This window comes from Collimonas sp. (genome assembly GCF_035566555.1).
Lineage (GTDB): Bacteria > Pseudomonadota > Gammaproteobacteria > Burkholderiales > Burkholderiaceae_D > Collimonas.
In genome coordinates, this window is record NZ_DATMRB010000007.1 from 57,353 (window position 1) to 113,145 (window position 55,793).

At 59.9% G+C, this 55,793-nt stretch carries 56 protein-coding genes and 1 pseudogene (2 of these 57 running past the window's edge); 30 read left to right on the forward strand and 27 right to left on the reverse strand.

Going from position 1 to position 55,793, the window contains the following annotated elements:
• Both VNZ65_RS01085 and VNZ65_RS01090 read right to left on the reverse strand, forming a co-directional pair.
• Nucleotides 1-1,163: the 5' portion of a TAXI family TRAP transporter solute-binding subunit gene (locus VNZ65_RS01085; RefSeq protein ID WP_325665214.1), read on the reverse strand. It extends 181 nt beyond the left edge of the window; only the first 1,163 of its 1,344 coding nucleotides appear in the window; it begins with the start codon at nt 1,161-1,163; its stop codon lies beyond the left edge, outside the window.
• A 76-nt stretch (nt 1,164-1,239) separates the two neighbouring features.
• A complete protein-coding gene (locus VNZ65_RS01090; RefSeq protein WP_325665216.1) occupies nt 1,240-1,584 on the reverse strand; it encodes a zinc ribbon domain-containing protein YjdM in 345 nt (114 codons plus the stop codon).
• Nucleotides 1,585-2,114: 530 nt separating this feature from the next.
• Here VNZ65_RS01090 and VNZ65_RS01095 point away from each other — a divergent pair.
• Nucleotides 2,115-2,702, forward strand: a complete 588-nt coding sequence (locus VNZ65_RS01095) for a class I SAM-dependent methyltransferase (RefSeq protein WP_325665218.1) — start codon at nt 2,115-2,117, stop codon at nt 2,700-2,702.
• A 129-nt stretch (nt 2,703-2,831) separates the two neighbouring features.
• Here VNZ65_RS01095 and VNZ65_RS01100 read toward each other — a convergent pair whose 3' ends face one another.
• The 3 genes from VNZ65_RS01100 to VNZ65_RS01110 all read right to left on the reverse strand — a co-directional run bounded on the left by VNZ65_RS01100 (nt 2,832) and on the right by VNZ65_RS01110 (nt 4,560).
• Nucleotides 2,832-3,260, reverse strand: coding sequence for a hypothetical protein (locus tag VNZ65_RS01100; RefSeq protein ID WP_325665220.1), 429 nt, complete (start codon nt 3,258-3,260; stop codon nt 2,832-2,834).
• 138 nt (nt 3,261-3,398) lie between these two features.
• A complete protein-coding gene (locus tag VNZ65_RS01105) occupies nt 3,399-3,791 on the reverse strand; it encodes a DUF4440 domain-containing protein (protein WP_325665222.1) in 393 nt (130 codons plus the stop codon).
• 4 nt (nt 3,792-3,795) lie between these two features.
• A complete protein-coding gene (locus tag VNZ65_RS01110; protein ID WP_325665224.1) occupies nt 3,796-4,560 on the reverse strand; it encodes a hypothetical protein in 765 nt (254 codons plus the stop codon).
• Between the two features lie 239 nt (nt 4,561-4,799).
• Between VNZ65_RS01110 and VNZ65_RS01115 the strand changes: the two genes are divergently transcribed.
• The 3 genes from VNZ65_RS01115 to VNZ65_RS01125 are packed head-to-tail and all read left to right on the forward strand — an operon-like array spanning nt 4,800 to nt 6,799.
• Nucleotides 4,800-5,693 (forward strand): alpha/beta hydrolase, encoded by an 894-nt coding sequence (locus VNZ65_RS01115; RefSeq protein ID WP_325665226.1) that lies wholly within the window; start codon nt 4,800-4,802, stop codon nt 5,691-5,693.
• Nucleotides 5,694-5,743: 50 nt separating this feature from the next.
• Entirely contained in the window at nt 5,744-6,271 is a 528-nt protein-coding gene (locus VNZ65_RS01120; protein ID WP_325665228.1) for a hypothetical protein, read from the forward strand.
• 15 nt (nt 6,272-6,286) lie between these two features.
• Entirely contained in the window at nt 6,287-6,799 is a 513-nt protein-coding gene (locus VNZ65_RS01125; protein WP_325665230.1) for a GNAT family N-acetyltransferase, read from the forward strand.
• Nucleotides 6,800-6,824: 25 nt separating this feature from the next.
• On the opposite strand, the pseudogene VNZ65_RS01130 reads toward VNZ65_RS01125, so the two are convergent.
• The 3 genes and pseudogenes from VNZ65_RS01130 to VNZ65_RS01140 all read right to left on the reverse strand — a co-directional run.
• Nucleotides 6,825-6,986: pseudogene (locus VNZ65_RS01130) on the reverse strand (DUF1427 family protein); the annotation flags it as partial.
• A 46-nt stretch (nt 6,987-7,032) separates the two neighbouring features.
• Complete coding sequence (locus tag VNZ65_RS01135) at nt 7,033-7,989, reverse strand: zinc-binding alcohol dehydrogenase family protein (protein WP_325665443.1); 957 nt, start codon at nt 7,987-7,989, stop codon at nt 7,033-7,035.
• A 126-nt stretch (nt 7,990-8,115) separates the two neighbouring features.
• Nucleotides 8,116-8,943, reverse strand: coding sequence for a helix-turn-helix transcriptional regulator (locus tag VNZ65_RS01140; RefSeq protein ID WP_325665232.1), 828 nt, complete (start codon nt 8,941-8,943; stop codon nt 8,116-8,118).
• 115 nt (nt 8,944-9,058) lie between these two features.
• Here VNZ65_RS01140 and VNZ65_RS01145 point away from each other — a divergent pair, with 115 nt between their 5' ends.
• On the forward strand, nt 9,059-9,622 hold the full coding sequence (locus VNZ65_RS01145) for a DUF1439 domain-containing protein (protein ID WP_325665234.1): 564 nt from the start codon (nt 9,059-9,061) through the stop codon (nt 9,620-9,622).
• Between the two features lie 9 nt (nt 9,623-9,631).
• On the opposite strand, the gene VNZ65_RS01150 is transcribed toward VNZ65_RS01145, so the two are convergent.
• Complete coding sequence (locus VNZ65_RS01150; protein WP_325665236.1) at nt 9,632-10,492, reverse strand: GNAT family N-acetyltransferase; 861 nt, start codon at nt 10,490-10,492, stop codon at nt 9,632-9,634.
• 202 nt (nt 10,493-10,694) lie between these two features.
• Between VNZ65_RS01150 and VNZ65_RS01155 the strand changes: the two genes are divergently transcribed.
• Complete coding sequence (locus VNZ65_RS01155; RefSeq protein WP_325665238.1) at nt 10,695-11,567, forward strand: heparin lyase I family protein; 873 nt, start codon at nt 10,695-10,697, stop codon at nt 11,565-11,567.
• A 282-nt stretch (nt 11,568-11,849) separates the two neighbouring features.
• On the opposite strand, the gene VNZ65_RS01160 is transcribed toward VNZ65_RS01155, so the two are convergent.
• From VNZ65_RS01160 to VNZ65_RS01170, 3 genes are all read right to left on the reverse strand, one after another.
• Nucleotides 11,850-12,284, reverse strand: a complete 435-nt coding sequence (locus VNZ65_RS01160) for an SgcJ/EcaC family oxidoreductase (protein WP_325665239.1) — start codon at nt 12,282-12,284, stop codon at nt 11,850-11,852.
• A 136-nt stretch (nt 12,285-12,420) separates the two neighbouring features.
• On the reverse strand, nt 12,421-12,951 hold the full coding sequence (locus VNZ65_RS01165; RefSeq protein ID WP_325665241.1) for a GNAT family N-acetyltransferase: 531 nt from the start codon (nt 12,949-12,951) through the stop codon (nt 12,421-12,423).
• Between the two features lie 139 nt (nt 12,952-13,090).
• Nucleotides 13,091-14,164, reverse strand: a complete 1,074-nt coding sequence (locus tag VNZ65_RS01170) for a hypothetical protein (RefSeq protein ID WP_325665243.1) — start codon at nt 14,162-14,164, stop codon at nt 13,091-13,093.
• A gap of 232 nt (nt 14,165-14,396) precedes the next feature.
• Between VNZ65_RS01170 and VNZ65_RS01175 the strand changes: the two genes are divergently transcribed.
• Nucleotides 14,397-15,467 carry a hypothetical protein gene (locus tag VNZ65_RS01175; RefSeq protein WP_325665245.1) on the forward strand — a complete coding sequence of 357 codons (1,071 nt, stop codon included), beginning with the start codon at nt 14,397-14,399 and terminating at the stop codon, nt 15,465-15,467.
• 7 nt (nt 15,468-15,474) lie between these two features.
• Here the strand turns inward: VNZ65_RS01175 and VNZ65_RS01180 are convergent, their stop codons facing one another.
• Entirely contained in the window at nt 15,475-16,395 is a 921-nt protein-coding gene (locus VNZ65_RS01180; RefSeq protein ID WP_325665445.1) for a LysR family transcriptional regulator, read from the reverse strand.
• Between the two features lie 220 nt (nt 16,396-16,615).
• Here VNZ65_RS01180 and VNZ65_RS01185 point away from each other — a divergent pair, with 220 nt between their 5' ends.
• From VNZ65_RS01185 to mmsB, 3 genes are all read left to right on the forward strand, one after another.
• On the forward strand, nt 16,616-17,839 hold the full coding sequence (locus VNZ65_RS01185) for an ABC transporter substrate-binding protein (RefSeq protein WP_325665247.1): 1,224 nt from the start codon (nt 16,616-16,618) through the stop codon (nt 17,837-17,839).
• Nucleotides 17,840-17,918: 79 nt separating this feature from the next.
• On the forward strand, nt 17,919-19,418 hold the full coding sequence (locus VNZ65_RS01190; protein ID WP_325665249.1) for a CoA-acylating methylmalonate-semialdehyde dehydrogenase: 1,500 nt from the start codon (nt 17,919-17,921) through the stop codon (nt 19,416-19,418).
• Between the two features lie 72 nt (nt 19,419-19,490).
• Complete coding sequence (gene mmsB, locus VNZ65_RS01195; protein ID WP_325665251.1) at nt 19,491-20,384, forward strand: 3-hydroxyisobutyrate dehydrogenase; 894 nt, start codon at nt 19,491-19,493, stop codon at nt 20,382-20,384.
• A gap of 8 nt (nt 20,385-20,392) precedes the next feature.
• On the opposite strand, the gene VNZ65_RS01200 is transcribed toward mmsB, so the two are convergent.
• The gene (locus VNZ65_RS01200; protein ID WP_325665253.1) at nt 20,393-20,680 is read right to left on the reverse strand and encodes a helix-hairpin-helix domain-containing protein; all 288 of its coding nucleotides are present in this window, start codon (nt 20,678-20,680) and stop codon (nt 20,393-20,395) included.
• Nucleotides 20,681-20,786: 106 nt separating this feature from the next.
• On the opposite strand from VNZ65_RS01200, the gene VNZ65_RS01205 reads away from it, so the two are divergent.
• Together VNZ65_RS01205 and VNZ65_RS01210 are read left to right on the forward strand one after the other, a co-directional pair.
• Nucleotides 20,787-21,221 carry an Rrf2 family transcriptional regulator gene (locus VNZ65_RS01205; protein ID WP_325665255.1) on the forward strand — a complete coding sequence of 145 codons (435 nt, stop codon included), beginning with the start codon at nt 20,787-20,789 and terminating at the stop codon, nt 21,219-21,221.
• 267 nt (nt 21,222-21,488) lie between these two features.
• Entirely contained in the window at nt 21,489-22,736 is a 1,248-nt protein-coding gene (locus VNZ65_RS01210; protein WP_414649011.1) for an MFS transporter, read from the forward strand.
• Between the two features lie 354 nt (nt 22,737-23,090).
• On the opposite strand, the gene VNZ65_RS01215 is transcribed toward VNZ65_RS01210, so the two are convergent.
• Nucleotides 23,091-23,660 (reverse strand): elongation factor P, encoded by a 570-nt coding sequence (locus VNZ65_RS01215; RefSeq protein WP_325665257.1) that lies wholly within the window; start codon nt 23,658-23,660, stop codon nt 23,091-23,093.
• 138 nt (nt 23,661-23,798) lie between these two features.
• Nucleotides 23,799-24,962, reverse strand: coding sequence for an elongation factor P maturation arginine rhamnosyltransferase EarP (gene earP, locus VNZ65_RS01220; protein WP_325665449.1), 1,164 nt, complete (start codon nt 24,960-24,962; stop codon nt 23,799-23,801).
• Between the two features lie 154 nt (nt 24,963-25,116).
• Here earP and VNZ65_RS01225 point away from each other — a divergent pair, with 154 nt between their 5' ends.
• The 4 genes from VNZ65_RS01225 to VNZ65_RS01240 all read left to right on the forward strand — a co-directional run bounded on the left by VNZ65_RS01225 (nt 25,117) and on the right by VNZ65_RS01240 (nt 29,704).
• Nucleotides 25,117-25,371 (forward strand): hypothetical protein, encoded by a 255-nt coding sequence (locus tag VNZ65_RS01225; RefSeq protein WP_325665259.1) that lies wholly within the window; start codon nt 25,117-25,119, stop codon nt 25,369-25,371.
• A 231-nt stretch (nt 25,372-25,602) separates the two neighbouring features.
• On the forward strand, nt 25,603-27,123 hold the full coding sequence (gene adh, locus VNZ65_RS01230) for an aldehyde dehydrogenase (protein ID WP_325665261.1): 1,521 nt from the start codon (nt 25,603-25,605) through the stop codon (nt 27,121-27,123).
• Nucleotides 27,124-27,198: 75 nt separating this feature from the next.
• On the forward strand, nt 27,199-27,597 hold the full coding sequence (locus tag VNZ65_RS01235) for a DUF779 domain-containing protein (RefSeq protein ID WP_325665263.1): 399 nt from the start codon (nt 27,199-27,201) through the stop codon (nt 27,595-27,597).
• A gap of 193 nt (nt 27,598-27,790) precedes the next feature.
• Nucleotides 27,791-29,704 (forward strand): sigma-54-dependent Fis family transcriptional regulator, encoded by a 1,914-nt coding sequence (locus VNZ65_RS01240; protein ID WP_414649012.1) that lies wholly within the window; start codon nt 27,791-27,793, stop codon nt 29,702-29,704.
• 18 nt (nt 29,705-29,722) lie between these two features.
• Here VNZ65_RS01240 and VNZ65_RS01245 read toward each other — a convergent pair whose 3' ends face one another.
• Genes VNZ65_RS01245 through VNZ65_RS01270 form a run of 6 tightly spaced genes read right to left on the reverse strand, consistent with a single transcriptional unit; the run spans nt 29,723 to nt 34,054 of the window.
• Complete coding sequence (locus tag VNZ65_RS01245) at nt 29,723-30,238, reverse strand: DUF2867 domain-containing protein (RefSeq protein ID WP_325665265.1); 516 nt, start codon at nt 30,236-30,238, stop codon at nt 29,723-29,725.
• Nucleotides 30,235-30,405, reverse strand: a complete 171-nt coding sequence (gene cydX / locus VNZ65_RS01250) for a cytochrome bd-I oxidase subunit CydX (protein ID WP_092356464.1) — start codon at nt 30,403-30,405, stop codon at nt 30,235-30,237. The genes VNZ65_RS01245 and cydX overlap by 4 nt, the downstream gene beginning before the upstream one ends.
• A 19-nt stretch (nt 30,406-30,424) precedes the next feature.
• A complete protein-coding gene (gene cydB / locus VNZ65_RS01255; RefSeq protein ID WP_325665267.1) occupies nt 30,425-31,564 on the reverse strand; it encodes a cytochrome d ubiquinol oxidase subunit II in 1,140 nt (379 codons plus the stop codon).
• A 12-nt stretch (nt 31,565-31,576) separates the two neighbouring features.
• Complete coding sequence (locus VNZ65_RS01260) at nt 31,577-33,163, reverse strand: cytochrome ubiquinol oxidase subunit I (RefSeq protein WP_325665269.1); 1,587 nt, start codon at nt 33,161-33,163, stop codon at nt 31,577-31,579.
• Nucleotides 33,160-33,387, reverse strand: coding sequence for a cytochrome oxidase putative small subunit CydP (gene cydP / locus VNZ65_RS01265; RefSeq protein ID WP_325665270.1), 228 nt, complete (start codon nt 33,385-33,387; stop codon nt 33,160-33,162). Before cydP ends, VNZ65_RS01260 begins: the two co-directional genes overlap by 4 nt.
• A 7-nt stretch (nt 33,388-33,394) precedes the next feature.
• Nucleotides 33,395-34,054, reverse strand: coding sequence for a GbsR/MarR family transcriptional regulator (locus tag VNZ65_RS01270; RefSeq protein WP_325665272.1), 660 nt, complete (start codon nt 34,052-34,054; stop codon nt 33,395-33,397).
• A gap of 302 nt (nt 34,055-34,356) precedes the next feature.
• Between VNZ65_RS01270 and ppa the strand changes: the two genes are divergently transcribed.
• Nucleotides 34,357-34,896 carry an inorganic diphosphatase gene (gene ppa, locus VNZ65_RS01275; protein ID WP_062114092.1) on the forward strand — a complete coding sequence of 180 codons (540 nt, stop codon included), beginning with the start codon at nt 34,357-34,359 and terminating at the stop codon, nt 34,894-34,896.
• 189 nt (nt 34,897-35,085) lie between these two features.
• On the opposite strand, the gene VNZ65_RS01280 is transcribed toward ppa, so the two are convergent.
• Complete coding sequence (locus tag VNZ65_RS01280; RefSeq protein WP_325665277.1) at nt 35,086-35,970, reverse strand: EamA family transporter; 885 nt, start codon at nt 35,968-35,970, stop codon at nt 35,086-35,088.
• A gap of 97 nt (nt 35,971-36,067) precedes the next feature.
• Here VNZ65_RS01280 and VNZ65_RS01285 point away from each other — a divergent pair, with 97 nt between their 5' ends.
• Entirely contained in the window at nt 36,068-36,973 is a 906-nt protein-coding gene (locus VNZ65_RS01285) for a LysR family transcriptional regulator (RefSeq protein WP_325665279.1), read from the forward strand.
• Here VNZ65_RS01285 and VNZ65_RS01290 read toward each other — a convergent pair.
• Complete coding sequence (locus tag VNZ65_RS01290; protein WP_325665281.1) at nt 36,960-37,838, reverse strand: EamA family transporter; 879 nt, start codon at nt 37,836-37,838, stop codon at nt 36,960-36,962. The two genes, VNZ65_RS01285 and VNZ65_RS01290, sit on opposite strands and share 14 nt — an antisense overlap.
• 31 nt (nt 37,839-37,869) lie before the next feature.
• A complete protein-coding gene (locus tag VNZ65_RS01295) occupies nt 37,870-39,045 on the reverse strand; it encodes a GNAT family N-acetyltransferase (RefSeq protein ID WP_325665283.1) in 1,176 nt (391 codons plus the stop codon).
• A 146-nt stretch (nt 39,046-39,191) separates the two neighbouring features.
• Here VNZ65_RS01295 and VNZ65_RS01300 point away from each other — a divergent pair, with 146 nt between their 5' ends.
• From VNZ65_RS01300 to VNZ65_RS01320, 5 genes are all read left to right on the forward strand, one after another.
• Nucleotides 39,192-41,246 (forward strand): NAD(+) synthase, encoded by a 2,055-nt coding sequence (locus VNZ65_RS01300; RefSeq protein ID WP_414649013.1) that lies wholly within the window; start codon nt 39,192-39,194, stop codon nt 41,244-41,246.
• Nucleotides 41,247-41,439: 193 nt separating this feature from the next.
• A complete protein-coding gene (locus VNZ65_RS01305; RefSeq protein ID WP_038487829.1) occupies nt 41,440-41,778 on the forward strand; it encodes a P-II family nitrogen regulator in 339 nt (112 codons plus the stop codon).
• 345 nt (nt 41,779-42,123) lie between these two features.
• Nucleotides 42,124-43,368, forward strand: coding sequence for an SfnB family sulfur acquisition oxidoreductase (locus VNZ65_RS01310; RefSeq protein WP_325665287.1), 1,245 nt, complete (start codon nt 42,124-42,126; stop codon nt 43,366-43,368).
• 4 nt (nt 43,369-43,372) lie between these two features.
• Entirely contained in the window at nt 43,373-44,581 is a 1,209-nt protein-coding gene (locus tag VNZ65_RS01315; protein WP_325665289.1) for an SfnB family sulfur acquisition oxidoreductase, read from the forward strand.
• Between the two features lie 8 nt (nt 44,582-44,589).
• Nucleotides 44,590-45,963, forward strand: a complete 1,374-nt coding sequence (locus tag VNZ65_RS01320) for an LLM class flavin-dependent oxidoreductase (protein ID WP_325665291.1) — start codon at nt 44,590-44,592, stop codon at nt 45,961-45,963.
• 119 nt (nt 45,964-46,082) lie between these two features.
• Here the strand turns inward: VNZ65_RS01320 and VNZ65_RS01325 are convergent, their stop codons facing one another.
• Both VNZ65_RS01325 and VNZ65_RS01330 read right to left on the reverse strand, forming a co-directional pair.
• Nucleotides 46,083-46,634 (reverse strand): NAD(P)H-dependent oxidoreductase, encoded by a 552-nt coding sequence (locus tag VNZ65_RS01325; RefSeq protein WP_325665293.1) that lies wholly within the window; start codon nt 46,632-46,634, stop codon nt 46,083-46,085.
• A gap of 224 nt (nt 46,635-46,858) precedes the next feature.
• Nucleotides 46,859-47,542 (reverse strand): phosphatase PAP2 family protein, encoded by a 684-nt coding sequence (locus tag VNZ65_RS01330; protein WP_325665295.1) that lies wholly within the window; start codon nt 47,540-47,542, stop codon nt 46,859-46,861.
• Between the two features lie 1,173 nt (nt 47,543-48,715).
• On the opposite strand from VNZ65_RS01330, the gene epsL reads away from it, so the two are divergent.
• The 7 genes from epsL to epsG form a co-directional block, all read left to right on the forward strand.
• Nucleotides 48,716-49,960, forward strand: coding sequence for an XrtB/PEP-CTERM-associated polysaccharide biosynthesis outer membrane protein EpsL (gene epsL / locus VNZ65_RS01335; protein ID WP_325665297.1), 1,245 nt, complete (start codon nt 48,716-48,718; stop codon nt 49,958-49,960).
• A 9-nt stretch (nt 49,961-49,969) separates the two neighbouring features.
• Nucleotides 49,970-51,352 carry an undecaprenyl-phosphate glucose phosphotransferase gene (locus VNZ65_RS01340; protein ID WP_325665299.1) on the forward strand — a complete coding sequence of 461 codons (1,383 nt, stop codon included), beginning with the start codon at nt 49,970-49,972 and terminating at the stop codon, nt 51,350-51,352.
• Between the two features lie 105 nt (nt 51,353-51,457).
• Complete coding sequence (locus tag VNZ65_RS01345) at nt 51,458-51,967, forward strand: hypothetical protein (RefSeq protein ID WP_325665301.1); 510 nt, start codon at nt 51,458-51,460, stop codon at nt 51,965-51,967.
• Between the two features lie 145 nt (nt 51,968-52,112).
• Nucleotides 52,113-53,033: an EpsD family peptidyl-prolyl cis-trans isomerase gene (locus VNZ65_RS01350; RefSeq protein WP_325665451.1), complete on the forward strand. Its 921-nt coding sequence runs from the start codon at nt 52,113-52,115 to the stop codon at nt 53,031-53,033.
• Between the two features lie 14 nt (nt 53,034-53,047).
• Entirely contained in the window at nt 53,048-53,839 is a 792-nt protein-coding gene (epsE, locus tag VNZ65_RS01355; RefSeq protein WP_325665303.1) for a polysaccharide export protein EpsE, read from the forward strand.
• Between the two features lie 43 nt (nt 53,840-53,882).
• Nucleotides 53,883-55,274, forward strand: a complete 1,392-nt coding sequence (gene epsF / locus VNZ65_RS01360; RefSeq protein ID WP_325665305.1) for a chain length determinant protein EpsF — start codon at nt 53,883-53,885, stop codon at nt 55,272-55,274.
• 21 nt (nt 55,275-55,295) lie between these two features.
• On the forward strand, nt 55,296-55,793 hold the 5' portion of the coding sequence (gene epsG, locus VNZ65_RS01365) for a chain length determinant protein tyrosine kinase EpsG (protein ID WP_325665307.1). It continues 375 nt past the right edge of the window; 498 of the gene's 873 nt are visible here — the first part of the coding sequence; the start codon lies at nt 55,296-55,298; its stop codon lies off the right edge, out of view.

The following is a 55,793-nucleotide window of genomic DNA, read 5'->3' on the forward strand; positions in this document are numbered from 1 at the left end:
TGCCAGATTTCGTCTTCCAGCGACTTGATCTCGCGGTACCACACCACCAGCCGGTTTTTCATGCGCGCTTCGACCATCCGCGGCAAGGCTTGCAGCAGGCCGAACAGCAAGGCCATGAAGGGCAGCAGGATCAGCAGGCGCCGCTCGATGAAACTGGCCAGCCAGAACGGCAGGTAGCGCTGCAGGAAAGGGCGGCCGGATTTGAAATAGCGCGTGCTTTCATCCGAAATCGGAAAGTCGTCGGTGTTCAGATTGGGAAACACGCCGCGCGGCGTGAAGTAGTCTTCGCGCGCGTGCGCGGCATTGGCCGCTTCCAGCAGCAGATAGGTCAGCGCCGGGTGCAGCGAGTCCTTGGAGACCAGCAGCGCGGTCGCCGCCAGCATGGTCACATCGGCTTGCGGCAAGTCGTTGGCGACGCTGGTCGAGGCGCGCGGGAAAACGATCTTGGAAAGCGACGGGAATTTCAACACCAGGGCATCGGCCTGGGCGAAGCTCATCAGCTTGAGGTCGCTATTGAGCAGCGTCTGCTGCATGGCTGCATCCGGGCGGCCGATGAAGAAGGCGGCGTCCAGCTGGCCGCTTTCCAGGCTTTGATAGGCCTTGTAGGCATCCATTTCCAGCAGGCTGGCGTTATCGGCGCTGATGCCGCTGTGGCCTAGCAGCACCCGTGACACCGTCAGCAAGCCGCTGCCGGGAACGCCGATCGAAATCCGCTTGCCGCGCAGCTGCGCCAGCCGGTTGATGACGACGTCGCCGCGATAAAACACCCAGATCGGTTCATACGATACGGCGGCAATGGTTTGCAGCTGATCGTCCGGCGCTGGCGTGGTGGTGCCGGACTGGATGAAGCCGACTTCGTATTCGCTATTGGGATCCTTCAGCCGCTGATAGTTTTCAACCGAGCCGGAAGAGCTGCGGATGTCCAGGGTGATTCCTTCGCGCTTGAGCAGCGGTGCGTAGCGTGCGGCAAAACCGGCATAGATGCCTTTGTCGGCGCCGCTGGTGATCACGATGGTGCGCTGGATCGCGGGCTTGAGGATAAGCGCCAGGCCCCAGCCCAGCACGCCCAGCAGGATGGCTCCGCTGAAGATGAGAAAGCGCAGCCGGCGCGCCGTCATGGGTGGTTTGTGGATACGGTGCAGCGCTGGATTGTGTCTTGGCATGGGCTATGGAAAGCGCTTGGTTGGGCAACTCGGAAACCAGACTGCAGCGCAGGAGCCGGTTGCGGCTCCTGCGCGGTTATACCTTTTTGACAAACTCCGATTTCAGGCTCATGGCGCCAAAGCCGTCGATCTTGCAATCGATGTCGTGATCGCTGTCGACCAGGCGGATATTCTTCACCTTGGTGCCGACCTTGACCACGCCGCCTGAACCTTTCAGCTTCAGATCCTTGATGACGGTGACGGTATCGCCATCCTGCAAGACATTGCCGACGGCATCGCGGTAAACCTTGGCGCCGTCGCCGGCGGCATCGGCCGCAGCCTGCCGCGGCCACTCGTGGGCGCACTCAGGGCAGATATACAGGCCGCCGTCCTCATAGGTGAATTCGGAGTTGCATTTGGGGCAGGCTGGCAGAGCGTTCATGATCTTGTCTTTCGGGATAAGGCTGGCGCCGTAAAAAGGAGGCAGTATACAACCAGCCGCTGCGCTAGCCGGCTTTTCCGCCTGCAGCCGTGCTTACCCGCAGTATCGCGGAAAATCCCGTTGATTGCAGCCGCGATCCTGTGCGGCGGACGCCGGCCATGCCGGTGGCGGCCGCCTGCGTTCTAATCGATGCGGGCATTGTTCTTGACAGATCGGATTTTATGCAACAATATATGTTGCGTGAGTGACTGTGGCCGCTTCTTAAGCGCGCTCCACATCCTCCTGGCATTGCGCAAGAAAGCGGACCTGTTGCGTCCGGAGCGCTGGCGGAGGCCTTGAAAACCAATCCGGCGGCTGTGCGCGGCATCCATCTACGCCGAGGTTCAGGCGCATCGCAGAGCCCCCCATACTCATTGACCTGGAGCATATCCATGCCTGATAACAGCGAATCCGCTTTTTCCGGAAGCATCGTGGACTCATATAGCGAGGGCCCGCCACGGCAGGTTCCGGGCTATGCAAGCCTCCATCGCATGGTGTCTCTCTTGCTCGCCGAGCATATGCCTGCCGACGGGCGCGTGCTGGTCTTGGGAGCCGGTGGCGGGCAGGAAATCAAGGCTCTGGCGGAAGCGCATCCAGAATGGTCCTTCGATGGCGTCGACCCTTCCGCCGACATGCTGCGCCTGGCCAAGCGGGTGATCAGTCCACACGATGCGAGGGTGCGTTTGCATGAGGGTTACATTGGCAGCGCACCGGAGGAGCTTTTTGACGCCGCCACATGCATACTGACTTTCCATTTCATTCCACGTGAACAGCGTCTCGGCACCCTCAAAGAGATTCGACGTCGCTTGCGGGATGGCGCGCCGTTCATCCTGCTCCATCTGAGTTTCCCGCAGAGCGAGCCCGAGCGCTCGAAATGGATAGCGCGCCATGTCGCCTATGGCCTCTCCGACGGGGCAGACCCGGCCCGTGCTGAAGCTGCCCGCGAAGCAATCGGCAGCAAGCTGACAATTCTGTCGCCGGAGGAAGAGGTGGCGATGCTGGAAGATGCCGGATTTTCGGGTGTCAGCCTGTTCTATGCCGGCTTGAGCGTCAAAGGCTGGGTGGCATATGCGGGGTAGCCAGATCCCCGATAACAAGAGGACATTGATCAGGTCCGTTACAGGCCGCAGACTGATGGTCTGCTATTGACGGCGGACTCGACCTACGCGTGCACATGCGATATTTATATTATTCGGCTTTGAACTTTCTCATGTCTTCAGAAAAGTCGATATGTCCTTGTCTTTCCAATATGCCCACATCTCGGACACGTAAAGGAAAAAGTCATCGGATTCCTCGTCTATCGAATCGTAAGTTGGGTCAATATTCGCCAGGAACGCGCCTGTGAACAAGTATTTTAGGGTGAATGTGGCCTGACCACTTTCACGAATTTTAAACTGCCTAAGAAAACCTCGCGTTACACTGAATTCGTGGCCGCTCCGCAAGCGCCACTGCTTAGTCCCATGCTGAAAAATCAGAGATTCATGGTCCTTTCTAATTGCAAACCACTTTCCGCGCTGTCGCCATAAAAAGCCCCAGTCAGCGCTCTCGCGTGGAACAGGCGCTTGTTGGCCAACCGCGCCTGTCAGTTCGTCGAAATGCCTGACGCCGCCGGCGTGCCAGTAATGTGCAAGTAACATCTCTTGGCTTCTAAAATAAAGGTGTCGGGTGGCGTGTGACAGGGAAACGCACGACTGCAATAAGACAGTTCAAATGCCAGACGCTCGGTCCAGGCCACAAAGCCTCCGACTGCTGATCGACGCGGTACATCCAAATTCTTACGGTGACTCAACGATAGTTCCTTGGTGGTAGATGATATTCCATCCTTCGGAAGTGCGTCGCCAAAGCGTAGCGCGATGGGTGGTTCTGGAGTCCTGTAGCAACGTGTAGCTCAACAGATAGGTATCAGGCGCAATTTCCTGGCAGAAGAAGTCTCGCGTTTCCCAATTTTCCTCGACTGGCTTGGCTTGCCGATCTTCGAGAATGTCCAGGACGTGTGCTCGACTGTAACGGCGTCCAGACGCACCGACCTCCCAAAACTCTGCATCCATCATCAACTCGAAGTCGGCGCGCGTTGTTCCATGTTCAGGCCGATGGAAGATCGGTTCTCGGGCCGACAATTCATCTTGCACGTCCATCAGCCGTGTTTCCGTGATTCGAGCGGGCTCCATATGATTATCTGCCGGCAATCAACGTCATCATTTCAGGATAATTGTAAATCGCACTTTGCGCTGGAGGGTGCAGGGCGGCCGCGACCATCGCTTGCGCAATCTCCGTGGTCCGGATAGAACGAAACTTCGCCGGCGTTAGCGGCGCAAAAAGCGGCAGGACGGCCGAGAGCAGCCATGGGGTGTGCTGAGAGCCGATAATCATGGCTGGACGAAAGATGCTGACAACGGCCGGACCTTGACTCTTGACGGCCGCTTCAGCCTCGCCTTTGACGCGAGAATAGCGAGCCATTCCCGCCGCGCCGGAACCGGTAGTTTTGGCATTAAGGTCGGCGCCCATTGCCGACATGAAGGCCAGGTACCGAACTTTTCCTGATGCCTTCAGGCCCCGGGCAAATGCAGCGTTGAGAGCGACATCGACGGCGCGGTGCTCTTCCAAAGAAAGTTTGGCAGTGCCGGCCCCGACTCCCAAGACACTGAACCCAAGCACATCGCCGTCAAGCTCGCGCAGTGCGTCGACAACAGCCTGACTGAGTTTGCTTGGTTCCATGTCTGGCACCAGCCGCTCTTCCACCTGCGCGCCCAACTGCAGATTGAGCGGCCGTCGCGTCATGACAAGAACCCGGCTGAACCCGCCACAGCGCACTACTTCGGCGAGGAGAGCCTGTCCAACCGAGCCCGACGCCCCCAGGATAACTGCGGTTCTATCAGCCATATTTTTCTCCGATCGAAAGGTGAACGCCTTCTTTTTCATTTGAGTAAGACGGCGCATAAAGCGCTGCCCTCACTGCTTGCGCTTGACGATATCGATTATGCACATAATAGCTGTCGTCGCGTATGCGATTTCTGTGGTGGCGCGTGCTGCTACCTTTGGCATGCATGCGGTAGCGCGGCCGTTTCCGCCAGATTTCAGGAAAAGGGGCGTTTTTCCTTGCGCGAAATTTATTCCCTGCATAAACTCGCCAGTCAGCATTCGTAAATCATTGAAAATTCGCCCAAGGATTCGACATCGTGCGTCTGACACTCATGAAATTTTTCGGCAGTTCCCTGATCGCCCTGGCGTTTTCCTGCGCATCGACGCAGGCAGCGCCGGCGGCGCATTCCTATGTGCTGGATGGGACCGAGGTGCAGACCATTCCATCCAGGATCCTGCATCGCGACTATGAGATCTTCGTCAGCCTGCCGCCATCTTATGCGACCTCGACCAAACGCTATCCGGTGCTGTTCATCACCGACGCCGACTATGCCTTTCCGCTGATACGCAGCGTCAACCGCCGCGTCAGCGACCATGGCAAGAAGCTGGAAGAATTCATCCTGGTCGGCCTGTCGTATGCCAAAGGCGAGGACCCGGTCCACAGCCGCAACCGCGACTACACGCCGACCGACACCACCGGCAACAGCAGCGAACGGCCGACCGGGCAGGCGGAACCGTACCGGCAGTTCATCGAAAAAGAAGTCTTCCCCTTTGTCGCGGCGAACTATCGCGCAGACATGAGCCGCAAGGTGTTTTCGGGCCATTCCTACGGCTCGCTGCTGGGCTTGCACATGCTGCTGACCGAACCGCAGATGTTCAACCAGTACATCCTCGGCAGCCCGTCTCTCTGGTACGACAAGCGCGTCATGTTCGACATGGAGCGCAGCTATGCCGCCTCGCACAAGGATATGCCGGCCCAGGTCTTCATGCTGATCGGATCGTTCGAAACGGTCAAGCCGCAAAGCCGCAATCCGCGTTATAACAAGGAAAGCGACATGGTCAAGGAGATGAAGGATTTCGAAGCGAAGCTGAAATCGCGCCATTATCCTAACCTGACGGTGCGTTCCGAAGTCATCCAGGACGAAGACCATCTGACGGTGTTTCCGGCACTGATTACGCGCGGCTTGTTCTGGTCGTTTGCCAGTAAATGATTTTTTCTTGACCATAGCTGGTCATCAACGCATGATTCACAGGGGGCAGGATGGGGTACTTCGACGGTTTGGCCAATAGCAATTTCAAAAAAAGCCAGGACGGACACACTCTCTTTTTTCCATGGGGCGTGTTGGGCCGGGGGCGGGTTCTACCGGACGAAGCGGCAGCAGACAAGGTGCGCGGATTTGTAAAACGCTACTACAAGATTTCCTTGCCGACCACCATCGTCGTGTGCGTTGTGGCTGGCTGGATATGGGCAATGCCGCTGGCAGTGATCTTCGGCTTCTGGTTTTACTTCGGTACCAGAGCCCTGGTGGCGGCTTATCCGTATAGCGACGACAAGCTGACCTTGAAGCAAGGCTATGCCAATGCGGCGACCGGACACAACCAGTTTGTCTTGTGGCTGCTATTCATTGTTTCAGTCCTGTTTGTGGCCGGCGGCATCTTCATCGCTTATGCCGCCAGGTCCCCAGGTCAAATCATGCTAGGCATGGCGTCCATCATTTTTTTCGGTGCTTGCGGACTTGCGATCGGCTACATGATCAAGGTCAAGCGGGCATTGCGCAAGGGAATATAGGTGCATGAGCGCGACTTGATCGGGGCCGACTTGGCCTTGCTGGACCAGATCGACCGCAGGGAACTCATCGAGCAGCTGTATCTCCTGGAAGACGGCAAGTTGAAGCTGTACGAAGAGCGCTTCGACATGGCCGGCTGGCCGCCAGGCGAGGCGCAACACAATGCCGAGGTGCTGGCCGCATGCTTCGAGCGCGGCGGCTGGTTCCATGGCGTTTTTGACGGCGAGATGCTGGTTGCGCTAGCGGTGCTGGACAGCGTCTTGCTGCAGACGGAACGGCCGGCCTTGCAGCTGAAATTCCTGCATGTGAGCCACGATTACCGTGGAGGCGGCATCGCCGGCCGCCTGTTCCGCCTGGCTTGCGCGCAGGCGTCGGCAATGGGGGCGCAGGAAATCCATATCTCTGCCACGCCTTCGCGCAACACGGTGGACTTTTATCTGAGCTTGGGCTGCACATTGCTGGCTAGCCCCGATCCCGAGCTGCTTCGGCTCGAACCAGAAGATATCCATCTGCGTTACCGCCTGGGCTGAGCGGCTGTGCCCGGCCCACTGATTATCCGGTCATGCTGCGGACCCATGGGATCAGCTGCTCGCCGGCCAGTATGCCGAGCAGGCCGACCAGGGCGATCACCGGCGGCGCCGGGGATCTGACGCCGGCGACGCTGTACAGCACACCGACGATGATGCCGATGGCAAGGGATAATAAGTAGGCTTTCATGACGGCTCCGTGCGGATTGAAGGGGAGGGGACTGCTCACAGCTTGATTACATATTGATTACGACGCGGCCGCGCGTGCCTGCCGCCACCGCCGCATAGGCCTGGCGCGCTTCCTGCAGCGTGTAGCGCTGGGCAATCACCGGCGCTTCGTATCTGCCGCTGTCGAAGCCGTCCACCAGCTTGGCCATCAATGGCGCCGATTCGGCGACGCCGAGCTTGGCGCTGTCGACGCCGATCAGCCGTGTCTCGTTGTGATAAAAATCGATCAGGTCGAAATCGACCCGGCGCTTGCCGCTGGCGCTGATGACGACCACCCGGCCGCGCCGCTTCACCAGTCCCAGCGCAAACTCGAAAGCCGTTCCGCCCGCGGCGTTATAGACGACGTCGACGCCGCCCAGGGCCTGGATGCGGCGCTGGGCGCTTTCGTCCAGCGGCAGGTATTCATCCAGCAAGCGCGCCGTCGGCGAATTGTCGGCGGGAGCGACACGGTCGATGCCGATCACGGTGCACCCCAGCGCCTTGGCGATCTGCGTCACGGCGCCGCCGACGCCGCCGCTGGCGCCCAGCACCGCGATGGTTTCGCCGGCGCGCAGCTGGGCATATTCGACCGTGCCGAGCCAGGCAGCGATGAAGTTGACGCCAATGGCGGAAGCCTGTTCGTGGCTGAGGGAGGCCGGCTTGCGCACCAGCGCGGCGACGGGGATGCGGATGAATTCGGCGTGGCTGCCGTCGCGTGTGAAGCCGATGTCGCCGCCGGTGCCCCAGACCTCGGCGCCGAGCCAGGCGGCGGGGCCGTCCACCACCACGCCGCTGAAATCGCGGCCGGGGATGCGCGGTAGCTGCGTATGTTCGAAATGGCCGGAGATGTTGACCACATCGCTGGGATTGACGGAAGCGCTCTTGACTTGAATGATGGCGCTGCCGGCCTCGGCCGCAGGCCTGGCGAGCGCGAGATAGTTGAGCATGTCCGGGTTGCCGAAAGTTTGAAACTGGATGGCGTTCATCATGATGCAGCTCCTTGAGATCTGTTTAAGCGCTGCAAGCGGCAGCGGATGAGCAGATTCTAGGAGGCTTGTTCAGGCCCGGGGCGACAAAGACTTTCGAATTTCGGCCACGCTATGCCGACCGGTTTATTGTGTAAATGGCATTGCGGCGGCGTCGCCGTCTTCGGCCAGCGTCGCGCCCAGGGTTTCGCTGGCCACGAACGCGCCAGGCGCGGCGCCCAAGGCGCGCCGGAACATGTCGCTGAAGCTGCTCGGCAGATAGCCCAGGGAGCGCGCGATCTGACTGACCGGCTGGCCTTCCGCCAGGCGCGACATGGCGACCGCCAGCTGCACCTGGCGGCGCCATTCGGCGAAACCCATGCCCAGTTCCTGCCGGAACAGGCGCGACAGGGTGCGCACGCTGGCGCCGGCATGCTCGGCATAGTGGGCAAAGCTGAAGTCGATCGAAGGATTCTCGATCACTGCCCGGCACAGGCGCTCCAGCCGCCGGTCGGAAGCTTCCGGCATCGGGATCCGCAGCGACGAGCGCGGCGCCTGCGCCAGTTCCAGCAGCACCAGCTTGTAGGCCGCCTTCAGGTAGGCGTCGTCATGCCTGCCTTGATATTCCGCTATCATGATGATCAGTTCCCGCAGCAGGCCGCTGACTTCGAACAGATCGCTGCGGCGATTCAGGTGGCCGGTGCTGCGCGTCGGCAGGTACAGGTTGCGCATCCGCACCGCGCTCATCATGTGGATGGAGTGCTCGGTCCCGGCCGGAATCCACACTGCGCGCCGGGGCGGCACGACGAATGCCTCGCGCCCGACCTCCACCCACATCACCCCGGCCACGGCGAACAACACCTGGCCCCAGGCATGGGAATGCGGGTCGATCCGCTCGCCGCGCGGATAGTGGCGCGCCACCGCATTGCCTTCTGCGGCGTCGTTGTGCAAATCTGGGGGAGTGGCCTTGGACAAGATAAAGGGACTTTTTCTGGCGCGCGCTGGTCGAAACTCGGTTGGATAGAATAATAGCACTGTGCTATTTCACGTTTTACGTTTGAATTTACGTTTGAAAGTGACAAGATTGCCTATGAAACGTCGCACACTAGTCAAATCGCTGCTGGCCCTGGGCGCGCTCGGCACTGCCGGCGGCGCCTGGGCCGGCTATAACATCTGGTCGAATGAATACACGTTTACCCAGCAACAGCTGCAGAGCGCGCTCGAGCGCAAATTCCCCTTGCGGCTGCGTTATGCGGAAGTCTTCAACGTCGATCTGAAAACCCCGCAGCTGAGCCTCAATGCGCAGCAGAACCGGGTCGTCACCCTGGTGCATGTCAGCGTGCTCAGCCCCTTGCTGTTGGCAGCGCCGCTGAACGGCAATATTACCCTGAGCAGCCGCCTCAAGTACGACAAGGCGACGCGCGCCATCCGCCTGGACAGCCCCTCGGTCGACACCATCGATTTCAGCAGCGTGCCGCCGCAATACAGGGATCAACTGAAGCAGATCGGCGCCATGGTCGCCGAACAGGTGCTGAAGGATTATCCGATCTACACCTTCACCGCCGATGAACTGCGGCTGAACGGCCAGACCTTCGAGCCCGGCGAAATCACGGTCCAGGCCGACGGCATCGCGGTGCAGATCAACGAATCGTGACGCAATGCCTCAGTCAGGCGGGCGCTTGCTGAAAGTCGCCTTGCTGTAAGCCAGGCTGAAGCCCGCGCGTTCAGTGTTGCGCGCACTGGCGTTGGCCGGCCGCGCGGTGACGCTGGCCAGCGTGCAGCCAGCATCGCGCCCCGCATCCAGCCTGGCGTGCAAGAGCGCCAGTTGCACCCCGCGCCCGCGCCAGGCTGGCAGGGTGCTGGCGATATACAAATGCGCCAGCAGGCCGGCCGGCGTTTCGATCAGGCTCATGCCCGCCGTCCCGGCAATCTGTCCATCTATGCTTGCGGCAAAAAGCCGCGTGTCGTCGCGATGCAGTGCGATCTGCGCCAGCGCTTCCAGCAATGCCGGAGGGCGATTCACCGCCTGTACTGAAAATCCCGCCACCGAATGCGCTGCAAAGCTGGCGCCGACCCAGTCCCGGTCGCCGCTCACTTCGATACTGCTGGCTATGGCGCCGATACCGTTGGCTATGGCGCTGCGCGCTCCTGGCGCGGTCAGGTCGCACACGTAAGTATTGCTGAAAGCGTTGACCGCGTAGCCACGTTCAGCCAGCAGTGCCAGCGTGCCACCGTGTGCGTGCGGACAGAGATCGATCTGTGTCTCCAGCCCCTGCGCGGCATACATGCTTTCCAGTTCGGCCAGCTCGCTTACCTTGAACGACGCAACCATGCCGGCGCCGGTGACGTGGTTCAGTTTGCGTCCGAAGGCCGGCTCGGTCAGCGCCGCAACGCCGCCGCAGACTGCAACGGCGCGGGCGCGCGTATCGCCGCTCCATGTGCGGTAGGCGTCGGCTTGTCTGCGTAAATGGCTGGCTTCGGCAAATTCCAATATGTGGGCAAGTTCGGGGGCGGTCAGGATCATGGCGGGTTTGGGGCAAGAGGCATGAGGGGCTTTGGTGTGGGCTTCAGTATATTCTCACTATTCGCATTGACTCGGACTTGACCTGATAGTCGTTGCGCGAACCTCTGTCCTGAAACACTCCTTTCCCCTGCACCTTGGCGTTAAAGGTTTGCAGCTCAAAAAAGGAGGAATTCGCACACTAAAGTTTCTGGTTGGAAATATAATGACCTCTGGCTCATTTTGTTTTTTGGACTCAACCTTCATGAAACCGATTCATACAATTGCTGTGATAGCTCTTTCGATGCTCGCCGCGTCCGCCTCGGCGCAGGCAATCTTTCACGCCGACTACGAAGATGGCACCGTGAGCTCTGGATACCCGACGAGAGGCCCGAACCGCGTCGAAGTTCCTGGTGTCGAACCGGGTCTCGCTAGCGCCCGGGATGCTGCTTACGTGGTGGTCGGCGGCGCCCATGACACTGCGTACGCGGTCGCAAACAAGGTGGTTCTGGATGACCCTGCCTATGTGGGCGGCGGCTTTCCTCGCAGCGAATTCGGACTCGGGCGGATCGCGGGCGCCAGTTACCGCGACGGCGACCACGGCGTATACACCTTCAGCATGCTGCTTAAAGATCTCGTGCCCTCCGTGAAAGGAACACGTAAAGCGCCTTCCGAGGATGTGCTCTGGCAGTTCAAGCATCACGGCGGCGGACACGATATTCATCTCGCGCTGCAGGGTACACAACTCAAACTCGGTTGGGGTGGCAATGTCCATAAGATGGTAGTCATCGACAATGTCATGCCATATGTGAACCAGTGGATAGATTTCCGCTTCGATATACTCTGGAAGAGCGACAACACTGGCGACCTCACCTTCGAAATGAAGCTGCCAGGAGAAACCGGATTAGGGCACACCGTCGCTATGGAGGGGCTACAGACTTATGTGACCGCGAGCCCTGACGGCACGCCGTGGACCGGCATCGGTTCTGTCCAGTATGGCGTGTATCGCAACGGGGCAAATTCTGCGGCTGGCGACACGAAGACGCTCATCGTCTACCACGACGAAGTCACTGCAACCAACTTCACCGCCAAGCCTTAGCCTTCTGCCCAGGACGTGCACGATCGGTATGCAATGGGTAGCCGAATGGCGCTTACTTTGAGCTGCCGATCAGCGGCTGCGTTGAAATGCGAATATGCAAGTGCGGGCAAAAACAGGATAGGGATATTTAGCCAGGGACTTTGTTGTACCTCCGAAACAGCGGGGCAATTTGTTGCCGTATTTCGACAAACGGCCGCTTCTGGCCGGTAGAAGACGACTACTTCCGATTCGAAGCGGGCATCCGCTATGATCCTGCGCTGTGTGGAAAATTTTTCCGTTCGATCATGAATCCCGTCCGTCTCTCAACACGGATTCTCCCGTGCGCGGATTCGTCAGAGTTACGTTCTCGAGCGCCTTGATTCTCCACCCTGCTGCCTGCCGCGTCAGCACGGCAAGGATCACCGTGTCGACAGCGTGTGGCCCCGCTGGATGGGCCGCTCCGACCGCGAGGCGGCTCCAGAAGTGCACGACTGCCGCGTCGTCGCTGATCGCGACTACATCGATTAGCGCGTTCTCAAGCATGGAATCGCTGTAGATGGTTGCGTGGATGGGCGCATGCATCTTGACGATCTCATCGACACCGCGTACATAGTGCCCGAACCGATTCACGAACGTCGCATCCTCATGGAACAGTGCTCCGAAGGATTGCATGTCGTGATTGTTCCAGGCGGTTTGAAACGCGTGAGGTGCGTCTTCGGGCTGTTTCATTTGAATCATGTGGATCCTCATAAGCGTCTATATGAAAGTACCCAACGTCTGTTTTGGAGCTTACGGTCGGGCGGTCAAGGCAAATCCTGTTTAACCATGGAATGTCCGCTCCTGGCCGTTTTGAGCCAGTTTCGATAGACCCGATTCAGCCTTTTAGGGACAGGCAATCGAGACCCAGGTTTGCTTGGTAGACCGCACATGGAGCATTGTAGTGGGTTTCGATGCCGCGATACCGCATGCCAAGCCGCTTCATCACCGCAATGGAGGCAATATTGCCGGGATTTGCCACGGCCACCACTTCTGGGATGCCCAGTTCTTTTGCGAACAAAACGATACGCTCGGCAGCTTCGGTTGCATAACCCTGTCCCCAACAGTCTCGCCTTAAGCGCCAACCAATTTCCGGGACGGCGCCTGTCTGGGCAGCCAATGGCTGTAATGTCGCAGCACCAATCATCAGATTGTCGTCTTTACGGAACACACCCCACCATGAGAAACCGTGCGAGGCCCATCTCGGTTTTACGCGATCGATCATCGCTTGGCTTTCAGCCTCAGACATTGGAGTACCGCTGCCGATGTATGCCATGACCTCTGGGTCACTATTAATCGCTGTTAAGCCGGCAAGGTGTTCGTCAGAAAGTGGGATCAATTTCAACCGAATTGTTTCAAGAGTAGTCATGATTTTTCAGTGTTGAGTGAGGGTTTGCGACCCGAAGGGCACATTCAATCATCCACATTGCAGCCGTTCGGGCTCTTCTTGGTACAGTGCGTAACCTGCAGCGGAGTCGTGCTAGATGCGCCTCGCCAGATATCCACGGTCAAGGGACAGTGTAGTTGCTGCAATCCGGCAGTGGATGGTCTGGCATATAGGCGCCCGGGTTGGCTTCGAAATGGAAGATGCGCTTATAGGTACACTGTTGGTCCACGGCAGTGGCTAGATCCCGCTTGTGCAGAGCCGGCCCGTCTAGCGAATCCTTATCGCGCGAAACTTTGCCGGGAAAGCTCGTGGCTCGCGTCTGGTAAACCAGGCGCGGAAAACCGGACTTGACGGCCTGATCTAGTCCAAGCATTCCATTGAATTCGTACTCGTCATGGCACACGCCGAGCCGGCGGCGCTCGTCTTGCTCGGTAAAGCAGGCGCGAATCAACAACGATCCTGCAATGGGGATGGACAACACTTCATGATCATGAAACGTAGACCTGTCCCGGCCTACTTTGAACAATCGCAATTCCGACGCAGAGCCGCCACCGCCTGAGTAGGAAGTGGATAAGTTGACCTCCACGCCTACCAGGATGGCACCATTGTCATCAGCGAGGCGCAGCACGCGGGGCCATAGCGTGACGTTTATGTCTCGAGGGGCGTCCGGTATATCCGACAACGCGAAGCGATAGGTGGAGGGGTTTGCCCCCGCACTGTCGATCTGTATCAGTGGTGGAGAATCGGCGTCTTCACGCACGATTTGAGCACAGAGGCGTTTGTCGGCAGTGCATCTCTTTCCTTCGGCGTCAGTTGACTTCCCTGGTTTTTTCTCCATCAATGCTTCCAGGCGATTCCCTGCCTGATCCACTTCCACTGCGGACTGAGCGCTAACCAGTGCAGCCAATCGCTCGTTGTAGCGCGCACTCAGGCACGAAGTATCTGCACTACAGGCATCTCGAAGCTTTAACCATCGCAATTGGGATGACTTCATGGCGGCAGGGTCGATGGCGACGTCCGATGCATTTTTCCAGGTGACTGAAAGGTCGCTATCCAGTTTTGACAACTTGCCGTCGGCGCAAATCGCCTTCTCGGTGACGGAATTCGCTTTGGCGCAATCAAAGCTGGCCGCATGACCAGACGGCGAAACTAGATGGAGCACACCGGCACTCAACAACGACAGCAGTTGGTTCAACCGAAGGCTCATAATGATCAAAAAAATAGCGAAGTTCGATCATAGATTATCGACGATTTAGGAGCACGTGTCGAACGTCCGCAATTGGAGCCGGTTCCAGCCAGTTGCATCGCAGGAGTTCCAGATTCGACCTGACACGGGATACCAGACCAAGTTTGAGATAGTACATATTATTCATGCACAGCATAGTGACATCGCTTATATTTCCAGATAATAAATAAGAACGGAACCTATGATTTCGATGCTGCGCAATCTTGTTGGCGTTTCGATATTTCTTTGCGCCGCCGGCGCCGGCGCTGCTGCCATGACTGTGCATCTGGATCAGATGGAGCGCACTGGCGCCGGCGGCCCTGATGCAAGATGGGTCATGAGTCTTGCCGGCGAAATCGATGCCGCCGCGCCGGCTCGGGTAAGGGCGGCGTTGGCGCGCAGCGGTTCAGCCGGCGTCGAGGTCTATCTCGATTCGACCGGCGGCGACTTGCTCGCCGGGATGGAAATCGGCCAGTTGCTGCGGCAGGCGGGGGCGAATACGCATGTCGGACGCTATACGGCCGCACGTAACGGCCAGGCCGCTGGTGTCGCGCCGGGCGTCTGCTACAGCGCTTGTTCGCTGGCATTCCTGGGCGGCGTCTACCGCTATGCCGGCGCGGGCTCGCAGTACGGCGTACATCGGGTGTCGCGCGCCTCCGGTCCGGCGGCTGGCGACCTCGATACCGGGCAGATCGTCTCGGCCGGCATCGCCCGCTACATACGTGGGATGGGCGTGGGGCAGGGCTTGCTCGATCTGCTGGTGCAGCAGGGCGAGCACGGCATCTATCTGCTGAGCGATGCCGAGATGAAGGCGCTGAATGTGGTCAACAACGGCCGCCAGCCGGCCGACTGGTCGGTGGAAATTACCGATGGCGGCGAGTTTTTGCGCGGCATGCAGGACACGGAATACGGGCGCGGCAAAATCGCCTTCCTGTGCGACCAGAACAAGATCCTGATGTTCACTTTTGACCAGGTCGGAGACAAGGCCGCGTCGCTGGCGACAGGCAGCTGGGTCCATTCCTTGCTGCTGGATGGTGGCACGGTGGCCTTGCCGGATCCGGACAGCATGGTGGCCGACAAGGGCGAACTGCAAACCTTTTTCACGCTGACGGCGGAGCAGGCTGGTCACATTGCTGCCAGCCGTTCCGTTGGCCACGTCATGCGCGCCGCGCGCGATGCGCCGGCCTTGGCCGGTTTCACGGTGGAGATCCCGGCCGCCGCTGCGCAAAAAATCAGGGCCTTCATCAATCACTGCATCGCTGTGCTGCCATAGCCCGCCGTCAGCCAGGCTGATAGATCATGGCGCGCGACTCGCCCATCAGGAACGGCCGGTTGGGTTCGATCACTTCGCGCAGATAGCGCCACAGCGCCGCCACCCGCGCTACATTGCGGGTTTCGGTGGCGGCCACCAGCCAGAAAGCACGCTCGATATCGACCTGGCCGTCCAGCACCGGCACCAGGTCCTCGCTATGCTGCGCCAGGAAGCAAGGCAGGATCGCCAGCCCCTGGCCGCTGCGCGCCGCCGTGTACTGGGCGATCACGCTGGTGCTGCGGAAGGCGCGGTGGGCGGCCGGGGCGACATTGTCCTTGTAGCGCAGTTCTTCGCTGAACACCAGGTCGTCGACATAGCCGATGAAGGCGTGCTGGTTGAGGTCTTGCACGGTCTTGATCGGCGCATGGCTGTCCAGGTAGGCGCGGGTGGCGTACAGCTTGAGCAGGTAGTCGGTGAGCTTGGTGACTACGTAGTTGCCGCTCTGCGGCCGTTCGATGGTGACGCCGATGTCGGCTTCGCGCTTGGAGAGGTTGACGAAGCGCGGCACCGGCAGCAGGTCGACCGTGATGTGCGGATGCCGTGCGCAGAAATGCGCCAGGTGCGGCGCCAGCACGAAGGTGCCGAAGCCTTCGGTGGCGCCAAGCCGCACCTGGCCTGACAGCAGGCGGTTGTGGCCGCTCAGTTCTTCGGCTGCGGCGTATACTGTACTTTCCATTTTTTCCGCGTATTCAATCAGGCGGTGGCCTTCGGCGGTCAGGGTATAGCCCTGATTATTGCGCTCGAACAGCTGGCTGCCGACCTGTTCCTCGAAGCGGCGCATGCGGCGCGATACGGTTGAGTGGTCTATGCCCAGCTTTTTGGCTGCCGCCACCAGTCCCTGGCTACGGGTCAGCTCCAGGAACACCCGTAGGTTGTCCCAGTCCAGCATGGCGCTTGTCGGTTTCACTTGCCTCTCCTTGCTTTGCATAAATGCAAAGCTATTGTGGGTTATTGTCTATTGTTCCAATAATAATGCACATGCAGAATGTCTCTATAGAAAATTTTATAAAAACGTAGGGTGGGCAGATTTCTGCCCACGCTGGATACGCCTCGGATGGTCGATGTTCCGCGTGGGCACAGGGTGCCCACCCTACAAACAGGAGACAACGATGACAAAGTGCAAGCTGCTTGCGGCTGGTTCGGCCGTGATCTTTTCGTTAACGGGTTTGCTGGCGCTCAGCCAGGCGCAGGCCCAGGATGGCGATGTCTACAAGGTCGGGATCCTGACCGACATGTCGGGACCGTATGCGGCGATGGGCGGAGCGGGCTCGGTAGCCGCAGCCAAGATGGCTATCGAAGATTGCATGAAGGCGGAATGCAAGGGCATGAAAATCGAGCTGCTCACGGCGGATCATCAAAACAAGGCGGACATCGGCGCTTCCAAGGCGCGCGAATGGCTGGACCGCGACAAGGTCGACGCCATTGCCGATCTGACCAATTCCTCGGTGGCGCTGGCGGTGCAAAAGCTGATCCGCGACAAGGGCGGCATCGCCATGTACAGCGGTCCGGCCACCACCGTGCTGACCAACGCCGAATGCGCGCCGAACGGTTTCCACTGGATGTTCGACACCTATTCGCAAGCCGCCGGCGCGGCTGCCGCACTGACCAAGATGGGGCAGAAATCCTGGTATTTCGTCACCGTTGACTACGCCTTCGGCCAGTCGCTGGAGAAGGATGCCGGCGATGTCGTCAAGAGCCTGGGCGGGACGGTGGTCGGTTCGGTCCGGCATCCATTGAACGCCAGCGATTTCTCGTCTTTCCTGCTGCAGGCGCAGAGTTCGAAAGCGCAAGTGATCGGCCTGGCGAACGGCGGCCAGGATACGGTGAATGCGATCAAGGCAGCGCGTTCCTTCAGCATCGGCAGCAAGAACCAGCGCCTGGCAGCTTTGCTGGTGTTCCTGTCGGATGTCCATGCGCTCGGCCTCAACGATGCCCAGGGCCTGGTCTACACCGACGGTTTCTACTGGGATTTCGATAACGATACGCGCGCCTTCTCCAAGCGTTTTGAAGCGCTCAACAAGGGCAGCAAGCCGACCATGGTGCACGCCGGCGTCTACTCCAGCGTGTATCACTACCTGAAAGCCGCGGCCGCCACCAAGTCGCACGACTGGAAGATCGTGACCCAGAAAATGCGTGAAATCCCTATCCACGATGCCGTCATGCGCAACGCCTCCATCCGTCCCGACGGCCGCGTGATCCATGACATGTATCTGTACCAGGTCAAGACCCCGGCCGAATCGAAAGCGCCTTGGGACTATCTCAAGCTGCTGTCGACCATCCCGGCGCAGCAGGCGTTCAAGCCCATGGATGCTTCCTGTTCCTTGACCAAGTAAAAATGCAGTCCGGGCGCAGCCCGGATTGTGCTTGTTTTGCATAGATTGTTTTGAGTTTTCATTTTTGAAGGAAGTCATCATGTCGATCCCAAACGTCCCGCTCTACATCGGCGGCAAAACCGTACAGTCCATTAGCACTGAATGGCGCGAGGTCCTTAATCCGGCCACTCAGGAAGTGGTGGCTCGGGTGCCGTTCGCCACCAAGGAAGAAGTCGACCACGCGGTCGCCAACGCCAAGCAGGCTTTCGCCACTTGGCGCAATACCTCGCTGGCGCAGCGCATGCGCATCATGCTCAAGTTCCAGCAGCTGCTGCGCGAGAACATCGCGCCGCTGGCCGAACTGATTACCCGCGAACACGGCAAGACCTTGCCGGATGCCGAAGGCGAAGTCATGCGCGGCCTGGAAGTGGTCGAGCACGCTTGCTCCATCACTTCGCTGCAGATGGGCGAGCTTGCGGAAAATGCCGCCAGCGGCGTCGATGTCTACACCATCAATCAGCCGCTCGGCGTCGGCGCCGGCATCACTGCTTTCAACTTCCCGGTGATGCTGCCATGCTTCATGTTCCCGGTGGCGGTTGCTTGCGGCAATACCTTCATCCTCAAACCGTCCGAGCAGGATCCGTCGTCGTCGCTGTTCCTGGTGGAACTGGCGCAGCAGGCCGGTTTGCCGCCGGGCGTACTGAACGTGGTGCATGGCGGCCCCGACGTCGCCAACATGCTGTGCGATCACCCTGACATCAAGGCGATTTCCTTCATCGGTTCGACCAGCGTCGGCACCCACATCTATCGCCGCGCCAGCGAAGCCGGCAAGCGCGCGCAATGCATGATGGGGGCGAAGAACCATTGCATCGTGCTGCCCGACGCCAACAAGGACCAGGCCATCAACAACCTGCTGGGCGCGGCCTTCGGCGCGGCCGGCCAGCGCTGCATGGCGAATTCGATGGTGCTGCTGGTCGGCAAGGCGCGCTCCTGGCTGCCGGAAATCGTCGAACGTTCGCGCGGCCTGAAGATCGGTCCGGGCAGCGATCGCAAGGCAGACCTCGGTCCGATGGTGTCGAAAGCCGCCAAGGCGCGCACCGAGCGCCTGATCGGCACGGGCGTGGAGCAGGGCGCGCAACTGCTGCTGGACGGCCGCAACTGCCAGGTGGCCGGTTATCCCGAAGGCAATTTCGTCGGGCCGACGATTTTCTCAGGCGTGACCGAGAAAATGGATATTTATACGCAAGAGATTTTCGGCCCGGCCATGTGCGTGGTCGAGCTGGAAACGCTGGATGAAGCGATTGCTTTTATCAACGCCAATCCGAACGGCAACGGCACTTCGATCTTCACTTCCTCCGGCTGGGCCGCGCGCAAGTTCCAGAACGAGATCGACGTCGGCCAGGTCGGCATCAACGTGCCGATTCCGGTGCCGGTGGCGTATTTCAGTTTCACCGGTTCGCGCGCATCGAAGCTGGGCGATCTCGGTCCTAACGGCAAGCAGGCAGTGCAGTTCTGGACCCAGACCAAGACAGTGACGGCGCGCTGGTTTGCACCGGATGCGGATGGCGGCGAGATCAACACCACCATTTCGATGAAGTGACGAGGCTGCCTGCCACCGTCATGCAGATGGCTGCGGCAGGCAATGCAAGACCACGCGAGAAAGAGACTTATCATGAACCACGAAATCGTTTTTATCGGCCTCGGCAACATGGGCTTGCCGATGGCGCTCAACCTGGTCAAGGCCGGCCACAAGGTCAGCGGCCATGACCTGGTCGCCGCCAGCGTCGAGAAATTCGCCGCCGGCGGCGGCAGCACCGGCAATGACCTCGCCGCTGCGGTCGGCGCGGCCAAGGTGATCATCACCATGCTGCCCGCCAGCCGCCATGTCGAAGGAGCTTATCTGGGCGCCAGCGGCATCCTGGCGCAGGCCGCGCCCGGCACTTTGCTGATCGACTGTTCCACCATCGCTCCCGACGCCGCGCGCAAGGTGGCGGCGGCAGCGCGCGACAAGGGCTTCACCATGCTCGATGCGCCGGTTTCCGGCGGCACCGGCGGTGCGCAAGCCGGCACGCTGACTTTCATGGTCGGCGGCTCGGCCGAAGGCTTTGCGGCGGCCAAGCCGTTGCTGGAAAAGATGGGCAAGGCGATTTTCCATGCCGGCGACAACGGCAGCGGCCAGACCGTCAAGGTATGCAACAACATGCTGCTGGGTATCCTGATGATAGGCACGGCGGAAGCGATCCGGCTGGGCATGGCGAACGGCATGGATCCCAAGGTGCTGTCGGAAATCATGGCCAAGAGCTCGGGCCGCAACTGGGCGCTGGAAGTGTATAACCCTTGTCCGGGCGTGATGGAAAATGCGCCGGCTTCCAAGGACTATGCCGGCGGGTTCGGCGTCGACCTGATGCTGAAGGATCTGGGACTGGCGGTGGAGAATTCGCTGTCCACCGGCAGCAGCGTGCCGCTCGGCGCGCTGGCGCGCAACCTGTACGACATCCACAGCAAGAGCGGCGCCGGCGGCCTGGATTTCTCCAGCATTTTCAATCTGCTGGCCAAGGCTGAATAAATGTTTGCCTAGCCTGACTTGAGCAGGCGCTTGCGCTCTGCCGTATAGGACCACCACGGCAGCGGCTCGGCGCCTTCCATGTAGCGCACCGCCGACATGAAGACGTCAATCACGCAGGGATCATGACGGGCGCCGGTCGCGCTGCATAATTTCTCATACATCTGCAGCGGCGACTGACCGACCAGCTGCGCCGGCTGGCGGATGCCGATGCAGCGCAGGTCGGCGGCGCCGGCCTTGCCGATATTCGGCAAATCTTCCAGCTCCATCACAGCGTCTCTTTCCAGGTATTTGGGCATATCGGTTCCGTCATTTGGTTAGTGACTGCCAGCGCTTGCCTATAGTCTCATAAGCATATATCAAGATATTCGTTGCACGATTATCTGTATGGAATATAATTACAGTATGAAGTCCAGTCGATTTGCCGTCGCGGCGCATATCTTAGTCAGCGTGGAGTACGCCACCAGGGGCGGGGAAGTGTATTTTCCGTCCACGGCGATCGCTGCCAGCGTCAATACTAATCCGGTTTTCGTGCGCGAGCTGCTGCGCAAGCTGAGCAAAGCCAAGCTGGTGGTAACCAAGGAAGGCAAGGGCGGCGGCGTGCAGCTGGCGCGGCCAGCTTCAGCCATCAACCTGGCCGAGATTTACCTGGCGGTGGAGGAAGGGTCGGTGCTGAAGCACAATACACGCTCCAAAGACTTGTGCTGCCCGGTCAGCTGCGGCATGGATATGGTGCTGGATCCGGTGGTGTCGGAAGTGGAAAGCGCCTTGCTGGATATTTTGCGCGAAAGAAAGTTGTGCGAACTGGTCAACAAGATTGCCGAGAAGACTGGAAAGTAGGGCGTTTTTTTATGATTAACTGTAATCTGGTATATTACAGTTAATTTTGCCGGGGGCTGGGAGGATCATTTCGATCCTATTTTTATATTCTTAACTGTAGTAAAAAATAATACAGTTTAATCGAGGCGAACGCCTGTGGCGGCGCTTCGATGCCATTGCAGTGCAGCCGGCGAGCAGGTCGTGGGTCAGGGTCGGCTAGTTTGAATCACATCGCTTTATTCAGGTTATTTAGGCGCTGGTCGCGGACCAGGCGCAGGGGAGTTTTACATGGAAAAAAATCTGGCCGCGCTCAGCGCACAAAACGACAGCCTTCTCGATATGCCGGCCCCTGCGGCCAGCGCGGCGTCGCCGCTGCGTTCCTGGCTGTCGGTGGTGTCGGTGGCGATAGGCGCTTTTGCATTCGTGACGACGGAATTTCTGCCGGTGGGTTTGCTGCCGCAGATCGCCAGCGATCTTGGCGTCTCGCCAGGCACGGCGGGGCTGATGGTGACCACGCCCGGCATTATCGCGGCCATTTCGGCGCCGGGTCTGATGCTGGGAGCGGGGCGCATCGACCGCCGCTTCATCCTGCTGGCGCTCTCCATCCTGTTGCTGACGTCGAACCTGGTGTCCGCTTTTGCACCTAGCTTCGGCGTCATGCTGCTGGGCCGGGCCCTGCTGGGAGCGGCTCTGGGCGGTTTCTGGACCCTGGCGCTGGCGACCGCGGGGCGGCTGGTGCGGCAAGAGCATGCGGCCAAGGCGACGGCGATGATACTGAGCGGCGTCACTTTCGCTACCGTGATCGGGGTGCCGCTGGGTACCTTCATCAGCGGGCTGTATTCGTGGCGTGCGTCGTTCATCGCTACCGGTGCACTGGCGGCGGCGGCGCTGGCGGCGCAGGCTTTTCTGTTGCCGGCCTTGCCGTCAAAAGCAGCGATCCGTTTCAGCGACTTGCGTGCCTTGCTGAGCCGGGCCACTGCCCGCAAGAGCTTGCTGATGGTGGCGCTGGTGTTTGGCGCACATTTTTCGTCCTACACCTATGTCACGCCCTTCCTTGCGGAAAACAATTTCAGTTTGTCGGCGATTACGTCGGTATTGCTGGGCTTCGGCTTCGTCGGCTTTGTCGCCAATCTGGCGATCTCGACTGCCGTGACGCGTCATCTGCAGGCATCGCTGTTTGCCATGGTGACGATCCTGCTGGCGGCGCTGGCGACATTGCCGCTGGTGCACGCGTCGCCGGCCGCCGTGGCGGTAATGGTGCTGGCCTGGGGCGTTGCCTTCGGCGCCATCCCGCTGTGCCTCAGCATCTGGCTGCAACTGTCTTCGCCTGATTTGCCGGAAGCCGGATCGGCGCTGTTTGTCAGCATCGTCCAGGTAGCGATCGCGCTCGGCTCCTTCACCGGCGGCGTGGTGGTTGATGCGGTGGGAATTTCCGCCACGCTGTGGCTGGGCGGCTTGCTGGCGTTGACCAGCCTGGCGGTGATCGCCAGCTTCGGCATGGGCAACAAGAAACTGGCGGAAATACTCGCCAAGTAATCAGGTAAATCGTCAGCCTGCTCAAGGCCGCTGCATCTTGCTGAGCCCGTACCGGGCGGCATGGCGCAGCGGCCTTGCTGCGTTAATTGCTGCTCGGGACGCGAGTCCTGAGATCCCGGCGGGCCATGGCTTTCCGGATGGCTGGATAATCAAATAAAACTGAATGATCATTCAAATTTCGAGATTGTTTTAACATCGCGCTGATTTTTCCGTCGGTCGGATTGACGGTGATGAATTGCTGCCAGCTGCCCATCTTCAAACAAAATAAGATTGATCGTTCATTCCAGTAAATTGAATGGGCGAAAAAAAACGCTGCGCATGATCGGCAGCGTTTTTTGCGGACAGAAGAGGCTGTTAAGCGCGCTTCTTGAACTCGTTGGTGCGTGTGTCGATTTCAATCACGTCGTCGGAGCTGACGAACAGCGGCACCATGACGATGTGCTGGTTGGCTTCGATGGCGTTTTCAATCTTGGCTTCTTTCAGGACGTTGCCCGAAGTGTTGCCCTTGACTGCTGGCTCGGAGTAGACCACCTGGCGCTGGATCGTGGTCGGCAGTTCGACCGAAATTGCCTTGCCATCGTAAAACACGGCTTCGCATTCCATGCCGTCTTTCAGGTAGTGCAGGGCGTCGCCCAGGTTTTCTGCTTCGATTTCGTATTGCTCGTAGTCAGCGTCCATGAACACGAACAGCGGATCGGCGAAGTACGAATAAGTGACTGGCTTCTTGTCGAGCACGACCACGTCGAACTTGTCGTCGCCGCGGAAAACGTTTTCCATCGGGGCGTTGGTCAGCAGGTTCTTCAGTTTCCACTTGTAGGTGAAGCCCGTGCGGCTCGAACCGTTGACGTCAGAGCGCAGGACGATCATAGGCTTGCTGTCAACCATGATGATGTTGCCGACACGAATTTCTTTTGCTGGTTTCATAGCGAATATACGTAAAAAGTAGGTTGCATAAAAATCATCTGTAGCCTACTGGCAGGAAGCACCGCAAGCCCACGTATGATTGAATTTTAGAATGCGTCAAAAATTAGCCCTATATTTTAACCTATTTTTTCATGCCCCTTACTTAACTGTTTCGACGAACTTGCATAAATTGGCCGCCAGGTCGCCATTTGCCAACAGTTGCTGCTCCCAATCAGTGGACAGTCTGGCAATTTCCGGCAGGTCGGCGTCGAAGCGGCGCCATGCCGCGTTCCAGTCGGTGGTTTCTCCGGCGGCGCCATTCCATCCCAGGGAGAAGGCGACCAGGCTGGCGGTTTTGGCGCTGGTGGCTTGCAGGAATGCATTCAGCTTGACGTGGTGCAAGTCCTTGTCTTGCGGATAGATGTGCCAGATGAAGGGTTTGGCCGCCCATTGCGCGCGCACGAAAGAGTCTTCGCCACGTACGAAATTGAGGTCGCAGGCCCACAGCAGCTTGTCGTAGTCGGGCTGCGGCACGAAGGGCAGCACGCGCAGCGTCAACGCACCGCGGGTGGCGCTGGCCCCGGCCGTCGCGGCTTGTCCGAGGAATGCCTGGACCGCATCGGCGGCCACGCCTTCCGGCACCAGGCAGGTGATGGCCTTGCCGTTGTCTTGCCAAGCCCCGAACAACGCCGCAAGCGGAGCCTGCGGATAGCAGAACAGGGAGATTTTCAGGCTTTCCATCTCGGCCGCGGTGACGCCGAACTGCCCGAGAAAGCTGCTCATCGCCGCCGCATCTTGCTGGAACGCCTGGCGCTGCGCCAGTAATCCGGATTCCAGCAGCAGGCCGCCGGTACGGGCGGTGAAGCCGGGGAAGAAGAAGTATTTGACCAGGGACTGCGGCTGCGGCGACGGCAAGGCGTGGCAGCCTTCGACCCATTCCTCTGCGCTCAGGCCTTCCAGGTTCAGCCATACCGGGCGTACCTGGCGTTCCGACATCGCCTTGATATAGCCGGGCGGGATGTCGCAGGCAAAAAATTCGATCACGATGTCGGCCACGTCTTGCGCCATGAATATGCCTTGCTGCTTGCGCCAGTGGCGCACCGTGACGCCGCTGACCAGCTGCAGTTCGAGATTCGGCGCGACTTGCGGACAGATCCGCTTGAAACTCTGCAAGTCGTCGACCCACAGCGTGACGCCGATGCCGTGTTCCTGTTCCAGCTGCCGCGCCAGGCGCCAGCAGATGCCGATATCGCCATAGTTGTCGACGACTTTGCAAAACAGGGCCAGGGTTATCGGCGTAGCGGGTAGGGTTTTCGGCTGCATGGTCTGGTGATTCAAGATGCGGTTTTGTTCGGGTTTGATTTTCAATGGCAGCCGGTTTTTTATTGTCTGACAGTGTTGCATCCGGCCCGATGGTGTAATAATGCCAGCCCCGTATATTACAGGACCGGATGCAGGACCATGAGGACTATCAAAGATGACGAACCAGCGTGACCTGATTGCCAACCTGACGCTGGCAGTGATCGATCTGGCAGGCGCGGTGGCGCAGATCGCTGAAACCATGCCGGAACACACCAAGGCGCAGATCAACGATTCGTTGAATGTCGCAGTGACCAAGCTGGAACAGGTCGCGATTGCCATCAGTGTTGAAGATGAAGCCCCTGCCGACGGCCTCGCCCATGCCGCCCAAGCCGAGGGTGAAGCAAGTCCGCAGGTGAGCTGCACGGCCTGATCCTGTCGCCGGCGCTGTTGCATTCCGCAGCAGATGTGCCAAGGCGCTGTTCAATAACTGAACATCTTGCCGCCGCCCAGGCGCCCCTTAAATCCCGAAATTCCCTGCTGTTGCCTGCTGCGCGCTAGTGTGCAGCGCGCGCCGGCCGCTGGCACGTTCATTGCGCCATGTCTGGTGTAGTTTGTACCAAAGCACTCCAGACAATGACGCCAACCAAAGCCAGAGGACGACATGAATCTCGCAGACATCAGCAAGTTAGCTACCCGCAATCCATTCAAGCAACGTTACGATAATTTCATCGGCGGCAAGTTCGTGCCGCCGGTCAAGGGCGAGTATTTCGAGAACGTCAGCCCGGTGATCGGCAAGACCTTCTGCGAAATCGCCCGTTCCAGCGCGGAAGACATCGAATTGGCGCTGGACGCCGCCCACGCCTCCAAGGTCGCCTGGGGCAAGACTTCGCCGGCCGAGCGCGCCAACATCCTCAACAAGATCGCCGACCGCATGGAAGCCAACCTGGAATTGCTGGCGATCGCCGAAACCATCGACAACGGCAAGCCGATCCGGGAAACCACCGCCGCCGACATCCCGCTGGCGATCGATCACTTCCGCTATTTTGCCGGTTGCATCCGGGCCCAGGAAGGTTCAGTCGCGACCATCGACGATCAGACCTATGCCTATCATTTCCATGAACCGCTGGGCGTGGTCGGCCAGATCATTCCCTGGAACTTCCCGATCCTGATGGCGGTCTGGAAACTGGCGCCGGCGCTGGCGGCCGGCAATTGCGTGGTGATCAAGCCGGCCGAGCAGACGCCGGCTTCGATCATGGTCTGGATCGAGCTGGTGCAAGACCTGCTGCCGCCCGGCGTCCTGAATATTGTCAATGGCTTCGGCCTGGAAGCCGGCAAGCCGCTGGCCTCCAGCAAGCGCATCGCCAAGATCGCGTTTACCGGCGAGACCACCACTGGCCGCCTGATCATGCAATACGCTTCGCAAAACATCATTCCTGTGACGCTGGAACTGGGCGGCAAGTCGCCCAATGTGTTCTTTGCCGACGTGATGGACCAGGACGATGCCTTCTTCGACAAATGCCTGGAAGGCTTCGCCATGTTTGCACTGAACCAGGGCGAGGTCTGCACCTGTCCTTCGCGCGCGCTGATCCAGGAATCGATCTATGAGCGTTTCATGGAGCGCGCATTGAAACGGGTCAAGGCCATCAAGCAAGGCAATCCGCTCGACAGCGCGACCATGATCGGCGCCCAGGCGTCGCAAGAGCAGCTGGAAAAAATCATGTCGTATATCGACATCGGCAAGCAGGAGGGCGCCAAGCTGCTCACGGGCGGCACGCGCAAGCAGCTGGGCGGCGACTTCGATGCCGGCTTTTATGTCGAGCCGACGGTGTTCGAAGGCCATAACAAGATGCGCATCTTCCAGGAAGAAATTTTCGGCCCGGTGCTGTCGGTGACCACCTTCAAGGATGAGGAAGAGGCGCTGGCGCTGGCCAACGATACCTTGTACGGCCTCGGCGCCGGCCTGTGGACGCGCGACGGCTCGCGCGCCTTCCGCATGGGGCGCGGGATTCAGGCCGGCCGCGTGTGGACCAATTGCTATCACCTGTATCCGGCCCATGCAGCATTCGGCGGCTACAAGCAATCCGGCATCGGCCGCGAAAACCACAAGATGATGCTGGATCATTACCAGCAGACCAAGAACCTGCTGGTCAGCTACAGTCCGGACGCCTTGGGCTTTTTCTAAAGCCGCTGCGGTCCTGTCTTGTCAGGCGGGACCGCTTTTTCCTTTCTCTTTTCCCGCCACCGGCAAGGTTCGATCATGCCCTCTATCATCGCCCGCGTCAGCGCCACCCCGGCCGCACTCGAGCTGTTGCGCAGCCTCAGGCAGAAGCACGGCCCGCTGATGTTCTTCCAGTCCGGCGGCTGCTGCGACGGCAGCGCGCCCATGTGCTACGCGCTAGGCGAGTTCCAGGTCGGCGATGCCGATGTCTACCTGGGCGATCTGGACGGCACTCCCTTTTATATCGGCGCCGAGCAGTTTGAGTACTGGAAGCATACCCAGCTGATCATCGACGTGGTGCAGGGCAATGGCGGCATGTTTTCGCTGGAAAACGGCAGCGGGCTCAGGTTTCTCAGCCGTGCGCGCCTGTTCAGCGATGACGAATATGCAAGCGTGGCCGAAGCGCCCTTGCTGCTGGGTAGCCAGACTGGCAACTGAAGCAGGGTCCGTCAACGCGGCGCGGATGCTGCTCTGCAACCATATCCCCGAGCACATTGCGTGTCGCCAAGGCGGCTGCATTCAACGGTGTGATTACATGGAGAGTCATTCAAAGGTAGACTGTCAGCTGAATACCTCTAGAGGCGCATCAGCGCCCGCAGCCAAGCCGGCATTGCCGGCCGAAGGAGACCTTATGAGTGAGCTCTCATGCAACAGACCGGCGCAGCGCTTTGCGCTGGCGGCCAGCGACCCCGGCGTGATCGAGAAATCGCACCAGCGTTCTAGTGCGTATGGCCTGGCTCGGCAGGACAAGCCCGATATCGAGCCGCTCGGGGCGGCGTCCCTGTCAGTGCTGCTGGAGCAGAACCATGCGCTGTACACGCATGCGTTGCCGGTCATGGAAACGCTCTACGAACAGATCATCAATACCCACAACATGGTGCTGCTGACCGATGCCAGCGGCGTTATCGTGCATGCGCTGGGCGATGACGATTTCCTGGTCAAGGCCGAGCGGGTGGCGCTGAATCCGGGCGTCGCCTGGTCCGAACAGAGCAAGGGCACCAACGCCATCGGCACCGCATTGGCGGAACGGGCGCCGACCACGGTGCATGCCGATGCCCATTACCTGCAGGCGAACCATTTCCTGACCTGTTCCGCGGCGCCGATCTTCGACCATGAAGGCAAGATCCTCGGGGTGCTGGATGTCAGCGGCGACCGCGACAGCTATCACAAGCACACCATGGCGCTGGTGCGGATGTCGGCGCAGATGATCGAGAACCAGCTGTTTACGGCGGCGTTCGAAAATGCGGTGACCCTGCATTTTCACAGCCGTCCCGAATTCATCGGCACGCTGATGGAGGGCATCGCCTGCTTTACGCCCGGCGGGCGCTTCCTGTCGGCCAACCGCAGCGCCTTGTTCCAGCTTGGCTTGCCGCTGACGGCCTTGCAGTCGCATACCTTCAGCTCGCTGTTCGGCTTGCCGGTCTCGACCTTGTTCGATCATTATCGAACGGCGGCGCCGGACTTGCTCGATCTTTGCCTGCACAGCGGCGTCAGGGTTTATGCCAGGGCGGAACTGCGGCTGTCGAACAGCGCGTTCCGGCATTTCAGCGAAGCCCAGCCCGCCGCCGATCCTGTGCCGACGCCGAAAGCGCCGCCACAGGATCGGCGCCTCTCCAGCCTGCGCTACCTGAATACCGGCGATCCGCAAATGGCGGCGCTGATCGGCAAGCTGGAGAAAGTGATCGGGCGCGACATCCCGATCCTGATCACCGGCGAAACCGGCACCGGCAAGGAATTGCTGGCGCAGGCGATCCACAACGATTCGCCGCGCCGGCAGGGCGCTTTCGTCGCCGTCAACTGCGCCTCGATTCCGGAAACGCTGATCGAATCGGAGCTGTTCGGTTACGAAGAGGGGGCCTTCACCGGTGCGCGCAAAAAGGGCGGCCAAGGCAAGATCCTGCAAGCCAACGGCGGCACCTTGTTTCTGGATGAAATCGGCGATATGCCGTTGGCATTGCAGGCGCGCCTGTTGCGCGTGCTGCAGGAACGCATGGTGACGCCGCTCGGCAGCACCAAGTCGATCCCGGTCAATCTGGCATTGATCTGCGCCACCAACCGCAACCTGCGCGAGCTGATCGCCGCCAGCCTGTTCCGCGAGGACTTGTACTATCGCCTGAACGGGCTGGTAGTCAAGCTGCCAGCCTTGCGCGAACGTTCCGACCTGGAGGTCATCGTCAACAAGCTGTTGCTGGAAGAACCCGGCGGCGAACCTTGCTGTACGGTGGCGTCCGAGATCATGGCGCTGTTCCATCGCCACGGCTGGCCGGGCAATTTCCGCCAGCTCAGCAACCTGCTCAGGACCGCGGTAGTGATGGCCGGCGCCGACCGCGTGATCCGGCTGGAACACTTGCCTGACGATTTCCTGGAAGATGTGCAAGCCTTGTCGCCGGCCGCGCTTGACGCCAGTGGCAGCGGCAGCCTGGAGGACCTGGCGCAAACCGCTGTCAGGCAGGCGTTTGACGCCAATGGCGGCAACGTTTCCGCCACCGCCAAGGCCCTGGGTATATCGCGCAATACGGTGTACCGCAAGCTGAACCTGCGCTGAAAGCCTGGCTCGCCCCGCTCAGGACGGTTGCTGCCGGAAGCGCGCATGCTCCAGCAGATGGCGCACGATCAGCCGGTGGAAAGGCATGATCGTCGCCAGATAGCTGCGTCCCAGCAGATTGTTGGTCTTGACGATGGTCGAGACCGTCACTTGCGTCGCCTCCGGGCCGTCCGGCGCGACCTTGATGCTGATGCGGAAATCCAGGTGGTGGTCGTCGAAGCCCAGCACCACTTCGCGCTCCGATTGCGCCACCAGCGGGAAGCCGCCCACCGTATGCTGCAACCCATGCGGATCGCCGACGCCGATTTCCACTGTGCGCAGCTGGAACAGGCTCACCACGCGGTTGCGAGTCGCCATCAGCAGACTGATCCAGCCGGGCGGATGCTTGATGATGGCCTCGGCGGCCTGCCTGGCGCTCAGGCCGGAGAGGCCGGCCCGGACCTGGTAGGCATCGACAAAATCATGGCCAGGCAAGAGCGTCTCGCACTCGGCGTCAGGTGTTACCAGAATTGCCGCAGCGTGGGCGGCGCTCATTTTTTGCGGGCCCTGGCTTCATGCTCGGCCGCCGCGCTTTCAAAGCGTTCGCGGGTGGTTTCTTCATCCCTGCTGCCGAAGGCGTAGTTGGCTTCCAGCCACATGACGTTGATGATGCCGAACGCCAGCGCCAGGCCGACTCCTAATATCCATGCGAAATACCACATAATCTTTTCCTCTCTGTGCTTAGTAGGCGGTGTGCTGGTTGTCTTCGATATGCTTGAGGGTGACCTTGCCGCGCATGACCCGATAGACCCAGGTGGTGTAAAGCAGGATGATCGGCAGCATGATGACTACCACCCAGAACATGATGCCCAGCGTCTTGTGGCTGGAGACCGCGTCCCAGATCGTCAGGCTGCTGTTTGGATCGAGCGAAGACGGCATGATGAATGGGAACAGGGAAGCGCCTGCGGTCAGGATGACGGCGGTCACGCAAAAGCCGCTGGCCAGGAAAGCTGCCATGGCCTTGTTGGCCGCGCTGAACAGTACGCACAGCAAGGCGCCGGCGACGGCAACGATAGGGAAGGCCCAGATGGCAGGCCAGTGCGCATAGTTATCGAACCAGGCGCCGTTGGCGGTGACGACCGTCTTGACGATAGGCATGAAGGCGCTGTTTGCATCCGGCATGGCGGTGATGCGATAGCCGTGGATGCCGAAGGCCACCCAGAAACCGCCTGCCACGAACAACAGCGCCGTTACCAGTCCTGCGACCTTGGCGACGCCGCGCGCGCGCTGGGCGATCAGGGCATCGGTCTTGACTTGCAGGTAGGCGGCGCCGTGCATCAGCAGCATGGCCACGCTCAGCAGGCCGGCCAGTAGGCCGAAGGGATTGAGCAGCTGGAAGAAGTTGCCGGTGTATTCCACCCGCATGGTGTCGTCGTAATGGAAGGGCACGCCGAGGAACAGGTTGCCGAAGGCGACGCCGAAGATCAGCGGCGGCACGAACCCGCCGGCGAACAAGCCCCAGTCCCAAGCGTTGCGCCAGCGAGTATCGGCCACCTTGCTACGGTAATCGAAGCCGACCGGGCGGAAGAACAGCGAGAACAGCAGCAGCATCAAGGCCACATAGAAGCCTGAGAACGCGGCGCTGTAGACCAGCGGCCAGGCTGCAAAGATGGCGCCGCCGGCGGTGATGAACCAGGTCTGGTTGCCTTCCCAGGTGCTGCCTATCGAATTGATGACGACCCGGCGTTCGCCGTCGGTCTTGCCGATGAAGGGCAGCATCATGCCGACCCCGAAGTCGAAGCCGTCAGTGAGGGCGAAGCCGATCAGGAGCACGCCGACAAAGCCCCACCAGATTACTTTCAAGGTTTCATAATCAAACATGGCGGTTTCTCCTTATGCCTTGGCGGTCGAATCGACGGTTGATGCTTCCAGGCGTTCCCAGTGGTACTTGCCGGTATGCAGGCTGCTCGGTCCGCGGCGGGCGTATTTCACCATCAGTATCATTTCGATGACGAACAGGAAGGTATAGAAGCCGAGGAAGCCGGCCAGGCTGAAGTAGAGGCTGCCAGGCTGCAGGGTCGAGGCCGATAAATGGGTCGGCAGCACGCCGGAGATGGTCCATGGCTGGCGGCCGTACTCGGCCAGCAGCCAGCCCAGTTCGATCGCCACCCACGGCAGCGGGATGCTGTACACCGCCAGGCGCAGCAGCCAGCGCTGCTTGGCCAGCTGCTTGCGGATCAGGAAGTAGAACGAGCAGGAGAAGATGAACAGGAACAGTATGCCGAGGCCGACCATCAGCCGGAACGACCAGAACATCGGTGCGATTTTCGGGAAGGTATCGTTGACCGCCATGCCGATCTGTTCCGGCGTGGCGTCGACCACGTTCGGCGTGTACTTTTTCAGCAGCAGACCGTAGCCGAGATCGTCTTTCAGCTTGTCGAAGGAGGCCACCGCTTCGGGCGACTTGTCGCCGCCTTTCAGGCGGGTCAGGGCGGCGTACGCCAGCATGCCGTTGCGGATGCGTACTTCATGTTCCTTCTTCAGGTCTTGGATGCCGGTGATCTGCTTGTCGGCCGAGCGCGTGCCGATCAGGCCCAGCACATATGGAATCTTGATGGCGTAATCGGTGCGCTGTTCTTTCTCGTTGGGCCAGCCGACCACGGTGATGCCGGCCGGCGCCGGCTCGGTATGCCATTCGGCTTCCATGGCAGCCAGTTTGACCTTGTTGACTTCGCCGGCGGTATAGCCGGACTCGTCGCCGAGCACGATCACCGACAGGGTCGAGGCCAGTCCGAAGCCGGCAGCGATTGCAAACGAGCGCAGGGCGAAGGCGGTGTCGCGGCCGCGCAGCAGGTAAAAGGCAGAGATGCCGAGCACGAACATCGAGGCGGCGACGTAGCCGGCCGACAGGGTGTGCACGAATTTCACCTGCGCCACCGGATTGAAAATGACGTCGACGATGCTGGTCAGCTCCATGCGCATGGTTTCATAGTTGAACTCGGCGCCGACCGGATTGTTCATCCAGCCGTTGGCGATCAGGATCCACAGGGCCGACAGGCTGGAGCCCAGCGCCACCAGGAAAGTGATCAGTAGATGCTGGACGCGCGAAAGGCGGTCCCAGCCGAAGAAGAACAGGCCGACGAAGGTCGATTCGAGGAAGAAGGCCATCATCCCCTCGATCGCCAGCGGCGTGCCGAAGATGTCGCCGACGTAGTGGGAGTAATACGACCAGTTGGTGCCGAACTGGAATTCCAGGGTGATGCCGGTGGCGATGCCCATGGCGAAATTGATGCCGAACAGCTTGCCCCAGAAGCGCGTCATGTCTTTGTAGATCGGGCTGCCGGTCATGACATAGACCGACTCCATGATGACCAGGATCCATGCCAGCCCGAGGGTGAGCGGCACGAACAGGAAATGGAACATCGCGGTCGCAGCGAACTGCAGGCGCGATAGGGCGACGACTTCATCAATAGGAATCATTGGCGGGCCTCAGAAGGGGGTAGGTGGGAAGGGATGGCGGCAGGTTGCGGACTGAGCAGGTGCTGTTCCACCAGGTCAGTCGGCATACGCATTTTTTTTGTTTGCGGTTCGGAGAAAAAAGCTTTCCAGAGCACCGTCAGGAGGGCAATCTTGACCACCAGGATGACGGTGATTTCGACTGCCAGCGGCAAGCGGGTGAGGCGTTTATTCAAGGCGAAAGACATCGGGCGTCTACTCCTTCAACTTAGCGTTCTGGTATACATCGGGATGGTCGGTGCTGCTCTTGGTCTTGCTGCCCGAGCCAGGCATGCGGAACTTGTCGCGTACATCCAGCAGCTTCTTGACCTTGGAACCCATCTTCATCAGCGAAGCCAGGGTTTCCGGCGAAAGGCGCTGCACATCGTCAAACCAGGAACTGGACAGCTCGATCAGATTGTACATTTCGCGCATCCGCTGCTGCGCCTGCTGGTCGGTTTCGTTGGCAGGCGTCTCTAGCAGCGCATCGCGCAACATCGATAAGGTCGGCTCGATTTCGCGGCGCCGGCGCTCTTCCAGCAAGGTCTTGAAAATATCCCAGATATCTTTCGGCGGCTCGAAATACTCGCGGCGATCGCCGGGGTGGTGCAGCAGCTTGACCAGGCGCCACGACTGCAATTCCTTCAGGCCCATGCTGACGTTGGAGCGGGAAAACGTCAGGTATTCGGCAATCTGGTCGGCATTCAAAGGTTGCCCCAGGACATAAAGTAACGCATAAATCTGCCCAACGGTGCGATTGATGCCCCAGCGGCTGCCCATTTCGCCGAAATGCGAGATGAAGCGCTGGGTCAGCGGCGTCAAGGGAGTCAGCGGAGCGCTGGCGGTGCTGGTGTTGCCGGGAGGGATGGTGTGCATGATATTTTGAATTTTCAGTAATTACTGAAATATAAGACAAAACAGGAAGGTTAGCAAGGAGCGTGTTGTGCCGCATCATTTGGCGCGATTAGTGTTTTGTCTGCAACGAAGCAATAGCCAATTGCTGAAAAGATATCGGTCTGGCGCAACATAAGTGGATGTTGCATCGCACGATACGGCTATCAGCCGTTATAATTTCGGGTTAGCAAGGTGCTTTCCGCATGCTGGAGAGTTTGTCCGGCGGCGCCAGACGCCGAAGCACCACATTGTTTTTGAATTTTTATTATTGACGAGAGCACACCATGAGTCTGAATCAAGTATCGGCCGGGCGCGATTTGCCAAACGATTTCAACGTCATCATCGAAATCCCGATGAATGCCGATCCGATCAAATACGAAGTCGACAAGGAATCCGGCGCGATTTTCGTTGACCGCTTCATGGGCACCGCCATGCATTACCCATGCAACTACGGCTATATCCCGCAAACCTTGTCGGAAGACGGCGATCCGGTCGACGTGCTGGTGATCACGCCGTTCCCGCTGTTCCCGGGTGTGGTGGTGCGCTGCCGTCCGGTGGGCGTGCTGAAGATGTCGGACGAAGCCGGCCAGGACGCCAAGCTGCTGGCGGTGCCGGTCGACAAGGTGCTGAGCATCTACACGCACTGGCAAAAGCCGGAAGACATGAATGAACTGCGCCTGAAACAGATCCAGCATTTCTTCGAGCACTACAAGGATCTGGAAAAGGGTAAATGGGTCAAGATCGACGGCTGGTTCGGTCCGGACGAAGCGCGCAAGGAAATCCTTGCGGGCGTCGAGGCCTACAAGAAGTCCATCGCGGCGTAATGCGCCGGAATTGCGGCTTGCCTGGACAGGCCGCGGTTGCTGATGTTGAAAAGCGCACCGTGGTGCGCTTTTTTCATGCCCTGGCAGCTTTCCGTAGGGTGGGCAGATTTTCTGCCCACGCTGAGTTCGTTCCTTGAATGATCGAGGTGGGCACAGCTGCCCACCCTACCGCATCAGCGCGCCGTGTTTTTATGCTTTGGCGGTTTTTAGCAGCAGCACCAGGCGGCCGCCGAACTGGTTCAGCAGCAAGCCGCTCAATACCAGCAGCCCGGCCATGATCTTCCACGGCTGCAGCTCTTCTCCTAGTATCACGGAGGCGCTCAGCATGCCGGCTACCGGCACCAGCAGCGAAAACGGTGCGACGGTGGCCGCTGGATATTTGCGCATCAGGGTTGACCAGATGGCGAAGCCGAGGATGGTGGTCGGATAAGACTGGAACAAGACCGCGCCGGCCGAGGTCCAGCTGAAATGGAGCACCGCGCTTTGCCAGGCGACTGGCCCCTCGAGCAGCAGCGATGCCAGCAACAGCGCCGGCGCTGCCATCAATGAACCCCACACTACCAGCGCCAGCGGATTGACCTTGCCGATCTGCTTGGTGACGATATTGGCTCCGGCCCAGCTCAGCCCGGCCGCTACCACCAGCAGGAAGCCGGCTACCGACGCCGTGCCATCCAGATGCGCGGCGACCACGCCCATGCCGGCGAAGGCGACCAGGGCGCCGAAAATCTGTGCTGCGCGCGCACGCTCACCCAGCATCAGCACCGCCAGCGCTACCGTAAAGAACACTTGCAGCTGCATCACCAGCGACGCCAGGCCCGGCGCGAATCCCAGCTTCATGCCGATGAACAGCAAGGAAAACTGGCCGGCGAACTGCAGACCGCCATAGGCGATCAGCAAACGCCACGGAATCGCGGGGCGCTTGATGAAAAATACCAGCGGCAGCGCTGCAAAAATGAAGCGCAGCGCGCAAAACAGCAGCGGCGGCAAGCCGTGCAGGCCGATCTTGATCGCTACAAAGTTAAGGCCCCAGATCGAGACCGTCAGGATTGCCAGGAAAACGTCGGTGGCTTGCATCGTGGATGACTCCGTGAAAGAAAGATGAGGCCAGTTTATTGTTTCTGTATGATGATTAAACTGAGTTTTATAAAATCATTAGTTCTATATAGAAAATATGATCGATTTGCAAAGAATGGTGGCTTTCGTCGCGGTGGCGGACCACGGCAGCTTTTCCATCGCGGCGGCGCGGCTGCAAGTGTCGAATTCGCATGTCAGCAAACAGGTCAGCGCGCTGGAGCGCGAGCTGCGGGTAAAACTGCTGCAGCGGACTACGCGCAGCCTTAGCCTGACTGAGGCCGGGGAGGTGTTTTACCGGCGCTGCAAGGCGATCTTGTCGGAGGTGGCGGAGGCCGAGCAGGAAGTGTTGCGGCGCCAGGACACGCCGCAGGGCATCTTGCGGGTGACCGCGCCGGCCAATTTCGCCAATGTCTGCCTGCCGGATATCGTCTGCGATTTCATGCAGCAGCATCCTGGGATCGAGTTGGAGCTGACCATGTCCGACCAGTTCTTCGATCTCGCCGAACGCTCGATTGACGTGGCGCTGCGCATCGCCACTACGCCGCCGGAAAATGTCCATGCGCGCATGCTGTACCGGGTCGGCTGGAGCGTGGTCGGCAGCGCCGAGTATTTCGCTGCGAGGCGCTTGCCGCAGACGCTGGCCGAGCTGCCGGCTTACGATTGCCTGGCCGATAACGTGATGTCGGCCAGGGACGTCTGGCAATTTGAGGAGGCGGATGGCAAGCGTCATGAAATCAAGATCACGCCGCACATCAATTGCAATAACAGTGTCTGGCTGCACCAGTGCGTGTTGCGCGGCATGGGCATCGGCTTGCTGCCGGACTACATGACAGGCGCCGACCTGGCGCAGAAGAAGCTGATCCGGCTGCTGCCGCAATATGCGCCGCTGCCGCAGCGCCGCCTGTACGGCATCTATCTGCCGAACCGTTATCTGTCGTCCAAAGTCCGCTTGTTTCTAGATGCCGTCGAACAGGGCTTGGGCCGTATCGCTACGAGCGCCTGAACAACGGCAGCAAGCGCCCGCCGAACTGGTTCAGGGCGAGTCCGCCCAGCACCAGCAGGCCGGCGACGATTTTCCACCACTGCAGCGCTTCACCCAGCAGGATGGCGGCGCTCAGCATGCCCACCAGCGGCACCAGCAGCGAAAACGGCGCCACCGTCGCCGCCGGGTACTTGCGCATGAGGATGGTCCAGATGCCGTAGCCGACGATGGTGTTCGGATAGGACTGGTAAAACACCGCCGCCACCGAGACCCAGCCAAAATGCGCAAAGGCGCTGTGCCAGGCAGCCGGGCCTTCCAGCAGCGCCGACGCCAGCAGCAAGGGCGGCGCCGCCATCAGCGAACCCCAGGCCATCAGCGCCAGCGGGTTGACCTTGCCGATCTTCTTGGTGACGATGTTGGCGCTGGCCCAGCTCAGTCCGGCGCCGATCACCAGCAGGAAGCCGATCACCGTCGCTTGCGCTTCCAGGTGGCTGGCCACCAGCGCGATGCCGGCCAGCGCCACCAGCGCGCCCAGCAATTGCGTCAGCAGCGGCCGCTCGCCCAGCAGCAGCACCGCCAGGCCGATGGTAAAAAATGCCTGCAGCTGGATCACCAGCGACGCCAGGCCCGCGCCTATGCCCAGCTGCATGCCAGAGAACAGCAGCGAGAATTGCAGGGCGAACTGGAACAGGCCGAAGCCGATCAGGTAGCGCCAGGGAATCGCTGGCCGCTTGATGAAAAATACCAGCGGCAGCGCTGCGAAGACAAAGCGCAGCGCCGAAAACAGCAGCGGCGGCAAGCCTGCCAGGCCGATCTTGATGACGACAAAATTCATGCCCCAGATCATGACGGTCAACAAGGCTAGCAAGATGTCGGTCGGTTGCATGGCTGCTCTTAAAGTGGCGTGGGCGAATCGGTCAGGGGGGCGCGGGACGGAAAGGATTGCGGTCGTTCAGTTCATCCATGTAGCTATCGATGCCGTCCGCTTCCTGCTCCAGGAAATTCGCCACCGCATCGGCAAAGCCGGGATGCGCCAGCCAGTGCGCCGACCAGGTTTTTTGCGGCAGGAAGCCGCGCGCCATCTTGTGCTCACCCTGGGCGCCGCCTTCGAAGCAGGCGATCTTTTGCTCGATGCAGAACTCCAGCGGCTGATAGTAAGCGGTTTCAAAATGCAGGCAGGGCACGAATTCCAGGGCGCCCCAGTAACGGCCGTACAGGGTTTGTCCGGTATGGATCAGCAGCGACGAGGCAATCGGCCTGCCGTCGCGTTCGGCCACGATCAGCAGGATGTTGTGCGGCATGCTGGCGCCGATGCGCAGGAAGAAATCCAGGTTGAGGTAAGGCGTGGAACGGTGCTCGGCGTAGGTGCGCGCATAGCAGCGGTTGAAAAACACCCAGTCCGCCTCGGTGGCGTCGCTGCCGCGCACCCGGCGCAGGTGCACGCCGGCCTCGGCCACCTTGCGCCGCTCGGCCACGATGTTCTTGCGTTTCTTGCGTTCCAGCGTGGCGAGGAACTCATCGAAATCGCGGTAGCCGGGATTGAGCCAGTGGAACTGCACGCCGCTGCGCAGCATGAAGCCGGCCTGCTGCAAGGCTTCGGCCTGTTCCGCCGGCGGATACAGGATATGGGTGGAGGAAGTCTGGGTGTCGCGCCGCAGTGACTGCAGCACCTTGACCAGCGCCGCGCGCGCCGTGGCGTCGCGCGCCAGCAGCCGGCCGCCGGTCACCGGGGTGAACGGAATCGCCGACAGCAGCTTGGGATAGTATTCCAGGCCGTTGCGCTGGTAGGCGTCGGCCCAGGCCCAGTCGAACACGTATTCGCCATAGGAATGGTATTTGACGTACAAGGGCAGGGCCGCCGCCAGCTGTCCGGCTTGATTCCACAAGGTGATGTACTGCGGTTGCCAGCCCGCTTTTTCCGAGGCGCTGCCGCTTTCATGCAGAGCGTGCAGGAAGGCGAAGGAGAGGAAGGGATTGGCGTCGGCTTGCAAGGCAAGCAGCTCGTCCCATGCGGCCTGGCCGACTTCGCTCAGCGAAGCGACGATGCGGGTGGCGAACTGGCTGGCGCTCTGCTCTGTTGTTTTATTGATCAAGGACTGGACCGGCCGTGAATGAGAGGAAGGCGGAAACGAAAATAAGCGAGAAGTTTAGCAGCATCGCCACCGCTCTGCCGCGGCATCCTGAGCCGGGCGCATTACATGCGATAATTGAAAGCATCACGCAGAGCGCAGGAAGAATGATGACAACCAACAAATTTCTCAACCTTTACTCCCATGATTTCGCGCGCGTCGCGGTTGCCGTGCCGAATTGCCGGGTGGCGGATCCGGCTTTCAACGCCGCCGAGACGATCAGGCTGGCGCGCCAGGCGCAGCAGCAGGGCGCCTTGCTGGTGGCGTTTCCGGAGCTGGGTTTGTCCGCTTATACCTGCGACGATCTGTTTCACCAGCGCGCCTTGCTGGACGCTTGCGAAGCCGCGCTGGCCGAAGTGGTGGCGGCCTCGGTCGAACTGCCGGTGGTGATGATCGTCGGCCTGCCTTTGCGGGTCGAGCACCAGTTGTTCAATTGCGCGGCCATCGTCGCCGGTGGCCGCATCCAGGGCATCGTGCCGAAGAGCTATCCGCCTAACTACGGCGAGTTTTACGAATTGCGTCAGTTCAGTCCCGCTGAAAACACGGCGGTGCGCGAGATTCCATTGCTGGGAACCAGGGTTCCCTTCGGCGCCGGCTTGCTGTTCGAAGTAGCTAACCTGCCGCTGCTGCGTTTCCATGCCGAGATCTGCGAAGACGTCTGGGTGCCGATTCCGCCATCGTCGTTTGCTGCGCTGGCCGGCGCCAGCGTGCTGGTGAACCTGTCCGCATCCAACGCACTGGTGGGGAAGGCAGCTTATCGTCACCAGCTGGTCGGCCAGCAATCCGCGCGCTGCGTGTCGGCTTATTTGTTTACCTCGGCCGGCAAGGGCGAATCGTCGACCGACCTGGCTTGGGACGGTCAGGCCCTGATTTATGAAAATGGCGAACTGCTGGCGGAATCGGAGCGCTTCCTGGACGCTTCGCATCTCATTTTTGCCGATATCGACCTGGAACGCTTGTCGCGCGAACGCATGCGGCAGACCACTTTCGGGCAGTCGGTGCGGCGCCACGCCGCCGAGGTGGCGAAGTTCGATGTGGTCAGCTTTGAACTGGCGCTGCCGCTGGACCAGGCCTTGCCGCTGGAACGCAAGGTCGAACGTTTCCCCTATGTGCCGGCGGATACCCGGCGGCGCGACGAGCGCTGTACCGAGGTCTACAACATCCAGGTGCAGGCGCTGGTGCAGCGACTTTCCTCCAGCAAGCTGTCCAAGGTAGTGATCGGCGTCTCCGGCGGACTGGATTCGACGCATGCCTTGCTGGTCTGCGCCAAGGCCATGGACCGCTTGAATTTACCGCGCGCGAATATCCTGGCCTACACCATGCCGGGCTTCGCCACCAGCGACCGCACCTTGCAGCAGGCGCGGCAACTGATGCAGGTGGTCGGCAGCACGGCGGCGGAAATCGATATCCGCCCGAGCTGCCTGCAAATGCTGAAGGACCTCGGCCATCCCTATGCCGCCGGCCAGGAACAGTACGACATCACTTTTGAAAATGTGCAGGCCGGCGAGCGCACCAACCACCTGTTCCGGCTGGCCAATTTCCACCATGCCATCGTGATCGGCACCGGCGACCTGAGCGAACTGGCGCTGGGCTGGTGCACCTATGGCGTGGGCGACCACATGTCGCATTACAACGTCAACGCCAGCGTGCCGAAGACTCTGATTTCCCACCTCGTGCGCTGGGTGGCCGATACCGGCGCCATCGGCTATCTCGGTTCCGATGTCCTGCTGAATGTGCTGAATACCGAAATCAGCCCGGAACTGGTGCCGGGCAAGGCTAGCGGCAAACCGGAGCAGATCACGGAAAACGTCATCGGCCCCTACGAATTGCAAGACTTCAATCTGTATTACATACTGCGCTATGGCTTTGCGCCGTCGAAGGTGGCTTTCCTGGCCCACGCGGCCTGGCACGACAAGAGCAAGGGCAGCTGGCCCTACGACAATGATGCGGTGGCCAGGAACCAGTACGACCTGGCAGCCATCAAGCGCAACCTGGGGATTTTCCTCGACCGCTTTTTCCGTACCAGCCAGTTCAAGCGTTCCTGCGTGCCGAACGCGCCCAAGGTCGGCAATGGCGGTTCGCTGTCGCCGCGCGGCGACTGGCGCGCGCCCAGCGACTCGGAAGCGACTGTATGGCTGAATGACTTAGCAAAGATTCCGGACTGAGAGAAGGGCAATTCTCACCCGTGTTGCATATCTCTCCTAAAAACAGAGTTATTGATTGCCGCGTATAGACAAATAGCGTTTTTCATATACTCTAGCAGATTGCGCTTGATCCGGGCGAGGACATGCCGCGGACGACAAGCAGACTGCAACAGATTTATATTTAATGCTTAAATTAATGCCCAAAGGAGTTGCCATGAAGCAAATTACTGCCGTTATCAAACCTTTCAAGCTGGACGAGGTGCGTGAAGCTCTCGCCGAAGTCGGCGTCACCGGCCTGACCGTGACCGAGGTAAAAGGCTTTGGCCGTCAGAAGGGCCACACCGAGCTGTACCGCGGCGCCGAGTATGTTGTCGATTTCCTGCCGAAAGTGAAAGTCGAACTGGTGATCGACGATGCCCTCACCGAACGCGCAGTGGATGCCATCATCAAGGCGGCGCGCACTGGCAAGATCGGCGACGGCAAGATTTTCGTGCGCAATATCGAACAGGTGATCCGCATCCGCACCGGCGAGACTGGCCCGGACGCCGTTTGAGCCGGCCAGATGCATTTTTTGCAGCACACTGAGTTTTGTATTTCCTTCCCTTCAAGTCCTGACTGGTTCTGATATCTGGCCGCGGTCGTTCGATGTACTGGATGACTGGCCGCGGCTCCAGGCACACCGCAGCGCTGCTTTTTTTCCTCCTGAGTCCAACCTCTAGTCCTCCGCAATCGCGTCGTAAGCAGCAAGCAGTCTGCGCCGAGCGCCGGCAAAACAATTTCCGCATACCCTCAAGCGTTTTTCTTATTGGACGCTGGACATGCCTGCAAGCTATCGTTTTCTCTTGGCAACCGAGCGCAATCACAAGTTGCGTTCAAAGCACAACAAGAGAGGTGATTCATGTCGTCTATCGCGACACAAGCAGCAGATGCAAGCCAGGCAGACCTGTTACCCCGGGTTTTGCCGGCGCATCGCATCAGCACCGACCAGGAAGCGCTCGACATCGCGCGCGAACTGGCTGCCGAGTTCCGCCTCGACGCCAGCGTACGCGACAGCCAGCGCCGCCTGCCGTGGGCGGAAATCGAAAAATTCTCCGCCAGCGGACTGGGCGGCATCACGGTGCCGCGCGAGTTCGGCGGCGCCCAGGTTTCCTACCGTACCCTGGCGGAAGTATTCCGCCTGCTATGCGCCGCCGATCCGGCGCTGGGACAGATTCCGCAAAACCATTTCGGCATCCTCGGCGTGGTCGCGCACAGCGCCGACGCCGCGCAAAAGGCGCGCATCTATGGCGACGTCCTGAACGGCCTGCGCATCGGCAATGCCGGACCGGAGCGCGGCACCAAGAACATCCTGGAGATGAAGGCACGCCTCACTGCAACGCCGAACGGCTATCGCCTCAACGGCAAGAAATTCTATTCCACCGGCGCCTTGTTCGCGCACTGGGTGCCGGTCAAGGCGCTGGACGACCAAGGCCAGCCGGTGCTGGTGTTCGTCAAGCGCGGCACGCCCGGCCTGACTATCGTCGACGACTGGTCGGGGTTCGGCCAGCGCACTACCGCCAGCGGCACGGTGCTGCTGGAAAACCTGGCGGTGGCCACGGAAAACGTGCTGCCGCTGCAGAAGCTGGCGGAACAGGCCGGCATCCAGGGACCGGGCTCGCAACTGATACAGGCGGCGATCGACGCCGGCATCGCTGCCGCCGCCATTGAAGACACCATACAATTTGTCCGCAACCGTTCGCGGCCCTGGGCCGATAGCGGAGTGGAGCGGGCCAGCGACGATCCTTACGTCATCCGCGACATCGGCGATCTCAAAATCCGCCTGCATGCGGCGAATGCGCTGCTGGCCAAGGCGGCGCAGGCGCTGGACCAGATTGCCAGCGTGGCGATCGACGCCGATGCCTCAGCGCGGGCCTCGATCGCCGTCGCCAAAGCCAAGGTGCTGACCACCGAGGTTGCCTTGCTGGCCAGCGAGAAATTGTTTGAACTGGCCGGTTCAGCGTCCACCCTGGCGGTACATAACCTGGACCGCCACTGGCGCAATGCCCGCACCCATACCTTGCACGATCCGGTGCGCTGGAAGCTGCACGCCATCGGCAACTATCTGCTGAACGGCATCGCCCCTGCGCGCCATTCCTGGAACTGACATCATGACGACTTCTATCAATGCCGCCGCCGGACCGGTGGTGCGTATCCTCGACGATATCCAGGCGCTGGCCGCCGCGCGCGCACTGGCCGCAGCGTTCACGCGCGAAGCCAGTCTGCGCGATATTGAACGGCGTCTGCCGCTGCCTGAGCTGGAACAGTTTTCCCGTTCCGGCCTGTGGGGCATTTCGGTGCCGCGCGCCTATGGCGGCGCTGGCGTCTCGCACGCCACGCTGGCCGAAGTGATCGCCACGATTGCCGCCGCCGACGGCTCGCTTGGACAGATTCCGCAGAACCATTTCTATGCGGTCGAGATCCTGCGCGTCAACGGTAGCGAAGCGCAGAAGCGCTACTACTTCGAACGCATCCTGGCCGGCGAGCGTTTCGGCAACGCGCTGGCTGAACTCGGCACGCGCACCTCGCAGGAGCGACGTACGCGGCTGAGCAAGGATGGCGACGGTTTCCGCATCAATGGCCGCAAATTCTACGCCACCGGGGCGCTGTACGCGCACCGGATTCCGGTCTCGGTGATTGACGACGACGGCGTCCAGCAACTGGCCATCGTCAAGCGCGACGCCGAGGGCGTCAGCGTGATCGACGACTGGTCCGGCTTCGGCCAGCGCACCACCGGCAGCGGCTCCGTGGTGCTGGAGAATGTCTGGGTCACGGCAGAAGAAGTGCTGCCGTTCCAGAGCGCCTTCGAGCGTCCGACTTCACTGGGGCCGGTGGCGCAGCTGCTGCATGCGGCGATCGACACCGGCATCGCTCGCGCCGCCTTGCATGACGCCGCGGTATTCGTGCGCTCCCGCTCGCGCGCCTGGATCGACAGCAAGGTAGAGCGCGCCATCGACGATCCGCTTACAGTGCGCGAGTTCGGCGACCTGGCGGTGCGGCTGGCCGGCGCGGAAGCATTACTGGAACTGGCCGGCGCGGCGGTCGATGCCGCAGCCTGGGATCCGACCGTGGCTTCGGTGGCGGCAGCCTCGATTGCAGTGGCGGAAGCACGCGTGCTCAGCACTGAAGTATCGCTGGCCGCCGGCAGCAAGCTGTTCGAGCTGGCCGGCACCCAAGCCACCCTGGCCGAGCACAATCTCGACCGTCACTGGCGCAACGCCCGTACTCACACGCTGCACGATCCGGTGCGCTGGAAGTATCACGCGGTCGGCAATTACTACCTCAACGAAAAGAATCCGCCGCGCCACGGCGCCATCTGATTGATCCTATGCCGAAGAAGCAAATCCGCCTGAACGCCTTCAACATGAATTGCGTCGGGCATATCAACCACGGCCTGTGGACGCATCCGCGCGACCGCTCTACCGAATACACCAGCCTGGAATATTGGATCGAGCAGGCCAGGCTGCTGGAACGCGGCAAGTTCGATGGCCTGTTCCTGGCCGATATCGTCGGCGTCTACGACGTCTACCAGGATTCGGCCGAACTGAGCGTGCGTGAATCTGTCCAGCTGCCGGTCAACGATCCTCTGTTGCTGGTCTCTGCCATGGCTGCCGTCACCAAACATCTCGGCTTCGGCGTCACCGTCAACCTGACCTACGAGGCGCCGTATCTGTTCGCGCGCCGCATGTCGACCCTCGATCATCTGACCCGCGGCCGCATCGGCTGGAATATCGTCACCGGCTATCTGGACAGCGCAGCGCGCGCCATGGGGTTGAGCGAACAGCCGGAACACGATGCCCGCTATGAGCGGGCGGAAGAATTCATGCAAGTGCTGTACAAATTGTGGGAAGGTAGTTGGGAAGACGGCGCCGTGCTGCGCGACCGCCAGCGCCGCATCTTCGCCGATCCGGCCAAGGTGCATCGCGTCAGTCATCGCGGCGAACACTATCAAGTGGACGGCTATCATCTCAGCGAGCCATCGCCGCAACGCACACCGGTGCTGTACCAGGCCGGCGCCTCGGACCGCGGCCAGCTGTTTGCCGCCGCCCATGCCGAATGCGTCTTCATCTCCAGCCAGAAACCGGAAGCCGCGCGCAAGCTGGTCAACGACCTGCGTGACCAGGCGCAGCTGGCGGGGCGCCAGCGCGATGACCTGAAAATCTTCATGGGCGTTTCGGTGATTGTCGCGCCGACTGCGGCCGAAGCGCAGGAAAAGTACGCCGAGTACTGCCGCTATGCCAACCCGGAAGCCGGCCTGGCGCATTTCGCCGCCGGCACCGGCTTCGATTTTTCGAAATACGGCATCGACGAAGCCATCAGGCCCGCCGCCAGCAACGCCATCCAGTCCTCCGCCAAGGCGGTGACCGCAGCCGACGCCGGCTGGACCGTGCGCAAACTGCTGGACCAGCTGGCGCTGGGTGGGCGCTACGTCACTATCGTCGGCTCGCCGCAGCAGGTGGCCGACCAGCTGGAAGCCTGGGTCAGGGATGCCGACATCGACGGTTTCAATCTGACGCGCACGGTGGCGCCGGAAAGTTTTGAAGACTTCGTCAATCTGGTGATTCCCGAATTACAGGCGCGCGGCTCTTACAAGCTGGAGTACGAAGAAGGTACGCTGCGCGAGAAACTGTTCGCAGCCGGACAAGCGACTTTGCCCGGCAGGCATCCGGCCGCGAGCTACCGGCAAGTTGCCCGGACCTGATTCAGCGCCGGCGGCGACGCTACCATATATGCGTCACCGCCGAGAAAATACCGCGCATGACAACCACATCGCCACTGGCGTCAACGCCATCGAACTGACGCGCGACGCAGACGAGCCAGTCAGGCGTTGTGTTTCTTTACCCAGGCAACGTAGCAATCCATCCAGTCCTGCAGGAACTTCTTGCTGCCTTCGCCGATATTGCCGGCTTCATCGAACAAGCCATCCTTGGCCTGAATGAAAGCTTCTGGCTGGCCTAGCGTCGGCGCATCCAGGTAGGCAAGGATATTGCGCAGATGCTGTTGCGCAAGAGCCGTTCCCACGGTCCCCACCGAAACGCCAAGAATGCCGGCTGGCTTGCCTTTCCAGGCGCTTTGTCCGTACGGGCGGGAAGCCTGGTCAATCGCATTCTTCAATACACCGGGAATCGAACGGTTGTATTCGGCCGTCACGAACAGCAAGCCCTGCGCGCCGCTGACGGCAGCCTTCAGCCGCTTGACCGGTGCGGCCTGATTGCCGTCGTCGTCCTGGTTGTAATGGGGCAGGTCGTCGATCTGCACTTGCTCGAATACAAAATCCAACGGCGCCAGCCTGGCGATCGCCTCTGCCAGCTTGCGGTTGAAGGAATCACGGCGGAGGCTACCTACAACTACTGCGATTTTGTATTGGCTCATGACGATCTCCGTTAGGTAAAGGTGGAAGTTACTTTATCTGGAAAATGACTTCGTGTCTTTGGGCAACCCCCGTAACGCCTCAGTGTTAGTTAGCGTACAGACCCTGGCAGGATTGGGTCGTATCGTGGCTGCTCTTTCAGCTCTGGGGAGCCTGAAGGCAGGATGCCAGGCGCACATGCATGGAATGCAATGCACAGAGCGGAGTGCCGCTAGTTTGAACGATTTTATCTTGGAAAGTATTTCACGATGCCCTCCAGCAACAAGCGGATGTCCCCGAACAAGGTCCCGATTTCAACGCTGATGACGAACAGGACAGCCTGGAATGCCGCCGGATATTTATCCTGCAGCCGCATGCGGGGCTTGTCATAGAGGGCGATGACGCGGTTGCGGGTGGATATGGCCACGCATGCAATTCCGAGGATGGCGCCGGCGATGATGTCGCTAGGGTAGTGCAAGCCGAGATAGACCCTGGGCAATGCGATGAAAAGAAATACGTACAGGTAGACCAGCCAGCCTGTGCTTCTTGAAATCAGAAAAATCCCTGTGGCCAGACTGAAGAACAAGGCGGCGTGGTCGCTGGGAAAGGAATTCCAGATATACAGGGCCTGGCTTTCCGGCGCCGGCAGGCCGATGTGCTGGTGATAGGAGAGCGCGGCGTCGGCGAAAGGGCGTGGCTGGTAAGGGCCGAGATTGTTCATGATCCTGGCGAGCAGCACGGCCAGCACGCAGCCCAGCAAGGTGGCGATGACGATGCGCCTGCTGTCCGATTTCGGGTCCGTATCCCGGAACCAGAAATACCAGAGCAAGCCAATGATGGGCAGGCCCTTGAACAAGTTGGAGCCGGAAATGTAGTGAACAATCTGATTGAATGGCGCCGAGATGGTGATGAATTGAGATAGCCAATGCATCGTTGCAAGATCCACATAATCGCTCCGCATTATGTCCGCCTTTCTTTGAAAAGTCTCTGTAGTTGTTCGAGTCCATGCCAGGCAAGAGGCTCGGTTTATTGAATATACGATTTATATAATTTCCCATGATTTAATCCGCTGCGCCGATTTGTGTAAAGCATTTTTTTCAGTTTATTTGCTGCTTAGCAGCATGATGTTTTCGATGTCGGTATTTGAAACAAATAATGGCGTTTCAGAAATTCATGTGCATCCATGAATGACGCCCACGGATTTTGTTTTTGATATCGCTTCTCATCCGTCAATATTTTTTTCAATCTGCAGAGAGGTCTTGAAACCCTTGTATTTATTGGTTCTATGACTGTTGTGTGAAAATTTTGTCGGATTGTAAATTTGATGTTTTTATGTATTTTCAATCGATCAACGTAGTTGTTGTCAACGTGAGAACTGACAAAAAGTAAGATGTAACAAATCGTTTCAATGATGAACTAAGGCTTTACAGTAGGGGTCTTTATGTTGTCCTGCAACATGCATCCGCGATGCGATTTTTTTCAGAAATACAGATAGAAATCTGGCGTTCTCAGATCGTAAGAAGCCGACCTTGGTGTCAACTTTATTCAGATTCCAACGTGAGCCGCAACCGGCTTCATGAATATCTTGTTAAGGGAAATATCATGCGAAAAATCGCTCAATGTATTTATGCAAACGCCGTTCGTTCTGGTGCGCCTGCAAGCAATGCGCGAGACGTAAAGCGTTTTCCGAAAATCGATGTCCGCATGTCAAACATCGTACGCAAATGCCTGAACGGCATTTCCTGTTTTTCTTTCCATCCACTCTTGTTTCATCCGATATCACAGTTGCCATTGGCAGTTTGAGTGCAAGCCGTATTGTCGTTTGCCGCATAGCTTCAGCTTTCCGTAACTGATAGCCAGGCCTGAATTTTTCCGCAGCGAGAAGCGGGAAACCGGTTTTTCGAAAAATTCAATATTTGATCGCTAGATGGCTTTCCAGAAAAAGCGAATCAAGTCATAAGCGGAGCATTCCGCCGCGCCATTTAGCCTGGCAAAAAAACATCCATCTCCAGTCAGTTTGGATCGATGTATTTATGACGCAGCTGCTGCGTTAGAGAGGTATGTAATGAACAGGCGTTCAAAACCCTGCGACCAGTTGTACCGAATGCGATGGCGGATCATTTTCCTGCTACCGATTTGTTCCTGCGTCGCCGCCCAGGCCACCGACCTGGTGCCCACCGATATCATGCCTCCCGCCGACATCGTGCAGCCGCCGGCGGATGCGGTTACTCCATATGCCGGCTACAGCGTCGGTTACGACAGCAATCTGCTGAGGCTGCAGAATTCCGCGGCGGCGCAGGCGATGGGACTAGGCAGCGATCTGTCCGATACCACGCAACGCTATCTGTTCGGCCTGGCGGTGGACAAGACGCTCAGCCGCCAGCATCTGACGGCGAACCTGAACGTGACCAAGGTGGACTACGACCACTTCGGTGAACTCGATCATGACGACAAGAACCTGGCGGCGAACTGGAACTGGCATGCGGGCGACCATTTCGAGGGAAACATCGGCGCCAATTATTCGCAGGGGCTGACGCCGTTCATCGATTTCCATCTGCTGGAACGCAATATACGGACCGAGGAAAACGCTTACGCCGACGGTTCCTGGCTGTTCCATCCGAGCTGGCGCGTGCGCGGCGGCCTGACCTACACCAAGCTGAAGTACGACCTGGTATCGCAGCAGCCGCTCGACAATACGCGCAACCAGAGCGAGCTGGGACTGGATTATCTGGCCGCCAGCGGCAGCACCATCGGCCTGCAGCTGCGTCACACGCATGCCGATTTTCCGACCCCTGAGCTGGACAACGGCGTGCTGCTGTTCAACGGCTATAACCAGGATGAGGTCAAAGCCAAGATCGACTGGCTGCTCAGCGGCAAGACGCAGCTGCACTTCCTCGGCGGCTGGGTCAGCCGGACCCAGGATGCGTCCCAGGTCAGGAATTTCAGCGGCATCAACACGCGCCTCTCCGCCGACTGGTCGCCCACCGGCAAGATCCAGCTCACCGTCGCCGGCTGGCGCGAGATCGGCGCGGTGGACGATCTTTCCACCGTCTATTCGCTGAACCACGGCGCCAGCCTGGCCTCGGCCTGGCAGTACTCGGAAAAAGTCCAGCTGGTGGCGCAGTACAAATATCAAAAACGGGATTTCGGCCAGTCGGCCGGATCCGGCACCCTTGGCTCGCTCAATCAAAACGATGTACTGCGCGATACCGCGCTGAGTGTGGTGTACAACCCGACCCAGCGCTGGCGCGTCCAGCTGTCCGGCATCCGCAGCACCCAGACCCTGAAAAGCGGTCCGGGCGGTTTTGTCAGCAACGGCGTGACGCTCAATACGCGCTATGCATTCTAGGGGTGGAAAATGACTGAGAACGACATCCCGCTGGTTTCCTTTTTCAAGCGCTTGCTTGATCCGGCCATCATCCTCGGCTCGCTGTATCTGATCGTGCTGACGCAGAATGAAATATTCACCGGCGATTATCTGCTGCTGATGATCATCGCCTTTTTCATCTCTTCTTTCGTCTATGAGCAGATCGAGCTCTACCGCACCCTGCATATCGGCAAGCAGCTGGCTTACGCCGGTGATATTTTCATGGGCTGGGGAATCACCGTCCTCATCCTGGTCCTGATAGGGCAGGGCACCGGCTTGCGCTACGAGTTTTCCGAGCGCGTGATCCTGGCCTGGTTCGTGCTGGCGCCTTTCGCACTGCTGTTGAGCCGTTTTACGGCATATGTGCTGGCCTTCCATTTTGGCAAGGAATTGAAGAAGCGCTCGGCGATCATCGTCGGTTCCAACAATCCGATCGACGAGGTCCTCAAATGCCTGGCTTCAGGCGGCAATGCCGGCATCGACATGCGCGGCTTTTTCGACGACCGCGATCAGACCAGCCGCCCGGCCGGGATCGACTGCCCGTTTCTTGGGCCGATCGGCGAGGTCGGCGCTTATGTGCGCGCCCACAAGATACGCACCATCTTCATCTGCCTGCCGATGTCGGCGCAGCCGCGGGTGCTGGCGCTGATGGAGGAGTTGCGCGACACCACGGCGTCCGTCTATTTCGTGCCCGACATCTATACCTTCGGCCTGATACAGGCGCGGCTTGATCACATTGCCGGGATTCCGGTGATCGGCATTTGCGAAACCCCTTTCATCGGCTTGCGCGGCGTCTTGAAGCGCGGCAGCGACATCGTCCTGGCGCTGCTGATCCAGATCATGCTGCTGCCGGTCATGCTGGCCATTGCGATAGGCGTCAAGCTTTCTTCGCCAGGGAAGATCATCTTCGCGCAACGCCGCTACGGCTTGAACGGCGAAGAAATCATCGTCTACAAATTCCGCTCGATGACCGTGGCCGAGGATGGCGCGGTCGTCGACCAGGCCAAGAAGAACGATGTGCGGGTGACGCGCTTCGGCGGCTTCCTGCGCCGCACCTCGCTGGACGAATTGCCGCAGTTTTTCAATGTGCTGCAAGGGCGCATGAGCATCGTCGGCCCGCGCCCGCATGCCGTGGCGCATAACGAACAGTATCGCAAGCTGATCACGGGCTACATGCTGCGCCACAAAGTGAAGCCGGGCATTACCGGCTGGGCGCAGGTGAACGGCTTCCGCGGCGAAACCGACACCCTGGACAAGATGCGCTCGCGCATCGAGTTCGATCTGGAATACCTGCGCAACTGGTCGCTGGCGCTGGACCTGTGGATCATCGCCCGCACCGTCAAAGAAGTATTGAAGAAGGACAGCGCTTATTAACTACCTGGCTGATTGCCTGGCGCCTTGCGCTACATGGATGGATCGGACTGCCGTTTTCCCGATCCGGCAGTTGACGAATGAGATGGATTTTTTCAGGAGAAAATCATGCGAAAAATTTTTCTGGCGATGAGCTTGCTGGGGGCTGCCTATTGCAGCCCCCTGATGGCTGCGGCCCCGGTTTTTCAGTTGCACGGGCAAGCCGCGGCAAATACCTCTGCCGTGTATGCCTATCACCCCTTGACCGAGGCCGCCAGTTCAGCTTCCGCGGTTGCTGAGATGGAGACCTCTGAATCCGCCGCAGGAGAGAGGCCGGACGCATTTTCCGCTCAGGCCGGCCGCATCTGGCCGGGAGCCAGCATCGTGCCTGTATCTTTTCCGACCAGCCCCAAGCTGGCCCAGGCTCCCAGGAAAACGGCCGCCGGTATGAATGCTTCGGACGACCTGCTGTTCTATTTCCTCAAAGATTTCAAGGCGAAGCCGCCGCAAAAGCCGGCGCGCTGGGCCATGCTTTTGATCGCGCTCAGCTTCTTGCTGTACCAGGTGCGCCGCCGTCCCATGCGCACCTCCGTCGGTTTTGGTCCAGTCTCACGACTGTCTGGGCAGCATGCAGCTTGATCCCGGCCATCATCGGCGCGGCGGCAGCAACTGTGCCGGCGGGAATTGTTTTGTTAACAGGAGTCGGATCTTGATGTGCTCTGAACGTATCGGCCGCAGGCCCCTGATCAATAACGCATTAGGCGTGAAAGGAATAGGCATCTTGATGCTGCTTACCGCATTCAACTTATCTGGTTGCGGCGATCAGAAAAAGAAAACCGGCCAGGTGGTGGCCAGGATCAATGGCGACGAAATCACCGCACCGCAGCTTGAGGCCGAGCTGCGCTATGCCAGCAGGCTGCAGGACGACGGCACAGCGCCGCCGCAGGCCATGCGCGAGCAAGCCATGGAGGCGCTGGTCGACCGCCAGCTGCTGCTGGATGAAGCCTTGCGCAACAAGATCGACCGCGATCCGGCACTGATACAGATTATCGAGCGCTTCAAGACTCAGGCCATCGTCCAGGCTTACCTGGAATCCAAGGCCGGAAATCCGGAGCAGCCCGGCAAGGCGGAAATCGACAGCTATTTCCAGGACCATCCGGAGATGTTTGCGCATCGCAAGATGTTTGAGGTGGAACAGCTGATCATCGCCGACCAGGATTTCAGCGCAGCGCTGAAAGCCATGATGGATACGTCGAAATCGCTGGCCCAGGTGGCTGCATGGCTGCGCCAGCACGGGATAGGGCACGTGCAAAGGCACTATTCCTACAGCAGCGCGGATCTGCCGGCAGGGGTCGGCAACCGGCTCCAGACGCTGGGCCGGAACCGCCTGTTTGTCATGAAGGACGGCGCACGCGATCTGTTATGCGCCCTGACCGAACTGAGGGACAGCCCGGTGACGCCGGAGGCTGCCGCGCCGCAGATCGAACGCTATCTGACGGACAAGAAGATGCAGGAAATAGCGCTAGCTGAAATCAGCCGTCTGCGCGCGGCGGCCAAGCTTGAATATATAGAGAAGCCCGGGGACAAGTCCGGCATCGACGGCAAGGACTTGCCGGCGCCGGCAATCGCGCCAGGCAGGCAGCAAACCGTGGCGCGCAAGGGTGTGGGAATGTCCGGCGTGACTGCCGGAATAAATAATCAATGAATGGGATGGGCATCATGACAAGACGAATCTACCTGTGTTTGCTGGCGCTGCTGATGGCGTTGTCGATCGGCGCCGCCAATGCGGCCGATACGCCGATCGGCGCCGGCGACGGCTTGAAGATCTCAGTGTTCGGCAATCCCGACCTGAGCCTGGAAACCAAGGTCAGCGACGCCGGCAATATCACGTTTCCGCTGATAGGCGCGGTCAGCATCGGCGGCTTGTCGACGGCGGAAGCCGAGAAAAAAATCTCCAGCATGCTGACCGAGGGCGGCTTCCTGCGCAAGGCGGAAGTCAATGTCACCGTCACCGAACTGCAGAGCCAGCAGGTGTCGATCCTCGGCCAGGTGCTGCATCCGGGCCGCTACGCAATAGCCGGCAAGCGCAGCGTGACCGACATGCTGGCGATGGCGGGCGGCGTCGGACCGGAGGGCGGCGATACCGCTGTGGTGATCCGCACCCGCAACGGCAAAACCAGCAAGCAAGTGGTCAACCTGCAAGAGATGATCCAGGCCGCGGACATGAAATCGAACCTGGACCTGGTCAACGGCGACATGATTTATGTCGACCGTGCGCCGAAGTTCTATATCTACGGCGAAGTACAGCATCCCGGTGGCTACCGGCTGGAACGCAACATGACCATCGACCAGGCGCTGTCGATAGGAGGCGGCCTGACGCCGCGCGGCACCGAGCGCGGCGTGCGCATCAAGCGGCGCGACAGCAATGGCAACGTGCAGATGATAGACGCCAAGCGTGACGAGATATTGCAGACGGACGATGTCGTGTACGTGAAAGAGAGCCTGTTTTGAGCCATGTTTCGTCATTTACAGCTGCTACCAGAGAGGTGCATCCATGACTTTCCCACAGCTTCTAAACATCCTGCGCGCGCGCTACAAGGTGATCCTGCTGACCTTGCTGATCGCCGTGGCGGCGACTGCCGCGGTCAGCTTCGCCTTGCCCCGGATCTATCGGACCTCGGCCACGCTGCTGCTTAACTACAAGGGCACCGACCCGGTGTCCGGCCAGGTGCTGCCGGCGCAACTGGTGTCCGGCTACATCGCTACCCAGGTCGATATCGTCGGCAGCAGGGGTGTAGCCCTGAAGGCGGTCGACATGCTTGGCCTGGCCGACAATCCTCTGACCCAGCAGCGCTTCAGGCAGCTGACAAACGGCAAGGGCTCGATCCGCGAGTGGCTGGCCGATTCACTGCTGAAGATGATCGAAGTCGCGCCATCGCGCGAGAGCAGCATGATAGAGATCACCGCCAAGGGTAGCGACCCGGCATTCGCGGCGCAGGCGGCGAACGGCATGGCGGCGGCTTACCAGCAGCTCAACCTGCAGATCAAGGTCGCGCCTTTGCAGCAGGCCGCCAAGTATTTCACAGAGCAAACCAAGACCTTGCGCGTCGCACTGGAACAAGCCGAAGAGAAAATGTCGCGCTATCAGCAAGAGCATGGCCTGGTCAGCGCCGACAGCCATCAGGATGTCGAAACCGCGCGTTTGAACGAATTGTCCAGCCAGCTGGTGCTGGCGCAAGGGCAGGGGGCAGAAGCGTCGTCGCGCGGCAGCCAGGCCATGGGCCGCGGCGGCCGCGATTCGCCCGACGTGATCTCCAATCCGCTGGTGCAGAATCTGAAAGCCTCGCTGGCGACGGCGGAAGGGAAGTTCGCCTTGCTGTCGCAGAACCTGGACCGCAACCATCCGCAGTACCAGGCCGCCAAGGCGGAGGTCGACCAGTTGCGCTCTGAACTCAACAGCAGCATCGGCGCCGCCAATGCCGGCGCCGCCAACAATGCTCGCATCCAGCGCCAGCGCGAGGGCGAGATCAAGGCTGCGCTGGCGGCGCAAACCGCCAAGGTGCTGCAGCTGAACCGTGCGCGCGATGAATTGTCGGTGCTGGCTAAGGATGTCGAGAGTGCTCAGCATGCCTACGATGCCGCCGCCCAGCGCCTGAACCAGACTGAACTGGAAGGGCAGTCGAACCAGTCCGACGTCTCTGTGCTGAGCCCGGCTACCGTGCCGACCCGTCCTGCCAGTCCCAATATTCCGCTCAACATGGTGCTGTCGCTGCTGTTCGGCAGCATGCTCGGATTGGCCCTGGCGGTGCTGGCGGAATTGGCGAACCGCCGTATCCGGAGCGGCAACGACCTGCTCAATGTGCTGGACGCGCCGGTGCTGGGCACCATCGTCTGGCGCAAGCCGGCACGCAGGATGACATTCCCCCAGCTGTTTTTATCGCAATGATCGCCGGAAAGGTGAAACAAGATGAATAAACCGGTCAGTCCTCTCTTCGGCAGCACGATGAATCCCCGCAAGGACGGCAATATGGGACGCATGCTGGTCGAACAAGGCAAGCTCACGCTGGAGCAGGCCGAACGCGTCAGGCGCCTGCAGCAGGAACAAGGCTTGCGTTTCGGTGAAGCAGCGCAGCGGCTGGGCCTGGTCAGCGAGCTGGATATCCAGCAGGTGCTGTCGCGCCAGTATGACTATCCCTATCAGGAAAGCGCCGGCAATTATCCGGAGGCCCTGGTCGCCGCCTACCAGCCTTTCAGCGACGAAGTGGAGATGCTGCGGTCGGTGCGCAGCCAGCTGATGCTGCGCTGGTTTACTGCCAGCCGCAAGACGCTGGCCATCGCCAGCGTCAATGCCGGCGACGGCACCAGCCTGCTGACGGCCAATCTGGCCATCGTGTTTTCGCAGCTGGGCCTGCAGACGCTGCTGGTGGACGCCAATTTGCGCAAGCCGCGCCAGCACCGGATATTC

Bases quoted from the DNA above. Each gene is read 5' to 3' on its own strand.
- VNZ65_RS01310 (WP_325665287.1), top strand. From the start codon at position 42,124: ATGTCGTCTATCGCGACACAAGCAGCAGATGCAAGCCAGGCAGACCTG.
- VNZ65_RS01095 (WP_325665218.1), top strand. From the start codon at position 2,115: ATGGTGTCTCTCTTGCTCGCCGAGCATATGCCTGCCGACGGGCGCGTG.
- cydB (WP_325665267.1), bottom strand. From the start codon at position 31,564: ATGTTTGATTATGAAACCTTGAAAGTAATCTGGTGGGGCTTTGTCGGC.
- VNZ65_RS01135 (WP_325665443.1), bottom strand. From the start codon at position 7,989: ATGAACGCCATCCAGTTTCAAACTTTCGGCAACCCGGACATGCTCAAC.
- VNZ65_RS01270 (WP_325665272.1), bottom strand. From the start codon at position 34,054: ATGCACACCATCCCTCCCGGCAACACCAGCACCGCCAGCGCTCCGCTG.
- epsF (WP_325665305.1), top strand. From the start codon at position 53,883: ATGACTTTCCCACAGCTTCTAAACATCCTGCGCGCGCGCTACAAGGTG.
- VNZ65_RS01315 (WP_325665289.1), top strand. From the start codon at position 43,373: ATGACGACTTCTATCAATGCCGCCGCCGGACCGGTGGTGCGTATCCTC.
- cydP (WP_325665270.1), bottom strand. From the start codon at position 33,387: ATGTCTTTCGCCTTGAATAAACGCCTCACCCGCTTGCCGCTGGCAGTC.
- cydX (WP_092356464.1), bottom strand. From the start codon at position 30,405: ATGTGGTATTTCGCATGGATATTAGGAGTCGGCCTGGCGCTGGCGTTC.
- epsE (WP_325665303.1), top strand. From the start codon at position 53,048: ATGACAAGACGAATCTACCTGTGTTTGCTGGCGCTGCTGATGGCGTTG.
- VNZ65_RS01330 (WP_325665295.1), bottom strand. From the start codon at position 47,542: ATGCATTGGCTATCTCAATTCATCACCATCTCGGCGCCATTCAATCAG.
- VNZ65_RS01165 (WP_325665241.1), bottom strand. From the start codon at position 12,951: ATGACTACTCTTGAAACAATTCGGTTGAAATTGATCCCACTTTCTGAC.
- VNZ65_RS01285 (WP_325665279.1), top strand. From the start codon at position 36,068: ATGATCGATTTGCAAAGAATGGTGGCTTTCGTCGCGGTGGCGGACCAC.
- VNZ65_RS01185 (WP_325665247.1), top strand. From the start codon at position 16,616: ATGACAAAGTGCAAGCTGCTTGCGGCTGGTTCGGCCGTGATCTTTTCG.
- VNZ65_RS01350 (WP_325665451.1), top strand. From the start codon at position 52,113: ATGCTGCTTACCGCATTCAACTTATCTGGTTGCGGCGATCAGAAAAAG.
- VNZ65_RS01175 (WP_325665245.1), top strand. From the start codon at position 14,397: ATGATTTCGATGCTGCGCAATCTTGTTGGCGTTTCGATATTTCTTTGC.
- VNZ65_RS01120 (WP_325665228.1), top strand. From the start codon at position 5,744: ATGGGGTACTTCGACGGTTTGGCCAATAGCAATTTCAAAAAAAGCCAG.
- mmsB (WP_325665251.1), top strand. From the start codon at position 19,491: ATGAACCACGAAATCGTTTTTATCGGCCTCGGCAACATGGGCTTGCCG.
- adh (WP_325665261.1), top strand. From the start codon at position 25,603: ATGAATCTCGCAGACATCAGCAAGTTAGCTACCCGCAATCCATTCAAG.
- VNZ65_RS01205 (WP_325665255.1), top strand. From the start codon at position 20,787: ATGAAGTCCAGTCGATTTGCCGTCGCGGCGCATATCTTAGTCAGCGTG.
- ppa (WP_062114092.1), top strand. From the start codon at position 34,357: ATGAGTCTGAATCAAGTATCGGCCGGGCGCGATTTGCCAAACGATTTC.
- VNZ65_RS01145 (WP_325665234.1), top strand. From the start codon at position 9,059: ATGAAACGTCGCACACTAGTCAAATCGCTGCTGGCCCTGGGCGCGCTC.
- VNZ65_RS01320 (WP_325665291.1), top strand. From the start codon at position 44,590: ATGCCGAAGAAGCAAATCCGCCTGAACGCCTTCAACATGAATTGCGTC.
- VNZ65_RS01190 (WP_325665249.1), top strand. From the start codon at position 17,919: ATGTCGATCCCAAACGTCCCGCTCTACATCGGCGGCAAAACCGTACAG.
- VNZ65_RS01280 (WP_325665277.1), bottom strand. From the start codon at position 35,970: ATGCAAGCCACCGACGTTTTCCTGGCAATCCTGACGGTCTCGATCTGG.
- VNZ65_RS01160 (WP_325665239.1), bottom strand. From the start codon at position 12,284: ATGATTCAAATGAAACAGCCCGAAGACGCACCTCACGCGTTTCAAACC.
- VNZ65_RS01215 (WP_325665257.1), bottom strand. From the start codon at position 23,660: ATGAAACCAGCAAAAGAAATTCGTGTCGGCAACATCATCATGGTTGAC.
- VNZ65_RS01325 (WP_325665293.1), bottom strand. From the start codon at position 46,634: ATGAGCCAATACAAAATCGCAGTAGTTGTAGGTAGCCTCCGCCGTGAT.
- VNZ65_RS01155 (WP_325665238.1), top strand. From the start codon at position 10,695: ATGACCTCTGGCTCATTTTGTTTTTTGGACTCAACCTTCATGAAACCG.
- epsL (WP_325665297.1), top strand. From the start codon at position 48,716: ATGCGATGGCGGATCATTTTCCTGCTACCGATTTGTTCCTGCGTCGCC.
- VNZ65_RS01210 (WP_414649011.1), top strand. From the start codon at position 21,489: ATGGAAAAAAATCTGGCCGCGCTCAGCGCACAAAACGACAGCCTTCTC.
- VNZ65_RS01100 (WP_325665220.1), bottom strand. From the start codon at position 3,260: ATGTTACTTGCACATTACTGGCACGCCGGCGGCGTCAGGCATTTCGAC.
- VNZ65_RS01150 (WP_325665236.1), bottom strand. From the start codon at position 10,492: ATGATCCTGACCGCCCCCGAACTTGCCCACATATTGGAATTTGCCGAA.
- VNZ65_RS01090 (WP_325665216.1), bottom strand. From the start codon at position 1,584: ATGAACGCTCTGCCAGCCTGCCCCAAATGCAACTCCGAATTCACCTAT.
- VNZ65_RS01235 (WP_325665263.1), top strand. From the start codon at position 27,199: ATGCCCTCTATCATCGCCCGCGTCAGCGCCACCCCGGCCGCACTCGAG.
- VNZ65_RS01260 (WP_325665269.1), bottom strand. From the start codon at position 33,163: ATGATTCCTATTGATGAAGTCGTCGCCCTATCGCGCCTGCAGTTCGCT.
- VNZ65_RS01300 (WP_414649013.1), top strand. From the start codon at position 39,192: ATGACAACCAACAAATTTCTCAACCTTTACTCCCATGATTTCGCGCGC.
- VNZ65_RS01345 (WP_325665301.1), top strand. From the start codon at position 51,458: ATGCGAAAAATTTTTCTGGCGATGAGCTTGCTGGGGGCTGCCTATTGC.
- VNZ65_RS01180 (WP_325665445.1), bottom strand. From the start codon at position 16,395: ATGCTGGACTGGGACAACCTACGGGTGTTCCTGGAGCTGACCCGTAGC.
- VNZ65_RS01340 (WP_325665299.1), top strand. From the start codon at position 49,970: ATGACTGAGAACGACATCCCGCTGGTTTCCTTTTTCAAGCGCTTGCTT.
- earP (WP_325665449.1), bottom strand. From the start codon at position 24,962: ATGCAGCCGAAAACCCTACCCGCTACGCCGATAACCCTGGCCCTGTTT.
- VNZ65_RS01290 (WP_325665281.1), bottom strand. From the start codon at position 37,838: ATGCAACCGACCGACATCTTGCTAGCCTTGTTGACCGTCATGATCTGG.
- VNZ65_RS01245 (WP_325665265.1), bottom strand. From the start codon at position 30,238: ATGAGCGCCGCCCACGCTGCGGCAATTCTGGTAACACCTGACGCCGAG.
- VNZ65_RS01105 (WP_325665222.1), bottom strand. From the start codon at position 3,791: ATGGAGCCCGCTCGAATCACGGAAACACGGCTGATGGACGTGCAAGAT.
- VNZ65_RS01225 (WP_325665259.1), top strand. From the start codon at position 25,117: ATGACGAACCAGCGTGACCTGATTGCCAACCTGACGCTGGCAGTGATC.
- VNZ65_RS01240 (WP_414649012.1), top strand. From the start codon at position 27,791: ATGAGTGAGCTCTCATGCAACAGACCGGCGCAGCGCTTTGCGCTGGCG.
- VNZ65_RS01305 (WP_038487829.1), top strand. From the start codon at position 41,440: ATGAAGCAAATTACTGCCGTTATCAAACCTTTCAAGCTGGACGAGGTG.
- VNZ65_RS01110 (WP_325665224.1), bottom strand. From the start codon at position 4,560: ATGCGCCGTCTTACTCAAATGAAAAAGAAGGCGTTCACCTTTCGATCG.
- VNZ65_RS01200 (WP_325665253.1), bottom strand. From the start codon at position 20,680: ATGCCCAAATACCTGGAAAGAGACGCTGTGATGGAGCTGGAAGATTTG.